This is a genomic window from Saccharothrix sp. NPDC042600, from assembly GCF_040647305.1.
Classification (GTDB): domain Bacteria; phylum Actinomycetota; class Actinomycetes; order Mycobacteriales; family Pseudonocardiaceae; genus Actinosynnema; species Actinosynnema mutabilis.
Genome location: NZ_JBEZBW010000038.1, coordinates 1 through 57,671, shown reverse-complemented (window position 1 = coordinate 57,671; position 57,671 = coordinate 1). Strand labels below are relative to the sequence as shown.

At 70.2% G+C, this 57,671-nt stretch carries 50 protein-coding genes and 1 tRNA gene (1 of these 51 running past the window's edge); 16 read left to right on the top strand and 35 right to left on the bottom strand.

Annotated elements, in window-relative coordinates:
* The 4 genes in view from hpt to dacB are tightly spaced (at most 34 nt apart) and all read right to left on the bottom strand, a layout consistent with a single transcriptional unit that may run on beyond the window.
* Positions 1-57, bottom strand: the 5' portion of a protein-coding gene (gene hpt / locus AB0A74_RS22675) for a hypoxanthine phosphoribosyltransferase (protein ID WP_343935567.1). 495 nt of this gene lie to the left of the window's left edge; 57 of the gene's 552 nt are visible here — the first part of the coding sequence; it begins with the start codon at positions 55-57; the stop codon falls past the left edge of the window.
* Between the two features lie 18 nt (positions 58-75).
* The gene (tilS, locus tag AB0A74_RS22670; protein ID WP_358252231.1) at positions 76-990 is read right to left on the bottom strand and encodes a tRNA lysidine(34) synthetase TilS; all 915 of its coding nucleotides are present in this window, start codon (positions 988-990) and stop codon (positions 76-78) included.
* Positions 987-2,009: a zinc-dependent metalloprotease gene (locus AB0A74_RS22665; RefSeq protein WP_358252229.1), complete on the bottom strand. Its 1,023-nt coding sequence runs from the start codon at positions 2,007-2,009 to the stop codon at positions 987-989. The genes tilS and AB0A74_RS22665 overlap by 4 nt, the downstream gene beginning before the upstream one ends.
* Positions 2,010-2,043: 34 nt before the next feature.
* Positions 2,044-3,747 (bottom strand): D-alanyl-D-alanine carboxypeptidase/D-alanyl-D-alanine-endopeptidase, encoded by a 1,704-nt coding sequence (dacB, locus tag AB0A74_RS22660; protein ID WP_358252227.1) that lies wholly within the window; start codon positions 3,745-3,747, stop codon positions 2,044-2,046.
* A 342-nt stretch (positions 3,748-4,089) separates the two neighbouring features.
* Between dacB and AB0A74_RS22655 the strand changes: the two genes are divergently transcribed.
* A complete protein-coding gene (locus AB0A74_RS22655; RefSeq protein WP_309110360.1) occupies positions 4,090-4,593 on the top strand; it encodes an inorganic diphosphatase in 504 nt (167 codons plus the stop codon).
* A 64-nt stretch (positions 4,594-4,657) separates the two neighbouring features.
* Here AB0A74_RS22655 and AB0A74_RS22650 read toward each other — a convergent pair whose 3' ends face one another.
* Both AB0A74_RS22650 and AB0A74_RS22645 read right to left on the bottom strand, forming a co-directional pair.
* Positions 4,658-6,319 (bottom strand): MDR family MFS transporter, encoded by a 1,662-nt coding sequence (locus AB0A74_RS22650; protein WP_358252225.1) that lies wholly within the window; start codon positions 6,317-6,319, stop codon positions 4,658-4,660.
* Complete coding sequence (locus tag AB0A74_RS22645) at positions 6,319-6,816, bottom strand: MarR family transcriptional regulator (protein WP_358252223.1); 498 nt, start codon at positions 6,814-6,816, stop codon at positions 6,319-6,321. Before AB0A74_RS22645 ends, AB0A74_RS22650 begins: the two co-directional genes overlap by 1 nt.
* Positions 6,817-6,957: 141 nt before the next feature.
* Here AB0A74_RS22645 and AB0A74_RS22640 point away from each other — a divergent pair, with 141 nt between their 5' ends.
* On the top strand, positions 6,958-7,410 hold the full coding sequence (locus AB0A74_RS22640) for a DUF4442 domain-containing protein (RefSeq protein ID WP_358252221.1): 453 nt from the start codon (positions 6,958-6,960) through the stop codon (positions 7,408-7,410).
* Here AB0A74_RS22640 and AB0A74_RS22635 read toward each other — a convergent pair.
* Positions 7,407-7,829 carry a 50S ribosomal protein L11 gene (locus AB0A74_RS22635; RefSeq protein WP_358252219.1) on the bottom strand — a complete coding sequence of 141 codons (423 nt, stop codon included), beginning with the start codon at positions 7,827-7,829 and terminating at the stop codon, positions 7,407-7,409. The genes AB0A74_RS22640 and AB0A74_RS22635 overlap by 4 nt on opposite strands.
* A gap of 63 nt (positions 7,830-7,892) precedes the next feature.
* Between AB0A74_RS22635 and AB0A74_RS22630 the strand changes: the two genes are divergently transcribed.
* On the top strand, positions 7,893-8,819 hold the full coding sequence (locus tag AB0A74_RS22630; protein WP_358252217.1) for a TIGR03617 family F420-dependent LLM class oxidoreductase: 927 nt from the start codon (positions 7,893-7,895) through the stop codon (positions 8,817-8,819).
* On the opposite strand, the gene AB0A74_RS22625 is transcribed toward AB0A74_RS22630, so the two are convergent.
* The gene (locus AB0A74_RS22625; protein ID WP_343935576.1) at positions 8,806-8,955 is read right to left on the bottom strand and encodes a hypothetical protein; all 150 of its coding nucleotides are present in this window, start codon (positions 8,953-8,955) and stop codon (positions 8,806-8,808) included. The genes AB0A74_RS22630 and AB0A74_RS22625 overlap by 14 nt on opposite strands.
* A gap of 83 nt (positions 8,956-9,038) precedes the next feature.
* Positions 9,039-9,386 (bottom strand): hypothetical protein, encoded by a 348-nt coding sequence (locus AB0A74_RS22620; RefSeq protein ID WP_358252215.1) that lies wholly within the window; start codon positions 9,384-9,386, stop codon positions 9,039-9,041.
* A gap of 58 nt (positions 9,387-9,444) precedes the next feature.
* On the opposite strand from AB0A74_RS22620, the gene AB0A74_RS22615 reads away from it, so the two are divergent.
* Positions 9,445-10,110 carry an HNH endonuclease gene (locus tag AB0A74_RS22615; RefSeq protein WP_358252214.1) on the top strand — a complete coding sequence of 222 codons (666 nt, stop codon included), beginning with the start codon at positions 9,445-9,447 and terminating at the stop codon, positions 10,108-10,110.
* Between the two features lie 326 nt (positions 10,111-10,436).
* Here AB0A74_RS22615 and AB0A74_RS22610 read toward each other — a convergent pair whose 3' ends face one another.
* Positions 10,437-11,618, bottom strand: a complete 1,182-nt coding sequence (locus AB0A74_RS22610) for a hypothetical protein (protein WP_358252212.1) — start codon at positions 11,616-11,618, stop codon at positions 10,437-10,439.
* 1,692 nt (positions 11,619-13,310) lie between these two features.
* Here AB0A74_RS22610 and AB0A74_RS22605 point away from each other — a divergent pair.
* On the top strand, positions 13,311-13,871 hold the full coding sequence (locus AB0A74_RS22605; protein WP_358252210.1) for a hypothetical protein: 561 nt from the start codon (positions 13,311-13,313) through the stop codon (positions 13,869-13,871).
* Between the two features lie 311 nt (positions 13,872-14,182).
* Positions 14,183-15,538, top strand: coding sequence for a pentapeptide repeat-containing protein (locus AB0A74_RS22600; RefSeq protein WP_358252209.1), 1,356 nt, complete (start codon positions 14,183-14,185; stop codon positions 15,536-15,538).
* A gap of 521 nt (positions 15,539-16,059) precedes the next feature.
* Here AB0A74_RS22600 and AB0A74_RS22595 read toward each other — a convergent pair.
* Genes AB0A74_RS22595 through AB0A74_RS22575 form a run of 5 tightly spaced genes read right to left on the bottom strand, consistent with a single transcriptional unit; the run spans position 16,060 to position 19,955 of the window.
* Positions 16,060-18,207, bottom strand: coding sequence for a cell division protein FtsK (locus AB0A74_RS22595; RefSeq protein ID WP_358252207.1), 2,148 nt, complete (start codon positions 18,205-18,207; stop codon positions 16,060-16,062).
* Positions 18,204-18,980, bottom strand: a complete 777-nt coding sequence (locus tag AB0A74_RS22590) for a hypothetical protein (protein ID WP_358252253.1) — start codon at positions 18,978-18,980, stop codon at positions 18,204-18,206. The genes AB0A74_RS22595 and AB0A74_RS22590 overlap by 4 nt, the downstream gene beginning before the upstream one ends.
* A 5-nt stretch (positions 18,981-18,985) precedes the next feature.
* Positions 18,986-19,339 carry a hypothetical protein gene (locus tag AB0A74_RS22585; protein WP_358252206.1) on the bottom strand — a complete coding sequence of 118 codons (354 nt, stop codon included), beginning with the start codon at positions 19,337-19,339 and terminating at the stop codon, positions 18,986-18,988.
* On the bottom strand, positions 19,339-19,695 hold the full coding sequence (locus tag AB0A74_RS22580) for a WhiB family transcriptional regulator (RefSeq protein ID WP_358252204.1): 357 nt from the start codon (positions 19,693-19,695) through the stop codon (positions 19,339-19,341). Before AB0A74_RS22580 ends, AB0A74_RS22585 begins: the two co-directional genes overlap by 1 nt.
* Complete coding sequence (locus AB0A74_RS22575; RefSeq protein WP_358252202.1) at positions 19,692-19,955, bottom strand: helix-turn-helix domain-containing protein; 264 nt, start codon at positions 19,953-19,955, stop codon at positions 19,692-19,694. The genes AB0A74_RS22580 and AB0A74_RS22575 overlap by 4 nt, the downstream gene beginning before the upstream one ends.
* A gap of 179 nt (positions 19,956-20,134) precedes the next feature.
* Between AB0A74_RS22575 and AB0A74_RS22570 the strand changes: the two genes are divergently transcribed.
* The gene (locus tag AB0A74_RS22570; RefSeq protein WP_358252201.1) at positions 20,135-20,518 is read left to right on the top strand and encodes an XRE family transcriptional regulator; all 384 of its coding nucleotides are present in this window, start codon (positions 20,135-20,137) and stop codon (positions 20,516-20,518) included.
* A gap of 243 nt (positions 20,519-20,761) precedes the next feature.
* Positions 20,762-21,838, top strand: a complete 1,077-nt coding sequence (locus AB0A74_RS22565) for a tetratricopeptide repeat protein (RefSeq protein WP_358252252.1) — start codon at positions 20,762-20,764, stop codon at positions 21,836-21,838.
* On the opposite strand, the gene AB0A74_RS22560 is transcribed toward AB0A74_RS22565, so the two are convergent.
* From AB0A74_RS22560 to AB0A74_RS22545, 4 genes are all read right to left on the bottom strand, one after another.
* The gene (locus AB0A74_RS22560; protein ID WP_358252199.1) at positions 21,824-22,375 is read right to left on the bottom strand and encodes an NUDIX domain-containing protein; all 552 of its coding nucleotides are present in this window, start codon (positions 22,373-22,375) and stop codon (positions 21,824-21,826) included. The genes AB0A74_RS22565 and AB0A74_RS22560 overlap by 15 nt on opposite strands.
* Positions 22,376-22,501: 126 nt before the next feature.
* Positions 22,502-24,289 carry an ATP-binding protein gene (locus tag AB0A74_RS22555; protein ID WP_358252197.1) on the bottom strand — a complete coding sequence of 596 codons (1,788 nt, stop codon included), beginning with the start codon at positions 24,287-24,289 and terminating at the stop codon, positions 22,502-22,504.
* 104 nt (positions 24,290-24,393) lie between these two features.
* Complete coding sequence (locus tag AB0A74_RS22550) at positions 24,394-26,013, bottom strand: tyrosine-type recombinase/integrase (RefSeq protein ID WP_358252195.1); 1,620 nt, start codon at positions 26,011-26,013, stop codon at positions 24,394-24,396.
* 83 nt (positions 26,014-26,096) lie between these two features.
* A tRNA-Thr gene (locus AB0A74_RS22545) sits at positions 26,097-26,170 on the bottom strand.
* A 126-nt stretch (positions 26,171-26,296) separates the two neighbouring features.
* Between AB0A74_RS22545 and AB0A74_RS22540 the strand changes: the two genes are divergently transcribed.
* Positions 26,297-27,913 (top strand): hypothetical protein, encoded by a 1,617-nt coding sequence (locus AB0A74_RS22540; protein WP_358252193.1) that lies wholly within the window; start codon positions 26,297-26,299, stop codon positions 27,911-27,913.
* Positions 27,914-27,950: 37 nt separating this feature from the next.
* On the opposite strand, the gene AB0A74_RS22535 is transcribed toward AB0A74_RS22540, so the two are convergent.
* The 9 genes from AB0A74_RS22535 to AB0A74_RS22495 form a co-directional block, all read right to left on the bottom strand.
* Complete coding sequence (locus tag AB0A74_RS22535) at positions 27,951-29,291, bottom strand: glycoside hydrolase family 88 protein (protein ID WP_358252191.1); 1,341 nt, start codon at positions 29,289-29,291, stop codon at positions 27,951-27,953.
* A 141-nt stretch (positions 29,292-29,432) separates the two neighbouring features.
* Positions 29,433-30,629 (bottom strand): DNA polymerase III subunit delta', encoded by a 1,197-nt coding sequence (locus AB0A74_RS22530; RefSeq protein ID WP_358252189.1) that lies wholly within the window; start codon positions 30,627-30,629, stop codon positions 29,433-29,435.
* Positions 30,630-30,651: 22 nt separating this feature from the next.
* Positions 30,652-32,616, bottom strand: coding sequence for an MFS transporter (locus AB0A74_RS22525; RefSeq protein ID WP_358252187.1), 1,965 nt, complete (start codon positions 32,614-32,616; stop codon positions 30,652-30,654).
* Positions 32,617-32,736: 120 nt separating this feature from the next.
* Positions 32,737-33,477 carry a hypothetical protein gene (locus AB0A74_RS22520; RefSeq protein ID WP_358252186.1) on the bottom strand — a complete coding sequence of 247 codons (741 nt, stop codon included), beginning with the start codon at positions 33,475-33,477 and terminating at the stop codon, positions 32,737-32,739.
* Positions 33,478-33,492: 15 nt separating this feature from the next.
* Complete coding sequence (gene topA, locus AB0A74_RS22515; protein ID WP_358252184.1) at positions 33,493-36,255, bottom strand: type I DNA topoisomerase; 2,763 nt, start codon at positions 36,253-36,255, stop codon at positions 33,493-33,495.
* A gap of 126 nt (positions 36,256-36,381) precedes the next feature.
* Positions 36,382-37,041, bottom strand: a complete 660-nt coding sequence (locus tag AB0A74_RS22510; protein ID WP_358252183.1) for a hypothetical protein — start codon at positions 37,039-37,041, stop codon at positions 36,382-36,384.
* A 73-nt stretch (positions 37,042-37,114) separates the two neighbouring features.
* Positions 37,115-37,714 carry a hypothetical protein gene (locus AB0A74_RS22505; RefSeq protein WP_358252181.1) on the bottom strand — a complete coding sequence of 200 codons (600 nt, stop codon included), beginning with the start codon at positions 37,712-37,714 and terminating at the stop codon, positions 37,115-37,117.
* 46 nt (positions 37,715-37,760) lie between these two features.
* Complete coding sequence (locus AB0A74_RS22500) at positions 37,761-38,336, bottom strand: hypothetical protein (protein WP_358252250.1); 576 nt, start codon at positions 38,334-38,336, stop codon at positions 37,761-37,763.
* A 110-nt stretch (positions 38,337-38,446) separates the two neighbouring features.
* On the bottom strand, positions 38,447-40,759 hold the full coding sequence (locus AB0A74_RS22495) for a sodium-translocating pyrophosphatase (RefSeq protein WP_358252179.1): 2,313 nt from the start codon (positions 40,757-40,759) through the stop codon (positions 38,447-38,449).
* Between the two features lie 207 nt (positions 40,760-40,966).
* On the opposite strand from AB0A74_RS22495, the gene AB0A74_RS22490 reads away from it, so the two are divergent.
* Positions 40,967-43,354 carry a DEAD/DEAH box helicase gene (locus AB0A74_RS22490; protein ID WP_358252248.1) on the top strand — a complete coding sequence of 796 codons (2,388 nt, stop codon included), beginning with the start codon at positions 40,967-40,969 and terminating at the stop codon, positions 43,352-43,354.
* Between the two features lie 201 nt (positions 43,355-43,555).
* Here AB0A74_RS22490 and AB0A74_RS22485 read toward each other — a convergent pair whose 3' ends face one another.
* The 7 genes from AB0A74_RS22485 to ssd all read right to left on the bottom strand — a co-directional run bounded on the left by AB0A74_RS22485 (position 43,556) and on the right by ssd (position 49,017).
* Entirely contained in the window at positions 43,556-44,746 is a 1,191-nt protein-coding gene (locus AB0A74_RS22485) for an Rv3654c family TadE-like protein (protein WP_358252177.1), read from the bottom strand.
* Between the two features lie 86 nt (positions 44,747-44,832).
* The gene (locus tag AB0A74_RS22480) at positions 44,833-45,264 is read right to left on the bottom strand and encodes a TadE family protein (RefSeq protein WP_358252175.1); all 432 of its coding nucleotides are present in this window, start codon (positions 45,262-45,264) and stop codon (positions 44,833-44,835) included.
* Complete coding sequence (locus AB0A74_RS22475) at positions 45,261-45,419, bottom strand: DUF4244 domain-containing protein (RefSeq protein WP_358252173.1); 159 nt, start codon at positions 45,417-45,419, stop codon at positions 45,261-45,263. Before AB0A74_RS22475 ends, AB0A74_RS22480 begins: the two co-directional genes overlap by 4 nt.
* Positions 45,420-45,447: 28 nt before the next feature.
* Positions 45,448-46,002, bottom strand: a complete 555-nt coding sequence (locus tag AB0A74_RS22470) for a type II secretion system F family protein (RefSeq protein WP_358252171.1) — start codon at positions 46,000-46,002, stop codon at positions 45,448-45,450.
* On the bottom strand, positions 45,999-46,778 hold the full coding sequence (locus AB0A74_RS22465) for a type II secretion system F family protein (RefSeq protein ID WP_358252169.1): 780 nt from the start codon (positions 46,776-46,778) through the stop codon (positions 45,999-46,001). The genes AB0A74_RS22470 and AB0A74_RS22465 overlap by 4 nt, the downstream gene beginning before the upstream one ends.
* Positions 46,775-47,905, bottom strand: coding sequence for a TadA family conjugal transfer-associated ATPase (locus tag AB0A74_RS22460; RefSeq protein WP_358252167.1), 1,131 nt, complete (start codon positions 47,903-47,905; stop codon positions 46,775-46,777). The genes AB0A74_RS22465 and AB0A74_RS22460 overlap by 4 nt, the downstream gene beginning before the upstream one ends.
* Positions 47,902-49,017: a septum site-determining protein Ssd gene (gene ssd, locus AB0A74_RS22455; protein WP_358252165.1), complete on the bottom strand. Its 1,116-nt coding sequence runs from the start codon at positions 49,015-49,017 to the stop codon at positions 47,902-47,904. Before ssd ends, AB0A74_RS22460 begins: the two co-directional genes overlap by 4 nt.
* A gap of 470 nt (positions 49,018-49,487) precedes the next feature.
* On the opposite strand from ssd, the gene AB0A74_RS22450 reads away from it, so the two are divergent.
* The 6 genes from AB0A74_RS22450 (at position 49,488) to murQ (ending at position 57,448) form a co-directional block, all read left to right on the top strand.
* A complete protein-coding gene (locus tag AB0A74_RS22450) occupies positions 49,488-50,300 on the top strand; it encodes an HAD-IB family hydrolase (protein ID WP_343935593.1) in 813 nt (270 codons plus the stop codon).
* A 558-nt stretch (positions 50,301-50,858) separates the two neighbouring features.
* On the top strand, positions 50,859-52,571 hold the full coding sequence (locus AB0A74_RS22445; protein WP_358252163.1) for a glycoside hydrolase family 3 N-terminal domain-containing protein: 1,713 nt from the start codon (positions 50,859-50,861) through the stop codon (positions 52,569-52,571).
* Positions 52,572-52,576: 5 nt separating this feature from the next.
* Positions 52,577-53,803 carry a DUF1343 domain-containing protein gene (locus AB0A74_RS22440; RefSeq protein ID WP_358252161.1) on the top strand — a complete coding sequence of 409 codons (1,227 nt, stop codon included), beginning with the start codon at positions 52,577-52,579 and terminating at the stop codon, positions 53,801-53,803.
* 11 nt (positions 53,804-53,814) lie between these two features.
* Positions 53,815-55,503: a serine hydrolase domain-containing protein gene (locus tag AB0A74_RS22435; RefSeq protein ID WP_358252159.1), complete on the top strand. Its 1,689-nt coding sequence runs from the start codon at positions 53,815-53,817 to the stop codon at positions 55,501-55,503.
* Between the two features lie 110 nt (positions 55,504-55,613).
* Positions 55,614-56,528, top strand: coding sequence for a MurR/RpiR family transcriptional regulator (locus AB0A74_RS22430; protein WP_343935597.1), 915 nt, complete (start codon positions 55,614-55,616; stop codon positions 56,526-56,528).
* On the top strand, positions 56,525-57,448 hold the full coding sequence (gene murQ / locus AB0A74_RS22425) for an N-acetylmuramic acid 6-phosphate etherase (protein ID WP_358252157.1): 924 nt from the start codon (positions 56,525-56,527) through the stop codon (positions 57,446-57,448). Before AB0A74_RS22430 ends, murQ begins: the two co-directional genes overlap by 4 nt.
* The last annotated feature ends 223 nt before the right edge of the window (positions 57,449-57,671 follow it).

Here is a 57,671-nt window from a genome sequence, read left to right as displayed (position 1 = left end):
CTTGTCACTGATTTCCTGCTCGGTGATGAGCACGGAGGCGATGTCGCCGTCGTACACGGACGAACCCCTTTTTCATCATGACTGCACTGGTTCGACTCGCAGCCTGCCATGCGCGCGGCGTGCCACAAAGCCGCCGGGCAGCCAGACCCCGCCCTGGCCGTGCCACTCCGCGACCAGCGCGTCCACGCGCCGGAGGTGCGAGTCGGACAACTCGGGCACGCCCTCGTCGAGCAGCCACAGGCGCAGCACACGCCTGCGCAGAGCCGTCGGGAGGTCGGCCAGCTCCTTGGCGGCGCGACGGTCGCCGCCGTAGCACCGCGCCAGTTCGTCTAGTGCGTCACAGTCTTCCCGCAACTGGGCCGCCGTGCGCGCCAACGCGTCCGCCACACCGCCCTGGAGCACGTCCTCCAGCAACGGCAGGACCTCGGTGCGCAGCCGGACGCGGGTGTAGGCCGGGTCGGCGTTGTGCGGGTCCTCCCACGGTGTGAGGCCCAGCTCGCGGCAGGCGGCCGAGGTGTCCGCCCGCGACACGCCCAGCAGCGGACGTCCCCACGGCGGGTCGCACGCCCGCATCCCCGCGATGCTGCGCGGCCCGGACCCCCGTCCCAGCCCCAGCAGGACGGTCTCCGCCTGGTCGTCCAGCGTGTGCCCGAGCAGGACCAGGCCCCGCTCCGGCCGCAGCGCCGCGTACCGGGCCCGCCGGGCCGCCGCCTCCGGACCACCGGGACCCTCGACCACCACCGCCCGCACCTCGGCCCGAAGTCCCAGCTCTCGACACACGTCAGCAGCCCGTGCCGCGACGGCGGCCGAGTCGTCCTGCAGCCCGTGGTCGACCACGACCGCCCGCGAACCCGGTCGCAACCGCGCGGTCACCGCCGCCAACGCCAGCGAGTCGGCACCGCCGGACACGGCGACCGCGACCTCTTCGGGCCGGTGCTCGGCCAGGAAGCGCCGCACGGCGACGCGGACCCGGTCGACCGGCCCGTTCACGGTGCGACGCGGCGCAACCAGGCGGCCGGGTCGGCGATCTCGGCGCGGGTGGGCAGCGTGTCGGGACCGGTCCACACCGCGTTGAAGCCGGGCATCCCGACCGCGTCCACGACGTGCCGGGTGAACGCCGCGCCCTCGGCGTACTGGCGGACCTTGGCCTCCACGCCCAGCAGCGTCCGCAGCACCCGGTCGAGCATGCCGCCGCCCTTGCGCCGGGCGGTGAACCGCTCGCGGATGACCCCCACGGACGGCACGACCTCGGGACCCACCGCGTCCATGACGTGGTCGGCGTGCCCTTCGAGCAGCGTGGACAGGGCGATCAGCTGGTCGAGCACCTCGCGCTGCGCCGGGTTCTGCAGCAGGTCCACGAACCCGCCCGCCTCGCGCAACCGCCGGGGCAGGTCCCGCAGGCGCACGGCGACGCCGTCGTCCATGGTCGAGAGCAGCCGGGAGACCAGGCCGGAGAAGTGCTCCCGCAGCCACGGCACGGCGGTGAACTGGAGCCGGTGCGTGCCCTCGTGCAGGCACACCCACATGCTGAAGTCCGAGCCGTCCACGTCCAGGGCCCGCTGCGCGCCGACGATGTTCGGCGCGACCAGCAGCAGCCGGCCGCCATCGGAGAACGGGTCGTACTGGCCCAGCACGCGGGCGCTGAGGAACGCGATGACCACGCCCGCCTGGACGCCCGCCGTGCCCGAGAGGACGCCGCTGAACGCGCCGGACTGGCGCGGCAGCGCCCCGTCGGTCAGCGCGGAGAGCCCCTGGACGGCGGCCCGCACCCAGCCCGGCCGGTCGACGACCTCGCCGGCCCGCAGCGGCAGCCCGTGCCCGAGCCCGGTCAGCTCGCGGACGTGCACCTCGGCGTCGATGGCCTGCTCGCGCAGCCGCCCGACCGCGACGTCCGCCTCCGCTCTGGGCACCACGGGACCGGGGCGCACGAGCCGGGCGGCGGTCGCGACGGCCAGCTCCCAGTCGACCGGGTCACTGCCCGCACGGTGGTCCTGCGCAGCGCGGTTCACCCCCCGAACGCTACCTGCGGAACCTGAGGACCTGCTAGGCACAGCCGCAGCCGCGCAGGGCGGTGGCCAACGCGTCCAGGCCGGGGCGGACCTTGGTGCGCGGGTCCTCGGGGCTGATCGACATGAACGCGAACACCAGCAGCCGGCCGTCGTTGTCGACCACGACGCCCGCCAGCGAGTTCACCGCCGTCAACGTGCCGGTCTTCGCCCGCACCCAGCCCTTCCCGGCCAGGTCGGCGTACCGGCCGGCGAGGGTTCCGCTGCCGCCCGCCACCGGCAGGGCCGTGAGCAGCGGGCGGAGTTTGGCGGTCTTCGGGTCGGACGCGTCGGGTTTCGCGGCGGCCGTGAGGATGTCGGTCAGCAGCCGCGCGGGGACCTTGTCGTTCTTGGACAGGCCGGACGCGTCCACGACCTCGGCCCCGGTCAGGTCGAACCCGTTCTCGGTGAGCACCGCCCGCACGGCCTGGACAGCGCCCTCGAACGTCGGCGGCAGGCCCTTGGCGATGGCGACCTCGCGGGCCATCGTCTCGGCCAGGACGTTGTCCGAGACCTGCATCAGGTTCTCGACCAGCTGGTCCACCGGCGCGGACTTCACCTCGCCGAGCACCTTCGCGCCCGCCGGCGCGGCGCCGGGGGCGGTGGTCGCCGCGCCCAGCCGCGAGGCGAGGGCCTGGGCGGCGGTGGCGGCGGGCGTGCCGGTGCGCGGGGTGTCGTAGGCGGTCGGGTCCTGGCGGCCGCCGTCCATCATCAGCGGGCCGATCGGGGCGACGTACCCGCCGGCGACGTCGCCCGGGTCCCAGCCCGGGGCCATGCCGTCGCCCTGGTAGCGGCTGGTGTCGTAGAGGACCTGGGTGACCGGGCCGTTCGCGGTGACCTGGGCGGCCAGGTCGTCCAGGGTGGCCGCGCCGGGGTAGACCGTACTGCGGTCGGCGGGGAACGAGGACAGCGTCGGGTCGCCGCCGCCGACCAGCACGACCGTGCCCGGCTGAGCGCCCTGGACGACCTTGGTGGACAGCTGGGACGTGTGGTCCAGCGCCAGCAGCGAGGCCGCCGCGACCAGGATCTTCACCGTGGAGGCCGGGGTCAGCGGGGTCGTGTCGCCCTGCTTCCACAGCGCCTGGCCGGTGCCGGGGTCCGCCACCACACCGGTGAGCGTGCCCAGGGCCGGGTTGCCGGCGGGGCCGCGCAGGGCGGCGGCGATCCCGGCGGCGCTGGGCACCGGTCCGGACGTGCCGACGCCGCGCACGGCGAGCGAGCCGGGCGCGGGCGGCTGCGGCGCGGCGGTGGTCGGCACGGGAGCGGTGTCGAACCACCCGAGCTGCCACGACGTGACGCCGCCCGCCACCAGCACCAGCACCGCCGCCAACGCTCCGACCAGCACCAACGGCTTCTTCCGACGCGGCTCCTCCGCCACGCCGACCCGCGCGGGCCTGGCGTGCTCCTCCTCGGCGGCCTTCGCGGCCCCGCCCTTCGCGGCCCCGCCCTTCTCGGCGCTGTCGGAGTCGTCCGCCGCGGACTCCCACCGGGACCACGCGGCATCGGCAGCGGCTTCACGCGATCGGGTGATTTCGGCGGCCTCCGCGCGCGACGGCGAGGACTCCGCGCGCTCGGCCGCCACCTGGCCACGCGGCGGCGTCGCCGGCTGCTCGGCCCGCGCCTGGCCACGGGGCGGCGTGGGCGGCTGCTCGGCCCGCGTCGCACGGCCGTTCTGCGGTTCCACCCGGTTGCGCGGTTCCACGCGGCGGTCGCCCGTGTCAAGCGGGCGTGTGGTCTGCTCGCCCGACGGGGTCCGCGGCGGCCGGCGAACGACCTCGGTCCGATCCGCGGCGGGCGGCGGCACGGGGATGCGCATGGTCGGCGAGTCGCCCGGTCCCGGCCGCCTGACCTGCACCGTTGGCGGCTCGCGGACCGCATCGTCATCGTCGACGGTCGGCCACGATGGCTCGTCGGGCACGCAGTCCTCCGCGATTGATTACGGGCAATGTCACACCCACGACCAGGCACTCGGATGAGGGTTGACGACACCTCGTGGTCCACACTAGTGGCGTAACGAACGTCAAAGACGAGCGAGGACCGCGCAGTGGAGTTCGACGTCACCATCGAGATCCCCAAGGGGGTCCGGAACAAGTACGAGATGGACCACAAGACGGGGCGCATCCGGCTGGACCGCACCCTCTTCACGGCCACTCAGTACCCGGCGGACTACGGCTTCGTCGACGACACCCTCGGTGAGGACGGTGACCCGCTGGACGCGCTCGTGCTCGTCCAGGAGCCGACCTTCCCGGGCTGCCTCATCCGCGCCCGCGCGATCGGCATGTTCCGCATGACCGACGAGAAGGGCGGCGACGACAAGCTGCTCTGCGTGCCCGCCGAGGACCCCCGCAGCGAGCACCTGCGCGACATCCACCACCTCTCCGAGTTCTACCGCCTGGAGATCCAGCACTTCTTCGAGGTCTACAAGGACCTGGAGCCGGGCAAGAGCGTGGAGGGCGCGACCTGGGTCGGCCGCACCGAGGCCGAGGCGGAGATCGTGCGGTCCTACCAGCGCCTCAAGGACGCCGTGGCGCGCGGCGAGGACCACTGACCCGACGCGGCGAAGAACGGGCCACCCCGGTGGAGGGGTGGCCCGTTTCGCGTTCTGGGGGGACTCAGTGGACAGCGACCGGTGTCGCCGCCTCGTCGTTCACCCGCTCCAGGCCCGACCGGTTGGACAGCGGGACCTCGCGCAGGAACCACACCAGCGCGAACCCGACCACCGACACCAGGCCGCCGACCAGGAAGACCAGGTCGATCGAGCCGGAGAAGCCGTCCAGGAACGGCCGCGCCAGCACCGGGTCGAGCGTGTTGAGGAACTCGGTGTTGTTCAGGTCCACGCCCGAGCCGCCGTTCTGCAGCGCGCTCGCGATCTGGGCGTTCTCCGGCTTGGCCAGCGCCGCCGTGAACGCCGGGTCGCCGAACGCCGAGCGCAGCGCGTTGCCGATCTTGTCGCCGACCGTGCTGAACAGGATCGACAGGAACACCGCCGTGCCGACCGTGCCGCCGATCTGCCGGAAGAACGTGGCCGACGAGGTCGCGACGCCCATGTCCCGCGGCTCGGCGTCGTTCTGGATGGCCACCAGCAGGGTCTGCATGGACAGGCCCAGGCCCGCGCCCATGAAGAACATCATCACCAGCGGCTGCCAGACCGGCGTGTCCGTGCCGATCGTGCTGAACAGGAACAGCGAGATCGCCATCAGCGCGAACCCGACCACCGGGAACACCTTGTAGCGACCGGTCTTCGCGGTGATCTGGCCGCTGGTGCCGGCCGCGGTCATGATGCCCAGCGTCAGCGGCAGCATCATCAGGCCGGCCTCGGTGGCCGAGTAGCCCTTCACGATCTGCAGGTACAGCGGCAGCGACACCATGCCGCCGAACATGCCGATGCCCATCACGAAGTTGACGCCGTTGCCCAGCGAGAACGTCTGGCGCTTGAACAGCCGCAGCGGCAGCAGCGCCTCGTCGCCCATCCGCCGCTCGGTGAACACGAACCCGATCAGGCCCAGCACGCCGACGACGTACATCGCGATGGCGGCACCGGAGTCCCAGCCCCACTCGCGGCCCTGCTCGGCGACGATCAGCAGCGGCACCAGGCCGATGGTGAGCATCAGCGCGCCCACGTAGTCGATGCGGTGGTCGACCCGCTTGTGCGGGATGTTCAGCACCTTCGCCACGACCACCAGCGCGACCAGCGCGATCGGCACGTTGATCAGGAACACCCAGCGCCAGCCGGCGGTGCCCAGGAACGACTCCAGGCCCGCGAACAGGCCGCCCACGACCGGGCCCGCGACGCTGGAGATGCCGAACACGGCCATGAAGTAGCCCGCGTACTTGCTGCGGTCACGCGGCGAGGTGATGTCCGCGAGGATCGCCATGGCCAGCGACATCAGGCCGCCGGCGCCCAGGCCCTGAACCGCGCGGAACGCGGCCAGCTCGTACATCGAGTTCGCGATGCCCGACAGCAGCGAGCCGACCAGGAACAGCGAGATCGCCGTCAGGTACATCGGCTTGCGGCCGTAGATGTCGGACAGCTTGCCGTACAACGGCGTCGAGACGGTGGCCGTGATCAGGTAGGACGTGGTCGCCCACGCCTGCAGGGTCTGGCCGTGCAGCTCGTCGGCGATGGTCTTCATCGCGGTGGCGACGATCATCTGGTCCAGCGCCGCGAGGAACAGGCCGAGCAGCAGGCCGGACAGGATGGTCAGGATCTGGCGGTGGGTGAGCAGCGCGGCACCCGGCGGTGTCGCCTCCGCCCGGGTCGTCGTTTCCGACATCAGTTCTTCCCCTCTTCTGAGCGCGGCCCCAGTCCGCTCTCAGCGATGAAATCCGGCAACGCCTTCTCGTAGTCGCCGACGAAGCGCTCGAAGTGGTCGATGAACGCCGAGAGGTCCTCCTCGGACCAGTCGGCGAGCATGCGGGCGATGGCTTTGTTGCGCTGCGCCCGGCGCTCGTCCAGCAGGCGCTGCCCCGCGTCCGTGACGGCCAGGACGCTGGCCCGGCCGTCGTCGGGATCCGCCCGGCGCTCGACCCAGCCCTCCTTGACCAGCGTCGCGACCTGGCGGCTGACCGTGGAGGGGTCCGAGAAGACCGCTTCGGCGAGCGCGCTCGACCGGGACGGGCCCAGCTGGCTCAGGTTGGCCAGCAGCACGAACGAGGCCTTGTCCACGCCGGTCTTGCTCAGGTGCGCGGCCACGCAGGCGTGCATCTTGTTCAGGCGCACGAGCGCCATGCCGATGCGTTCGGCCTGGGCGAGCTGCGACTCGTCACTCACCGGGGTCACCATGGGACGCTCCGTTTGCTTGCATCATCCAACTAGTTGCTGGGTACAAGCATGCGCCTTGCCCGGTCACTTGGCAAACGATTTCGCCGGTGACTCGCCTTACATGACTACTGGTCGGTAACATCCCTCGGCATGAGCGCTGACTACTCGTTCGTCGCCGACGCGATGAAGCAGGCCGTGCCGTGGGTCAAGACCAGCGGCGTCGAGTTCCCCGAGGTCGCGGGCGACCGGGTGGTGGCCGAGCTGCCCGACGCCGCCGAGACCCACAACCACGTGGGCGGACCGCACGCGGCGATGATCTTCGGCCTGGGCGAGACCGCGTCCGGCGCGGTCGCGATGGCCGCCTTCGCGCCGCACATGGGCAAGGCGACCCCGCTGGTGGCCCGGTCCGAGATCGCCTACAAGAAGCTGGCCCTGGGCGTCCTGCGCGCCGAGGCCGTGCTGGGCAGGCCGGCGGACGAGGTGGTGGCGGAACTCGACGCGGGCACCCGCCCCGAGTTCCCCGTCAACGTCACCGTGACCAACGCCGAGGGCGTCACGACGGCCGAGATGGTCGTCGTCTGGACCCTCAAGCCGAACCGCTAGTCCTCGACGGTCACCCCCATCGAACGGGCGGTGCCGGCGACGACGCGTTCCGCCGCGTCCAGGTCGGTCGTGTTCAGGTCGGGCATCTTGCGCTCGGCGATGGCACGGACCTGGGCGCGGGTCAGCGCGCCCGCCTTGTCGTGACCGGGGCGCTGGGCCCCCTTGCCGCCCAGCGCCTTCCGGATCAGGAACGCGGTCGGCGGCGTCTTGAGGCGCAGCTCGAACGACTTGTCGTCGCGGACGGTCACCACGACCGGGACGACGTCGCCGCGCTGCCCGGCGGTGGCCTCGTCGTAGGCGCGCTTGACGCCGACCAGGTTGACGCCGGTCTGGCCGAGCACCTTGCCGAGGTCCATCATCGAGGCGTTGCCGGCCTCCAGGTTGATCGTGATCCGGTGGGTCTTCTTCGCGGGTGGCATGGCCGGGGACGCTAGGAATTGCCGTAACGGCAGACTCAACGGGTTTTTCGGTAGGTTCGGCCGGTGCAGGTGGACCGGCTGGAGATCTCGTACGACCCGCGCACCGTCGAGGAGTCCGCGCGGCGGGCCGTCGAGGACGGGTGCGGTGGCTTCTGGTTGGCCGAGACCAACCACGACCCGTTCGTGGGGCTGGCCCGGCTGGGCGGTCCGGACCTGGAGCTGGGCACGGCCATCGCGGTGGCGTTCGCACGCAACCCCATGAGCACGGCCGTGCAGGCCAACGACCTGCAACTGCTGTCCGGCGGGCGGTTCAACCTCGGGCTGGGGTCGCAGGTGGAGCCGCACATCACCAAGCGGTTCGGCATGCCCTGGTCGCGCCCGGCGGCGCGGATGCGCGAGTTCGTCCAGGCGTTGCGGGCGATCTGGGCGTGCTGGGCGACCGGCGAGCGGTTGCGGTTCCGCGGCGAGTTCTACACGCACACGCTGATGACGCCGTTCTTCGACCCGGGCCCGAACCCGTTCGGCGCGCCGCGGGTGTGGCTGGCGGGTGTCGGTGAGCTGATGACCGAGGTGGCGGGCGAGGTGGCGGACGGCTTCCTGTGCCACAACTTCACCACGGAGCGCTACTTCCGCGAGGTGACCGTGCCGGCCCTTCAGCGGGGTCGCGCTCTCTCGTCCCTGCCGCCGTTGGAGATCAGCGCCCCGAGCCTGGTGGCCCACGACGAGCCGGGCGTGGTCGAGGTGAAGCGCCAGATCGCGTTCTACGGCTCGACCCCGGCGTACCGGAAGGTCCTGGACCTGCACGGCTGGGGCGAACTGCACGAAGAACTGCACCGCCTGTCCCGCCGCGGTCTGTGGGACGACATGACGGCGGCCATCCCCGACGAGGTGCTGCACGCGTTCGCCGTGGTCGGCACGCCCGCCGAGACGTCAGCCGAACTGACCCGCCGCTACGGCGACCACGCGACCAGGGTCCTCACGTCCGCGTGAGCCGGTGGTGGAACACCGCCATCTGCGCCCGAACCCGAGCCACCTGGTGCCGCCGAACCCACCGCCGCCGCCCGACCCGAGCCGCCAACGCGACGAGGGGCAACGCCAACACCGTCAACACGATCGTCCCGACCATCGCCCTCACCTCCACGGTGGCAACGAACAGGGTGAACGACTACTGACGCGGAACCCCGAAACGCCACCCTTATGGAGCAACGCTCACAACCGGCGTGAGGCACTGTCCGGATGATCACGCGGCGCCCTTCGACCATGATCGAAGCAGCAGCCGGTCTTCGGCGACCGCCCGGACGAAGGAGTCATCGGACCTTGCCCAACAGGAAGCGCAAGCGCGCCAAGAGACCCACCGACGACGAGAAGGGAGTGCTCGTCTTCCACGACATGCGCGTGGAGGAAGACTTCGAGAAAGCCGCGCAACGGATCTTGGAGGTCTTGCGGGAAGCGGTGGCGATCGGGCCGAACAAGCGAAGAATCCTGGTCATCGATGTTCAGGGGCATCGGAACCCGAATGGAGCGTTCGATCACGACGCCTTCGAACTGATCGGGCACTTCACGTTGAAGTACCTGTCTCCGTACGTCTCGGAGATCCAGACACCCCATGTACCACGTGAAGAACCCGAAGAAGCAGCGAAACGACGTTCCGGACGTCATCCACTTCATCGATCCCAAATCCGAGCACGTCTACGACCACCAGGCACTCGCGGTACGCGCCCGCGACCACGACCCGAGCACCCGGTCCAGCCCGCCGTCCGTGAAGGCCATCGCGGACTACCTGGGCATGGACCCCGTGTGCATCATCTGCTGGAAGTCGCCGGTGGAGCGTGCCCACGTCGTGCCCAAGTCGCTGGGCGGATCCTATGACGTGCGGAACTTCGCCCTCCTGTGCGCGAAGCACCACAAGGAAGCGCCGGACGTCGCCGACGCCGAGGCTTTCTGGTCCTGGGTGGACTACGCGTGCGAGCGTGACGGCCACGAGAAATGGTCTGGAGTAGACCCGGAACTCCTCGCGCGAGCCGGTATCGAGCTCGACACGCCGCGAGCGGCCAAGAACAGTGCCGGCCACTGGTCGGCAGTACGCGCCGAGCTGATCACGCACTACGGCTGGGCACCCGAAGACTTCTCAGCGGCCTCGTTGGACGAGCTGATGGAAGAGTTCCACACCGTTTTCGAAGGCGCGACGACCACTCACTTCGGTGTCGCCAAGAAGGCGTCCACCGAGGCGTGGGCGTTCGAGATCGCCCGCCGCCGGATCGCCAACCGGTCGGCGTCGTAGGAGCCGGAGTCGCCGCCGCGGCGCCGCAGGCGGGGGCAGGGCGTGCCGCGTCGCCCCCCGGGGTCGCCTGCCCAAGGAGCGCGACGACCGTGCCCGGTGATGACGAAGGCCCGGATCGGCGAACCGGTCCGGGCCTTCGATCTCGCGAGCCGCCTGTCGGAATCGAACCGACGACCTGCTCATTACGAGAGCGCTTGTCACGACCGACATGCACCTTGACCTGCGTCTTCGCTAGTCACCAACTGCGCCGGAAGTGGCTCCATGGGGCATGTTCGGCATGGTTTGGCTCCACCGATGGCTCCACGTGGAGCCGCCCAAAAAGATCTTCAAGACCGCCGCCGTGCCGGGCGTGTCGCGGTCCCCAAGGCCGCGATGCGGCGGCGCTGCCGCACGGACCCGATCTCATCGGCCGCTGACCCCGCCACCACGACGTGGCGGTGCGCCTCGTCACGCTCGCCCTGACAAAGCAGCGCGGTAGCGAGATCAACCCGCAGCGACGTAGCCGCCCTGATGAACGAGGGATCAAGTTCATCCAGCGCTTTTGTCAGCGTTTCCACCGCCCCCGGTTCACCCAATCTCGCGAGCGCGTGACCGCGCCACCGCGCGAGATGTGTCGAGTCGAGCGCGACGAACGGCCCTTCGTGGTCCGGTTCCCCTTCGGGCAACGCGGCCGACGCGGTATCGAATGCCTTGAGGCTCGCGGAGCGATCACCTTTCACGGCGTACGCCTCTCCGAGTGCCGCCGACAGCCACGCGAAAAGCACCGGAGAGACGACCCGTCGGTACTGATCCGTCAACGGCTCTAGCAGTGCGACAGCCTCATCTGGTTCACCTACGTCAAGCAATACGAACGCCTGTTCCGCGATCGTGTGCCCGAAGAACGCAGGATCATGACATTCGTGCGCAGCAACCTTCCCACGCTCGTAGTGGCCCCAAGCCTCTACCTGATTGCCCATGTCGAGCGCCTGCCACCCGGCCAGGGTGCACATTTCGGATTGCAGAGCGGCGAGCGCCGAACGGACAACAGGCGTCAAGCTGAACGAGCGGAGGCGATCAACCTGCGTGATCTTCACCAAGACCTCATCGTGCGCCACTATCGCACCCAACTGCCGATCCAATCGGCGCACGTAGTCGAGTTGCCCGCGTAGCAAGCCGACCACACCAAGATCGACCCGACCGGAGATCTTCAGCATCGTCCGAAGATCAGTCGCCGATTCGGCCGGTCGAGTGTCCGCGTTGGGTGCACTCAACAATTCGTCGATTGACAGCCCGAAGATCCGTTCCAGAAGTCGCGCCGTCGCCGGACGGACGGGTCCAAGGGGGCGACCATCCGACTGCCGACCGGCGGCCAACCGCCGTAGGTGCCGGAAGCTCAGCGTGCCGGCCTCACCGTGGTCCCGCGCGAAGTTCTCCGCGTACTCGACGAACTCCTCGAAGGTCATCTGCCGACTGCGGATCTCAGCTTCGAGCACGGTCCGAGCACGCTTCCCGCCGGCCCAGTTGCTCACGTTGCACCTCCGCCATGTCGTGGCCGCCTTGAGGCCACCAGATGGCCGCCACGCGGCCTCCCACATCAGACCCGCTGAGAACACGCTGATTTCAGTATGGCATGAGCGCACCAGACCCTCGGCGGCGCTGACCTTCTCGCCTCCTCCAGGAAGCGCCGCCGGGCCTCAAACGCGGATCAAATGAAGGGCGGAAACTCAGCATGTCTGTGCACACGCCCGAGTCGCTGTGCGTCTGCGGTCCGAACACTGTCGCCGTTCTGCTATTGCTCATCGCGGTCACCCTGGCGTATGGCGAACTTTCGGCTCGTCTTGCATTGCGCCGGGTTCAGACGCCGGATCGGGCGCGCCATCGCGCACTCGGCTTTGACCGTTCTCCGACAACCACCGGAAAAGCTGAACCGGGCACTTGTGCCTCGCACACACAGATCCACCATTCACAGAAGGGGAATCGGGCGTGCTGATCTCCACTCCCTGGTGGGCCTTCGCAATCTGTCTCACCGCTGCCTTTCTCGGTGGGGCCACTGTGTCCGTCGCGTGGCGAGGCCGGGACCTTCGCGGGCAGCACAGTTTCCACGCACCGGAGGTCTCCGTCGCAGCGACCATAAACCGCGTCATGGCGGGTAACCGACTCGACGCGGAGGCGAAGACCCGCGAAACGCCAACGGCCCGCGAACGCGTCCGGAACCTCGACGCACGGGCCACCGCCGTCATCCCAGCAACACAGCGAGATGAAAAACGGCACTCGACATTCCTGAACGAATCCACGGGCAGGCACCACCGACTTCGCGAGGCATCATGACAACGCAACCCGATCCGTTGACGGCGTTCGAATTGGATCAGGTCGCCGACTTCGTTCTCACTCTCCGGGCGGAAGGGTTTCTCTCGACCATGTCGGACCAGGAAGCCGCCCGCTGGATCAATGCGCGAGACACATACCGCGCCGTCCGGTCACTGCTTTCCGAGGACGCGGAGTCATCGCGATGACAGCCGCCGGGAACCGCCCATGGACCGATGAGGAACTACGCGAGGGGTTCTCCCTAAGCGTCGGTGACGACCGGTTCAACCGATTCCTTCGCGAAGTTTGCGAATGGTGGGAACGTCAACCCCGGACCGCGCTGCGCACCATACCGCGAGCCGCTCGCCGACTCGATGTACCGGTGCCGCACATGCGGGAAGTCCTCCAAGCGTCCGGAACGAAACTCGGACACGACCTCAAAACTCTCGACTATTGCCGGCAACACGGCCCGATGCGGGAAGCCACCCTCCGCGACGACCTACGCACGCACTGCAAAGGGTGCGCAGTCAGGACGGCGGCCACTCTGGAACTGCGCGACGCCTACCGGACAGGCGACTCCATACCCACACTGTCGATCGTTAATGGCATCGCCGAACAAACGGTCCGGAACGCATTGCGAGAAGCGGAGAAGCATGAGCCGGAAAGGCCAGGGGAAAAGTGACGCCAAGAAAGACGCCGAACGGGACATGCGAAAGACGGGCTTCATCCCGGCCCGGAAGTGCCCACCGCACGACGACGTAGATCAATACATGCATCTACACGGAACGACCCGCTACAAATACCAGATGTGCGGGGAGTGTGGCCGCGAAACGAACCCCATCCGCGACGACGCCTGACCGAAGACGACGCCGACACCGCCGAACTCGACCGACTCAAAGTGGACAACGAAACGAACTATGGACCACTTCCGTCGCTCAATCGTCCTTGCGATAATGCGCGGCCTGCCTCCCCGCCAATGGCGCACCGCAGGTCACCTTGCAGCCCAGTGCGGACTTGCAACCCAGACGGTAGAGGTCATCTGCCGTCAGCTTGTCTCCACTGGAAAGGCCGAATCCATGTCGTTCTTCACCTACAAACCGTCCTACCGGCTGACCGAACCTCACGAAAGCCTGACGATCGGCCAGGTGGAACTCTCGTCAGTCTACGGTGCGCGGTTCGGCGAAAACCGGTCGAACCGGCCACGTCGATACTCCGAAGTCATCTTCGTCCGCGTGCTGTGGCACGTTCTCCAACGCCCGGACCGGCAATGGAAAACGTCCGATTTCACTTACGAACTGCAATGCGCCAGGCGCACGATCCAGGAAATTTTCGACGACCTAACCGCTGTGGGACACCTGAACAAGACCTTCGTAGGTGTCCGCCGCGACAACTCGCCCACAATGGCGCTCTACCAACTGACCGAAACCGCGCAGGACGCCTACAGGGGACTGCCGACCACCGATGGAACCCGACAATGAGCGGTGGTGCTGAGAGTAAAGAGCTGAACTCCGTCACGCTCCCAAGTCCGTGGCCACATCGTGACAAGAGCACTGTGGTGGTCGCTCTGCTCGCGACCACCGTTGGTCTCGCGTGGCCAAGCCCCACCCCATCACACCACCCAACCCACAACAGCGCCTCTACGGGCGAATCCTGTTACAGCACATAGGGACAGAGGGGACAGCACTCGCCGCGGCACGGCGGCTGCGGAGCCTTCTCCAGCAGCAGGGCCCGTCCGACTAGCCTCACGTGCCTTCGCAACGCAGCCACGTCGTCCGGCGATGATCCGGTTATGCCTGAGGATCGCCCAGCTCCCGCGCGGCTCACGCCTCCCGCACGCGGTGAGCAACCCGCCAACCACTCGCCCGCGCCGCTGCCAACACCGTCCACCCCGCGCACGCCGCTGGAGCCGATGCCGCGCAAGGTGATCGCCACCGTGGCAGTTCTGATCGCAACAGCAACGATCGGCCTAGTAGTAGTGCTGTGGTGGGCAGGAACGGCGGGACTGTCCGGTGCGGAGTTGGTGAACGCGCGGTTCAACGCGCTGCGCACCGGCTTGAGCATCGGAGTAGGCGGCGGTGGACTCTTCGCTCTGTACCTGGCCTGGCGACGCCAGCACGCCACCGAGATTGGACTCGTGCAGAAGGAACGAGACCAGGCGGATGTCGCCCGCGCCTACGATCTGCAACGCGAAACCGCCGAGCACGCCCGGCGACACGCCGAACGCGTTGCTGCCACGACCGAGCGCGACGCCGAAGCCCGCCGGATCACCGACCTGTACGCCAAGTCGGTGGAGCAACTCGGTTCAGAAAAGGCTCCGGTCCGCCACGGCGGCCTGTACGCCCTGGAACGCCTAGCGCAGGATCACCCCGACAACCCAGCCCTGCGCCAGACCGTGGTCAACGTGCTCTGCGCCTATCTCCGCGCGCCGTTCGACATCCCCGGTGATCCGCCCGACGCCAGTGCCGACCGAGACACTCGTAACGAGTACCGCGAACAAGTTCAGGAGCGCGAGGTCCGACTCACCGCTCAACGCATCCTTACTGCGCACCTGAAACCTGGGAATGACGCTGACCACCCGAGGAGTACCTTCTGGCCGAATACCAATCTCGACCTAACCGGTGCCACTCTCATCGGCTGGCATATGGAAGATTCACAGGTAGGTGCGACGCGTTTCACCGACGCTCACTTCATCGGATACACCACATTTGAGAGAACGAAGTTCACTATGGGCGCAATGTTCGGCGGAACGACGTTCGCCGCGACCACCACGTTCCAGGAGGCTAAGTTCCTTGGCGTTTCTTTTTTTCACGAAGCCACTTTCAACGCGCCAGCCTGGTTTCAGAAGGCGACTTTCACCGGAGATGCCGTATTCATCGAGGCCCGGTTCGCTAAAGAAGCCCGGTTTGAGGAAGCCCTGTTTAACAGAAATGCCTGGTTCGGCGCGGCGACATTCAAAAGTGCGAAATTTGATGGAGCAATGGTTGCAAAGAATCCGGACAGCAAGGCATTCTGGCCCTCAGGATGGCAGCTATCGGCCGATGACACAACTATCGAAGGCCACGACGGCACTTTGCGACACCTTGTGCCAGTCGAAACCGAAATCCACGTTCTTGACGGCCCGGCCCGCGAATCTGCTGACGACTGATCTCCAGTCTGGTCACCATGTCATCATCCGCCCCATCGAGACGAGGCGGTGCACGGATGACGCCAGTTGCCCTCGTATGTCGTTGATCGAGCGGAGTGCGACTTCGGTCCCGACGACCCGCAAGACCCCGGCTACGCCTTCCCGGACTTCCGAAACGATCAATCGGTTGAGAGGCCGGTCCGTGAGCCGACTCTTCGTCTTGGTCACCGCGACAGGATGCGTGGTACCGGTTACGAGGACTCGGCTCCAGGCCGGTAGCTGCGGTGATTTCGGTGGGGGTGCTTCCGGCATGTTCGCGCAGGCAGCGCAGGATCGTGCCGCGCGTGTCACCAGGGCCTGCGCACCAAGCTGTCGCCGTGGGAGACCAGTTCATGCCCGGTTGTGACAGGACTGCCGTCTTGCCGTCACGCCGTCACAGCGGCATGTATGTGCAGGTCAGCAGCCCTTCCGTAGCGTCTCGGCGGCTGTGACGTTGAGGCAGCAGGGTTCGGGAGTTGTGACAGTGCGCTGATCATGGTCCGTCAGTCCGCCAACCGGTCGGCGAGCGCCAGCACTTCCGCTACGACGTACCCACGTACTTGACGCACGCCATCTTCCGTGGAGATCCGCTCTCGCACCGATCGGCAGCCCAATTCGCTCATCTGCCTGCCGAACCACACTGGGTCAGCGCCCAGTGCTTCGATCAACTCCGAGTTGGGAACGAACTCGCGATCCGAGTCATTCGCACGTAGGTAGTCGATCACCGACGCCAGCGGCTCCGGCAGATCACGCTGAACCTCCGTTCGTGGCTCGCCGGATGCCGTTCCTGTGCCCGCACCGATCGTGCGAGCCACCACCGCGTGGTCGAGTTCGGCCGGGGCGTCGTGTCCGGCCGCCTGCCCCGTCAACGTCCCCTCAACCTCTCGAAGCGCCCGTCCGCGCTCGCAGATGGTTCGCCAATCGTCGTTAGGCATGTAGTCGGTCCGCACGGTGATCGCGAGTACATCGGCACCGGCGTCCGTGTCGCCATCCGGCCTGAGGATGCCGACGCCCTTGTGAGAAGGCAAAAGCCTGCTCGCATCGTGCCCGCGCGTGTTCATCTGCTCCCCCAGCACGATGTTTGAGTCACGCCAGTCCATGACGCGCAACGCGAACCGCGAGCCGAGTACCGCGCGCAGGCCGGACGGAATCGTCTTCGAGTCCGGTCGCTGCGTGGCGAGCACGAGCACAACCCCTGCCGCTGGCCCCTTCTTGGCGAGCCAGGTCAGCAACTCGCCCACGTACTCACCGGCGGTGAGCTTCTTTCCTTGCACCTCAAGGGAAGTACGGTCCTCCAAGGGCACTTGGACTTCATCGATGATGATCGGCGTGATCGGCATACGGAGCGCAGGATCCCGCGACATGGCAGGAGTGACCTTGGACTCCGGACACACCCGGTCGTCCAACTCGCGCATCCGCCGGTACCGGTCCTGAACCTCTGCGATCAACTCGACCAGCCAGCCGATGAGCGTCAGCACGTCGTCAGGCTCGTCACCGGACAGGAACCGGTGCGCGACGAGCGCCGCCGCGTCCCAGTCCTTGCCGGCCTTGAAGTCCGCCACGTACAGCCGCGTGTGCGGGTCCAAGATCAGGCCCGCGGTTGCCAACCGTGCCGTAAAAGTCTTGCCCTGCCTCGGAATCGCACCGATGAGCAACGACGTCCACACGAGCGGGACATGGATGCGCCGGTTGCGTGCGTCCCGTCCGAACGGGACCGGACGCCAAGCGTCCCACCGCTCCGCCGCGAGCAACGGCGTGCGGTGAGGAGGTGTCGCGTACGGGTCGGAGTCGGCAACCCACATGGCGACCCGCCCGGCATGGCCGCCGTTCCCGCGCACCCGCTCCACGATGAGCTGAACCTCATCCACCGCAAGCGCCGACGCCAACGCATCCCTGTTCTTGACGACGTCTGCCGCCTTGCGCGTCGCGGGCAGATCGACGGTGATCGCCCATCCGTCGCCCTGCCGCGTAGCTCGTTCGACCAGCCGTAGCGTCTCGTCCTTCCCGATGAGCTTCGCGTCCCGGAAGGCGTCCACCAGAACTTGCGGGTCCATGGTCCACGTCAGCGATCGCGGTCCGGACAACACCGCCTTGCGACCCGGCGACCCGTCCCGCCGCCGGCCGAGCACGGCGAGCATGAGCACGGCCAGGCCGCCGACGACCCACCACGTGATCGACCCGTAGAGCAGCCAGGCGACCAGAAGCGCACAGGCGAACCCGCCGACGACCGCACCCGTGACCTTCCACCTGAAGATCGTCAGCTCACGGATCTCGATGAACTTGTCCGCGAGCTTGTCCGACGACACGGCGGCCTCCCGGTAGTCCCGGACGGTCACCCACTTCCGCCACCACCGGAACGCCGCGAGCACCCCACGTGCTGCGGCTCGCAACAATCGCCAAGGCAGTAGCAGCAGCCATGCCACCCCATCCCGCACCGCCTGCCGCGCGTGCGGTCCGCTCTTGAGAGCGAGCGGCACGCGAGGCGAGTGCCGCCACCACCGGCCAGCCCGCACGCGCCACCGTTCACGGGTTGGCGTCGCCGTTGCGGTGACTCCCTGGCCGTCCTCGTCGACGAGTTCACCGTCGTACACCGGACCAACCGGCACCATGTCCCCGTTCACGGCGTCCCCGTTCACCGCCTCGCCGTTCATGGCGACACCTCCCGGGCGAGCGCGGTAGCGAGGCGGGGCGACAGCCCACGCGAGCATCCGGTGGCTTGGCGGACCCACGCTGGCGTGATCTCGACCGCCGGGTTCCAGGCCGCGCGCGCCGCATCCAGGTAGTCCGCGAACAGCTTCCGGCCTGGCCTGCGCGGCCTTGGCGCTGCGGGCTGAACCGCGTCGGTGCCGGCGGGCTGCGGGACTCCACCAGCCTCCGTGAACGCCTCCGCGACTGCCGCCGTGAGCTTGTCCCGCAGGTCCGTCACCGCTTCGGCGGCCGTGAACACCACCAGAGGCGGAACCGAGTGCAGCACCACCCCGGCCACGGACCCCGCCACCCACGATGACCATGTGTTCATGACGTACGTAGCTGCGAACGTGAACCACTTCGCGCGTCGGACCCATGGCCCGGTCCTGACGCGGTACCGGGCAGTGATCTGCTCCGCGCGGAGGATGGACAGCAACACGAGCGAGACCATCGGGTCGACCAACCACGCGGCGAGCCACGCGAGCGACCAGGGCGCGCTGCCCCCGGCCGCGAACGCTTGGACGTTGGTCATCGTGAACGCCAGTCCGAGCACGATGCCGCCCCAGCACAGACGGTCGACCTGAACGCGGACCTGCTCGACCCGAAGCGCCACGACGTCCGGGTGCGAGCGCAGTGCACGGACAGCCGCAGCCTGCGCGGCTTCCTGGGCAAGTGCCTCGACCCCCGGGCGGGGTGCCCGCGCGAACGCGGACACCCCTTCCGCGGACTTGATCATGCGGTTCATCGCCGACCACCACGCCGATCCCTGCGCGTGGTTCCGCCACCATCCGCCACGATGGTCAGAGCACGAACCACGGTGTGCGCCGTGAACAGCGCGGGCAGCCCGAGCACGGTCGCGACCAGCGGAGTGTTGTGGGCAGCGTGCGTGATGACGACCCACTGAACTCCGACGATCACACTGCCCACCACGAGTACCCGACCGATGAGCGACATGGCTCGGGCACCAGCTCGCGCTGCGTCGGCGGCAGCCCTGGCCTTGCGGACACTCGCCCGCCAGACCATGAACACCCCGAGCACAACCCCGAGGGCTGCGAGCAACATCGTCGGTGTCACGGTGAACACAGCGGCTTCCATCACCGGTCACCGCCTTCCGTCTCGTCGCGTCGGGCGAGCCAGACCGGGTAGACCGCGCGGCGGTCGTCGTCGTTCAGCGCGCCCCACACGCCCAAGCCGTCCGCACCGGACGTCCGGAACTCCAGTTCCAAGCAGGCGTCCCGCACCGGGCACTTGGCGCAGACCTGCGCGGCCAACTCGCGGTCAGCCACCGCGTCACCCGTGAAGTTCGGTTCCTGTCCAGCGGACCGTTCCGCCATGCAGGCACCGTCGCGGGTCACCAACTCCCACAGCACGTCATCCGGCACCGGGGCGAACCGGTCCAGCCTCGACGCGATGCCCTCGAAGTACTCGTCGGGGTTCACGGGCTCGTTCACCACGCACCCCCGACGAGTCGGTTCAGGCCGCGAACGCTGCGCTCGTCGGCCGGAACACCCGCGTCCACGACACCGCCCGTCTCGGCGGCCTCCTCGATCAGCTTGTGGAGCGCGGCGGACGGGATGGCGTAGCGGGTCCGGACGCGGATCGCCGGGAACCCGTCTTCCCGAAGTGCCCGGTACAGCGTGGACGGATCGACGCGAAGCAACCGGGCAGCCTCGCGGACCGTGTAGAACGCCGGCCGCCCGGCGTCAGGCATGGGTGTACCCATCGTGGAAAGCCCTTGGCTTTGATTCGCCAAAATAGGCGGGATTACACGCCTATTTCAGCGGTCGCGATTGCGTGAGAGGTCGAATCAGTGGGCACGGCACACCAATCGCCGCGCAATATCAGCGGTTCGCGCTAATCTCGACCGCGAGGCGGAGCGCGGAGGAATACGTGGCAGAGGATTGGTCTGCGGTCGGCAAGGCCATCAAGGCGCGGTCGCGCGAGCTTGGCTTGCGACAGCGAGAGCTTGCCGAACGGTCGAAGATCTCCCAGGCCATCGTCCGCGAACTGGAGAACCACACCGTCGAACGCCGGCGCAGCCGCCGCACGCTCGAAGCGCTGTCGGTCGCCCTGGAGTGGCACCCTGGGCACCTGTCGGCTGTGCTGCGTGGAGACACGCCGTTGCGGCCCGGGGAGACCGGGAACCCCACCGACGAGATCCTGTCGCGCCTGGAGAGCATCCAGGACCACTTGCAGGACATCACCGAGCGGCTCGACACGATGAGCAGCCGCCTGGAGGCCGTAGCCGCCCGCACCGACGAGCAACCCCGGTAGGGCCGCTGTGGTCGGGGGGACGCACAGCACCGGGGCCGTGATCGTCGCGCCGTTTCGCTTTCCGCTCATGCCTACAAGAAACGGCATTTGCGCACCGATCCACAGATGGCGCAGGTTAATCCGCGGTTCGTTAACCCGAGATAACTCCGCTGGTAAACCCGGTTATTCGGACGGTGCGCATTGACCACCCCGACCAAGCTTCAGGCGGTCCGAAAGCTGCTCGGGTACTCCGCCGACGCAGTGATGACCATGCTCATCAAGCGTGCGGACATGCTCGGCGAACCGATCATGACGCGAACCAGTCTCAAGACGAAGCTGTCGCGGTGGGAGAACGGGCATGAGCCGGTCAGCAGCCCCACTTACCGGAGGCTGTTCCGCGACATCTACGGGCGCACGAACGAAGAACTAGGGTTCCCGCCCGAGGTTGAAGACGATGAGGCGAGCGAACTCCGCTTGCGTCTCGCCTCGGCAAGCCAGGTAGACAGCGCCACCGTTGAGATCTTCCGCAGACAGGTTGATCACGCTCGGCACGTCGACCGCAGATTCGGTGGGATCACTCTCCTCGACCAGCTCCGCAGCCAGATCGAACAAGTCGGCAACCTTCTCCAGTACGGCACCGGTCGCGGGCACCGTGAGGGACTGGCGAGCGTTCTGGTCGAGGCATCCACGCTGGCGGGTTGGGAATCACTCGACCGGAACGCGATCAACCAGGCGTGGGTGCACTACCAGCGCGCGAAGGCCGCCGCTCGCGAGGCAGGTTCGGTGGGGCTGTTGGCACACGCGACGGCTGAGCAGGCCTTCGTGTTGATCGACGTCGGAGAGACCGCGTCCGCGCTTGACCAGCTCGCGGAGGCTCGCGCGCTCGCTGACGACGTTGCAACGCCGCTGCTACGGGCATGGCTCGCTGCGGCGCACGGAGAGGGCTACGCCGCCGCCGGCCAGCGGGACAACGCCGTCCAAGCCTTCGACGAGGCGGACGCACTCCTACCGGCCGACCCGGTGGACCCGCTCTTGCCGTTCGTGTTTCTCGGCGGCAGCCATCTCGCCCGCTGGCGCGGCAACGCACTCGCCCGACTCGGCGACCCGGAAGCGGTCGATCACCTGACGCGCGCTCTACCGCGCCTGCCGCCTGAATTCATCCGCGCGCGAGTCGGCATGTTGGTCGATCTCGCGTTCGCGCACGCTGCCGCCGGCGAACGGGACGCTGCACAATCGTACGCGCGCGAAGCGAAACGGCTTGGTCAACAGATCAGGTCCGACCGTCATTTGCGCCGACTCGCCCAGCTCACGTTTCCAGCCAGCAAGTCACGTACGGCGTGAATTCAGGTAGTAGAGCAATGACACGAGCGTGCCCGAACCCAACAATTGCTGCCGCTGCGCCAACTCGTTGACCTTGCTGAGCGGAACCCACTCGACGCGGCCGGCTTCTTCGGTGTCGGTTGGCTCGCCGATCAACTCGGCGTCACGCCACAAATACACGTCAACCTGCGCCGTGACCTGACCGGGAAGCGGTTCGAAGCTGACCAGATGCTCTGGCTCGCCAATCGGTTTCCAGCCGCTCTCTTCGGCGGCCTCTCGCGCGGCCGTTGCGGCGGCGTCCTCACCGTCATCAACCATGCCGCCGAGAAGTTCGTACCCCCATTGGTCGGTGGGGAAGCGGTAGCGCCAGAGCATGAGCACTTCGTCCCGGTCGTTTACGACCAGAGCTATTGCGATTCTAGCCAAGTGGACAACGTGGTACTCCCAGCGCTCGCCGTTGGGTGCCTCGACGTCGGCGAGCCCGACCTTGACCCACCGGTTGTCGTAGACCAACCGCTCGCCGAACTTCTTCCACGCGCCGCGCTCTTCGTCGCTCACGCCCCCGAGCCTACGAGACACGCACGGCTGCGCCGAGAGTGGCTGCCGTATCGTGATCCACATCTGTAGGTTGTGGCCTCAAACCACCTACGGAACACAAACTCACGCGCCATCTTCGTGCCGTGGTCAAGATCCTTGCATGGAGAAGAACCTTCGAACATGGCCCTTGGCCGCATCTCCTCGATGCACTCCGGCTTGAAGGGCTGCTCGCAACCACGTCAACCCTTTACGGGCGTCGACATCGTAGCCGTGGGCGAATCGCTCTAGCTCACCGACCTTCACAAGCACCAACCCGGCTTGGTCCAGTCGCTCCAAGAGCTTATTCGCACGACCGGATACTGCTTGCGGGAACGCGAGCGTTCCGACCGTCTTCAAGGCATTCCAAGGACTACCCTCTACCCGCGTCAAGGAATTCAGTTCATCTCTAAGTGAGGAATCCCAAAGTGCTTCAGGAAAGTCTTCGCACTGCTTCTTCAGGAAGGCTTCTATACTGCGCGCGACGTGTTCCAAAGTCGGCGTCTGGCGAGAAACACGGAACGGCGCTGTACACGCAATGTAGTCTTCCTGAAAATCAGCCCATTCACGACCAAGTGCTTTCAGCAAGCGCTTCATCTTAGTCGTGTCGTCGAGCATATCGAGGTCCGGACTCGCAATTACCGGAACCTTAAGACGGGCAAGCGCCTCAACTACGGGCGCTAGCCCATCCTTTCCGTTTGTCGGGACGAACAAGACTTCACTCGGGGTGATAGGCAAGGGCATTTCCTCGTGGGCCGCATCGAGTGCCGCAGCGTAGAATGTGCAATCACGTTCGTTCTCCGCCACAACAACACGACTATGAAACAAGCCGTCAAGAACGTGGCTATACTTCAGGACCGGATCTGACCAAATCGTACGAATCTGATCAGGTTCAAGCCGATGCGAACTCGACGTGTTGCCATCACGGGTCAACCTTATGACTGCAAGTGATGCATTGCTCTGCAGCAGGCCAATGAGTATGTTGCGATCATGGGTAGCCAGAATCACCTGCACTCTGTTGTCCCGCGAAAGCTCACCAAGTATTCTACCCAGTTTCACCGCTTGGGGTGGATGAAGGAAAGCCTCAGGCTCGTCGACGATAATGACAGGATATGTGGCAGTCACAAGAGGTAGGAGTAGGCCCATTAGAGCCCGCATCCCATCACCTTGAGCATCAACAGGGCTGAGTCTATCCAACTCGTCTCGCACGGCTGCTGCGTTGTCGTGATAAGTGAGCAACTTAAGCCCAGGTGGCTCGTCACCTACACGAAGGGTAGTAGTTGTTCCCAGTTTGTCGAGCGTGAGGTGGAGGCCAAATATGTCAAAGAACAAAGAGTCGAGCTTCCTGCGAAGACGGTCGTCGTCCTCAAGGTAGTGAATAGGCGAAGTTGGATGGTCACCCGGCCGACTGCGGTGGCTGACGTTGAAGGGCTGCCCCAGCCGACTACCAACGTCGGCGTAGCTCACGAGAAAAGGGGCCAAATTTGGAATCGCGCCATTCACTATGCGTGGCCAGGCGCTTTGAATATCTTCCGCGCCGAGTGCATTCGTCCCCGGACGGGCATACAATTCGCGAGGGTTGGGGTCATTCTTATGAGGCCTTTGGAGTACCGCATTTGCGCGTATCCAGTTGAAAAGGTCCTCATGAGTTCCCGAAACCTCAAGCTCCAACCCTTGGCAGATTGCCAGATCACCTGGAGGTGGAAAATTCGCCGGCTCGGACTGAAGTCGGCTGCCGAGCTGGCGCAGAAGAGTGCTCTTGCCAGTGTTGTTGCCGCCGACGATAGCGGTGACTCCGACTTCAGGAAGTACGTGCCGTGAGCCATCGATGAGCGTTATGCTCTTGATCTTAATGCCTGGAAGAGGTGCTGCCTCCTGCGTGCCATCGCTTTCAGTCATGCACAGACCTTAGTCCACGACGACGTTTGTCGGGTGTCGAACTGGCTGCGTGTTGCAAACGCTAGGATGGCGGAGCGGATGAGCGCATATGAGCGTCCGTCGTATCAAGTGCGGGATGAGCGCGACTCCGTGGGTTGACTGGCGTAAGGCACAGCTTTGCGGCCTTCGCGGCGACGGTTGTCGAGACCGACGACATCCGCTAGTGGTTCGGTTTGAGACATCACCGTATCGATCACAACCGCACGCTTCCCGCGGCTAACGGCAACGAGCCCGGCCGAACGGAGTTCTCCAATGGCTCGCTGGGCGGTCCCGAAAGACACACCATAGCGTTCGGCCAACCGGGCAACCTGAGGGAGGTAGTCTCCGGCCTGCAAAGCGCCACATGCGATAGCGCCCTTTAGGTCAGCGGCGATCTTCAGGTATGGGCTTTCTAGGTTGACGGCGGGCATTTGCGGCACCACCTTCGCCGCATTAAGGTCGATCGGCGGGATGGGCATGGACGACGCCAAGACCTGCACCGCGCGCTGATCGGCGTCTAGCCGGAAACCGCTGTAGTACTTCAGCGTCGTCACTCCGCCACCGCTGTGTCCTACTCGGCCAGCAACGGTTCGAAGGTCAACTCCATGAGAGATTAGTTCAGTGATGTTGTAGTGGCGCATCTCGTGGATATGCATATCCCAGCCAAGGCGCGCACAAAGGCGCTCGAACCGCTGACTCACTGTATCCGGCTTACGGTAAGTAGAGCCGTCCGGGCTTGCTGTGAAGATGAAGGCATCGTCGGGCATATCGTGCAACCCGGCCCGTTCTGCGCAATACGAGCGGTACCAGATTAGGAGTTGAACAGTCATGTCATCCAGCGACAGTTTGCGCTCTTGGTGAGTCTTGACGTCCTTCTCCCAAGTCCGCGACCCTCGCTGACGAATGTTGCGCTTTACGTGCAACAGTTTGGAGTCTGGGTCGAAGTCCCGCCAGCGGAAAGCGCACGTCTCGCCGCGCCGGGAGCCCGCAATTGTCTTGGTCCAGATGAACATTCCCCAGTCGAGGTCGTACCACGACTCCATCAGAATTGCGGCGGCCTGCGTCGGGGTAGGCGCTTGAGGGTTGGGCTTTGGCGCGGGCTGGGACTCTGCCTTGTCGAACGGGTTGCTACCGACCCACTCCCAGCGGAAAGCGCGCTTGCCCGCTCCCTTAAGGATGGACTGAATCTTGCGGATAGACGCATCGGACAGGCCGCTACACGTGTGCTCGCGGCACCGGTGGTCACATTCGTGCGGGCGGGTGGTCCGGCACTTCTTGAACCGCTTGCCGTCGCAGTGGTCACGGCAACGGCGAAGTTCCCGATAGAAGGAGTCTTGAAGCTCACCGGTCACCTTGGCGAGCGGCTTGGAGCCGATCAGAGGCCGGATGTGCTTAGCCGCCAGGGACCGGTAATCGTTCTTCGTCTGTTCCTCGACGTCCAACTCGTCGAAGTGGCGATCAAGTAGTTGGTTCACCGTCGCCTTGGTGCGCGGGCTGCGTCGCTCGTCGACTTGGGCGAGGAAGCGGGTGCGGATCTTCTCCGCCTGCCTCGCGGCCTTCGGCCCCGCCGGGACCGTCTCGGTGAGGTACACCCGCTTGCCCGTGAGGGGGTCGAGGCCGGAGTACACGCGGACCCTCAGCGCTCCGCTCGGAAGCGTCTCGATCTCGCCGCGTTGGGTGCGTGAGTCCGCCGACTTGGTCGCCATGGAGACGACGATAACCCCGGATGGCTCCACGACTAGCTCCACGGAGGAGCCGTCCCGGAGCCATCCGGGGTGTCTCACCTGCGAGCCGCCTGTCGGAATCGAACCGACGACCTGCTCATTACGAGTGAGCCGCTCTGGCCGACTGAGCTAAGGCGGCGAGACGCGACAACTATAGCCCAGCCATGGACCGTCACCCACCAGGGGGTGCGGTCGTTAGCCCGTACGTGACGCCGCTCACGCGCGCGCCGCAGTCGACGTCGCCGTCGTGGGAGGTACCGCACCGATGCGCCTGATGGCCCTGCCCGCCGCCGCCGTGCTGGTCGCGCTGTGCGCCGCCCCCGCGTTCGCCCAGCCCACGACGACCCCGGTGCCCGGTCCGCGCGACCCGAACCAGCCGCCCGCGTCGGCCGGTCCGCCGATCACCGCGCACGCGGTCGGGGACGCCGGCACGGGGCTCGCGGTGGTGCGGTTGGCGCCGGAGTCCGTGCCGACGAGCACGATCCTTCCCGGGTTCAGCGAGCAGCTGCCCAAGCAGTCCGCGGCGGAGGTCGGGGTGGGGCTGGCCAGCGCCCAGGCCAACACCGAGGCGTTCCTGACCTACGAGCGGGCCGTCGCGCAGGCCTCCCCGCTCGGGTTCGCCGTCCAGGGCCGCGCGCCGCAGACGCCCGGCACGCTCGTCCAGACCGCCTCCCCGGACAACGCCGCGCCCGCCACCGGCGGCCTCACCCCGCCACCGACCCCGCTGGACGCCCTGCTCAAGGTCGGCCTCCTCAACGGCAGCGCCCACGCCCGCTGGCACGACGAGCTGGGCCCGTGCGTGTCGCCGCTGGCCGACGCCCGGACGTCCGTCGCGAGCCTGTCGGTGCTCAACGCCATCCCGACGTTGCCCGGCTCGACCGACCTGACCGGCATGCTCACCGGCGACACGCCCAAGCTCGACGCGGCCGGCAAGCAGGCGCTGATCGACGGCCTCAAGGGGCTCGGCGCTCCCCTCAGCCAGCTCGGCGGCCTGCTGTCCGGCTCGCCCGACACCGGCGCGACCGGCTCCCTGCTCAGCCTGCCCGACACGCTCAGCGCCCGCTCCACCGTCGAGCTGGTGGACCTGCCGGGCAGCGCGAACAAGGCCGTGAAGTCCACGTCAACCCTCCAGGCGGCGAGCGTCCGGCTGCTCGCGGGCACGCCGATGGAGATCCGCATCGACGTCGTCAGCCGGCCGACGCTGACCGCCCTGTCCACCGGCGACGCGGCCACGTCCGGGGTCACCTACACCGCTCCCGTGCTCCGGGTCTCGCAGGGCGGCAAGGAACTTGGCGTCCTGGACGCCGCGAACCCGAAGCTCGACGTGCCGATCGGCCTGCCGCTCACCGGCGACCTGCCCGTCGTCGGCGCGCTGGGCGAACGCAAGCTCGACATCGGTGTGCTGCGGTTGCAGATCGCGCAGCTCAACGAGAAGTCGATGGTGCTCGACGGTCCGCTCCAGCAAGGCGGCCCCGTGATCAAGGGGTTCATGCTCGGGGCCACCGCGCGGCTGCTCGACCTCCAGCTGTTGCCGACCGACGCCCTCGGGCTGCCGAACCTGCCGTCGGCGTTGGCACAGGTGTCCCTGGGTGAGCAGATCGTCCGCGCGGCGGCCCCGAACGGCGGGGTGGTGTGCGCGCCGGCCCAGACGCCGCCCGGCGGCGGGCAGGCCGCCCCGCCCAAGAACCAGGGAGGCCACCCGCTGGCCTACACGAACGCCGCCTACAAGACGATCCCCATCTTCTGGACCGGGACCGCCCTGCTCCTGATCGGCGTGGTAGTCGTGGCAGCGATCCCGACCAACCGCCCGCGACTCCGGCGGGCCACCCCATCGAGTGACATGCCGGATTCGGAACCGAACGACGACTCCCGCGTCCCGTGAATGAGGAGGGGACGGGGCGGGGGCGGCGGGGCGGCCCTCACAAGCCGATCGCCCGACCGACCTCGACCGGCTTGAGCACCCGCAACAGGGCCTCGACGAGGTAGTAGTCGCCGTAGGGCAGCGACACCTCGACGCCGATCTCGGCCGGCCGGTGCCGCGTCCCCCGCGCCAGCACGGCCTCGTGCCGGCTCGACGCGGTGGTCAGGCACGTCCGGCACAACGCGTCGAGGATCCGCAGCGCCGACTCGCGGTACCGCGGCCGGTCGGACGCGCGCGCCAGGTCCAGCAGCCCGCACGCCATGATCGCGCCCGCCGAGGCGTCCTTGACGTCGTTCGGCGCGAGCGGCGACCGGTAGTCCCACACCGGCACGTGGTCCGGCGTCAGCGCGCCCAGGGCGAAGTCCGCCATGCGGCACGCGGTGTCGAGGAACTCGGGGTCGCCGGTGCGGCGGAACATCGTCGTGAACCCGTACAGCCCCCACGACTGCCCGCGCGCCCACGCCGACGTCGGGCTGTAGCCCTGCACCGTGCCGGGGCCGAGGGGCGCGCCGGTGGCGGGGTCGAAGTCGAACACGTGCGGGGTGGAACCGTCGGGGCGCAGGAAGCGCCGGCGGGTGGTCCTGGCGTGGGCGACGGCGGTGTCGAGGTACTTCGGGTCGCCGGTCTCCCGGGTCGCGAACGCCAGGAGGTCCAGGTTCATCATCGTGTCGATGATCGCGCGGCCGGCGTTGCCCGGGGTGCCGAGCGCGCCCCACGCGCGGATGAAGCGGCCCGCGGGGTTGAAGCGGGCGATCAGGCCGTCGGCGGCCTTGATCGCGCCGGCGCGCCACTTCGCCTCGCCGGTGAGCCGCCACGCCGTCACCCAGGAGGGGTAGAAGAGGAAGCCCAGGTCGTGGTCGCGGGGGTGGTCCTTGCGGGGAGCCAGCCGCTCGGCCGACGCGATGGCCAGGTCGCGGAACAGGGGGTCGCCGGTGTCCACGTGCGCCAGCCACAGCAGGCCCGGCCAGAAGCCGCCGACCCAGCCGCCGTCGTCGACGTAGGTCCAGCGCTCGAACCTGGTCTCCTCCGGGAACGACGTCACGCGCGGCGCGACGGAGCGGAGCTTGGCCACGGCGTGGTCGAGGGCCGCGCGGAAGCGGGCTTCCCGCGCCCCTGACGCCGGAGGAGCCCCAGCGGGGACGGCGGAGGGAGCCGGGCCGCCGGAAGCGGGGGCGGCTGCGGCGGGAGTGGCCAGGGCGGGAGTGGCCAGGGCGGGAGTGGCCAGGGCGGGGGCGGCCAGGGCGGGGGCGGCTGCGGCGGGAGTGGCCAGGGCGGGGGCGGCCTGGGCGGGGGCCGAGGTGAGCAGGGTTCGGCGGGTCAGGTTCACGGCACCATCCATCCGGGCGTCGAGGGTGAGTCGAGGCCCGTCGCGGCGGCGAACGACGAGTGACGCCATCGTGGCAGCGCGTGACCGCCACGCGGAAGGTCCGCGACTGGTTCCGGTCGCGCGCGAGTACCGGGAAAGGTGGGGAACGGCTGGTCAGCCGCGGTGCAGGGTGGTGAGCATGGCTTCCACCGCGATGCGCGGCTTCACGTTCATCTCCAGCGCCTCCCGGCACGCCAGCACGGCCTCCAAGCGCCGCAACGTCGACTCGCGGGACCACGTCCGCGCCGCCTCGCGGGCGTCCTCGGCCCGGTCCGGGTGGTTCAGCACGGCCCGCGCGCCGGTCGCCGTCACGAGCACGTCCCGGTAGAACGCGGCCAGGTCCACCAGCGCCTGGTCCAGGGAGTCGCGCTGGGTCCGGGTCGCGCGGGACTTCTGGCGCTTCTCCAGGTCCTTCAACGCACCCTTGGCACCGCGCGTCGCCGCCGCCGTGCCCTTCCCCGTGCCGCCGGCGCCCATCGCGGTCTCCAGGGCGTGCCGCTCGGCCTCGTCGCGCGCCTCGTTCGCGGTCAGCGCGTCCGCCTCGGCGGCCTGCACCAGGCTGTCCGCGCAGGTGAAGATGTCCGCCGGCCGCCGCAGGCCGAGCGGGATGCGCAGCACGGACTCCCGGCGCGCCCGCACGGCCTCGTCCGACGCCAGCCGCCGCGCGCGGTCGACGTGGCCGCCGGAGACCGACGCCGCCCACGCCGCCTGGTCGGCCGGCACGCCCTCCTCGCGCAGCGCCTCGGCGATCGCGTCCAGCCGGGGCGTGCCCAACGACACGATGCGGCACCGCGACCGGATGGTCACCGACACGTCGTCGGGGTGGTCGGACGGCGCGCACAGCAGGAACACGGTCCGGTCCGGCGGTTCCTCCACCGCCTTGAGCAGCGCGTTCGCCGCGCCCTCGGTCAGCCGGTCGGCGTCGGCGATGATCACGACCTGCCACCGCCCGGACGTGGGCCGCCGCGCGGACACCTGCACCAGCGACCGCATCTCGGCCACGGAGATCGACAGCCCCTCGGGCGCGACCACGCGGACGTCGGCGTGCGTGCCCGCCAGGGTCGTGTGGCACCCGGAGCACTCGCCGCAGCCCGGCCGGTCGCCCACCACCGTGCACTGGAGGGCGGCGGCGAACGCGCGGGCGGTCACCGAGCGGCCCGAGCCGGGCGGACCGGTGAACAGCCAGGCGTGGGTCATGGCGCCGGGCGCGGGCGTGCCACCGGCGACGATGGACGCGGCGGCCTCCGCGGCGGCGCTCAGGACGGCGACCGCGTCGGGCTGGCCGACGACCTCGCTCCACACACCCTTCACGGCGAGAAAACCTACCCAGCCCTCACGACGACTCGACCACCGGCCGCGCGGACGACCGGGTCACCAGCGGCACCACCACGGCGCTCACCCGGGCGGCCACCTCCTCGGCGGACCCGTCCGCGTCCACCACCACGTACCGCTCGGGGTCGGCGGACGCCATCTCGGTCAGCAGCCGCTGCACCCGCCAGTGGTCCTCGACCAGGCCCTTCCCCGGCGGCGCGGTCGGGGTGCGGTCCAGCAGCACGGTCACGTCCGGCCGCAGCCGCCCGGTGGCCCAGTCGACCAGGCCCTCCAGTTCGCTGGGCTCGACGCTGCCGACCGCGCTGAAGTGGGCGAGCGGGCTGTCCACGTACCGCTCCATCACGACCACCGCGCCCTCGTCCAGCGCGGGCCGCACCTCGCGTTCCACGACGTCGGCGCGCACGGCAGCGGCGACCAGGGCGTGCGCCCGGACCCCGGCGAGGTCGGCGGTGGACAGCAGGTTGCGCAGCCGCTGCTCGTCCAGGTCCGGGTCGGAGGCCAGCAGCACCTGGCGGCCCTCGGCGCGCAGCGCGTCGGCGAGCAGCCGGGCTTGGGCGGCGGTGTCCGCGCGCCGCTCCCCCTCGACGGCGATGAGCAGCCCGCCGGTCCGCCGGCGCCGGCCGCGCAGGGCCGCGAGCAGGTCGGACAGGATCGGCTCGGCGCGCCGGTCGTCCATCTGCCGGTAGGCGATGAGCCCGAGCAGGATCGCGATCAGGGCCGCGCCGAAGAGCACCGGGCGGGTGGCGTCGACCTGCATGGGGTGGCCGAACACGGTCACCGTGCGCCGCTGGATCAGGCTGACCAGCAGCGGCGCGGTGCCCGAGGCGGCGAACAGCACGACCTTGAGCAGGGACTGGATCAGCGCGACGGTCCGGCCGCGCATCGCGTCCTCGACCTTGGAGCCGACGATCGTCAGACCGGTCAGGAACGCCATGCCGGCGCAGCCGCCGACCAGGGCGACGGCGATCAGCGCGACCCACAGGTGCGGCGCGATGGCGACCACGAGCAGGCTCGTGCCGGCCAGCACGATGGTGACGCCGAACAGCCGGTCGTAGGTCATCCGGCGGGCGGCGCGCGGCGCGACCGCCATGCCGACCGCGAGACCGGCGAACACCGCCACGAACAGCAGGCCGAACGTCGAGTCGCCGCCGAGCAGCGAGTTGGCGTAGAGCTTGGCCGTGCCGATCACCGCGCCGGCCGCCGCGAACGCGCCGATCATGCCGATGACCAGGCCGCGGACCAGCGGGGTGCGGCCGGCGAAGCGCAGCCCGTCGCGCAGCATGGCGAAGAAGCCCTCGCGCTCGCCCTTGACCGGCTTGGCGCGGGTGATGCGGCCGGACAGCTCCGGGATGCGCACCGCGACCAGGATCGCCGAGGTCACGTAGAGCGCGCCGTTGACCATGACGGCGATGGTGGCGATGCGGAACTCGATGTCGGTGTTCTGCAGGTGCAGGTAGCCGGGGATGCCGGAGATCAGCGAGTACAGGCCCGCGCCGCTGATGACCGAGATGCCGTAGGTCATGACCAGGCCGAGCTGGTTCGCGGTCTCCACCTGGTCGGGGCGGCGCAGCAGGTTCGGCACGGCCGAGTCCTTGGCCGGGATCCACAGCATCGCGCAGCAGCCGACCAGGAAGTTCGCGATGAACAGCCACCAGGCGGTGCCGACGAGCGCGATGGAGATGAACAGGCCGCCGCGCAGCAGGTCGCAGACGACCATGATCTTGCGCCGGTCGAACCGGTCCGCCAGGACGCCGCCGAGCGGGGCGAACAGGATGCCCGGCAGGAGCTGGGTGAGGACCACCAGGCTGAGCGCGAAGCTCTCCCACTGGTAGCTCTGGGTCAGCCGCGAGACCAGACCGGTCAACGCGAGAAGTGACAGCCAGTCACCAACACTGCACAGATAGGTGACACCCCACAGCCTGCGGAACGGCCGGATCGCCAACACACTGCGAATCCGGTGGCTCATTGACGCCGCTGTGCCGCCGCCGTCCTGGATGGTGCTCACCCCCGCCGTTCGTGCAGGCAATCAGGGTAGCCGGGGCTGTCTGGTCACATGACCACATCCACCATTCGGGTGGTTGATCGGTCACGAGAACAGTCTGACCACTGCCTCGATGATCGCACGCACGACCGGGAAGAGCAGCCCGCCGAGCACCGCGAGGACCACCAGGCACCCGACCCGGCCGGCGGTCTGGTTCTGCGGTTTCTGCGCAGGTCGTGGCGCTCGCTGCGGGAGCGCCGCGTGGGGCGGGACGGCGAGGGCGGGCGCGTTCTGGACCGGTTGGCGGGCCACCGGGTACGCGTAGGGCGAGGGCGGCGGCGCTTGTGGGGTGTTCCACCCCTGCGGCACCGGCTGCACCGGCCGAGCCGCCTGCGCGGAACGCCCGGAGGGCGCGAGCGGAGCGGACTGCGCGGGCCAACCGGGCTGCGCCGACCGAGCCGGCTGCACGGGCCAACCCGACTGCGCCGACCGAGCCGGCTGCACGGGCCAACCCGACTGCGCCGACCGCGCCGGCTGCGCGGACCGACCGGGTTGCGCCGAGCCGCGGGACTGCGTGGGCCGGCCGGACGTGCGGCGTGCGGTCGGGCGGCGTTCCCCGGCACCCGCCGGCGCGTCGGATTGTCGGTACCCGGTGGGATCATGGAGACGGGGGCCGGAGGCCGCCCCCGACACCGGACCGCCCACCGCGGACGTGCTCGAACCGGCCGCGGCCGGTGGTAGGTGTTCGCCGGTCACCAGGCCCGCGAGCGGGTCCGGGAAGAAGCGGGGCGGCGGTGGGGCCTGCGTGCCGTCCGGGCCGAAGTCGTCCGGGCCGAAGGTGTCCACCGCCGCATCATCCCGCTAGCTCTTCGACTTGGCCGGCGTCTTCTTCCGCGTCGACGTCTTCGCCGCGGTCTTCGCGGTCGACTTGGCGGCCGTCTTCTTCTTCGTCACCGGCCCCTTCGCCCGCTTCTCCGCCAGCAGCTCGGCCGCCCGCTCGTCGCTGAGCCCCTCGACGCTGTCGGACTTGCGCAGCGACGCGTTGGTCTCACCGTCGGTCACGTACGGCCCGAACCGACCCTCCTTGACCACCATCGGCTTGCCGGACACCGGGTCCGCGCCCAGCTCCTTCAACGGCGGCGCGGCGGCGGCCCGGCCTCGCTTCTTCGGCTCCGCGTAGATCTTCAGCGCCTCGTCGAGGGTGACCGTGAACAGCTGGTCCTCGCTGGTCAGCGACCGCGAGTCGGTGCCCTTCTTCAGGTACGGCCCGTACCGGCCGTTCTGCGCGGTGATCTCGGCGCCGGTCTCCGGGTCCTTGCCCACCACGCGCGGCAGCGACAGCAGCTTCAGCGCGTCGTCCAGCGTCACCGTCTCCAGCGACATGGTCTTGAACAGCGACCCGGTGCGCGGCTTGGGCGCCTTCTTGCCGTCCGGCGCCTCCGGCAGGACCTCGGTCACGTACGGCCCGAAGCGACCTTCCTTGGCCACGATCTCGTGCCCGCTGACCGGGTCCACCCCGAGCGACCGGCCCTCCTGCGGGGTCGCGAACAGCTTCTCCGCGATCTCCCGGTTCAGCTCGTCGGGCGGCAGGTCGTCGGGCAGGTTCGCCCGCTGCGACGCCCCGTCGACCTCGCGCTCCAGGTACGGCCCGTACCGGCCGACGCGCACCACGACGGTGTTGCCGTCGCCGTCCACGAACAGCGGGATCGAGTTGACCTCGCGCGCGTCGATCTCCTCGACGCTCGACCCGACCAGCTTCTTCAGGCCGCCGGACCGGCCCACCGACGACTCGGGGCCGACGTTGCCGCCGAAGTAGAACCCGGACAGCCACGTCGTGCGCTCCTGGCGGCCGGCGGCGATGCCGTCCAGCTCGTCCTCCAGCGCGGCGGTGAAGTCGTAGTCCACCAGCCGGCCGAAGTGCCGCTCCAGCAGCCCGACCACGGCGAACGCCACCCAGGACGGGACCAGGGCGGAGCCCTTCTTCCACACGTAGCCGCGGTCCTGGATGGTGCTGATGATCGAGGCGTACGTGGACGGCCGCCCGATGCCCAGCTCCTCCATCGTCTTGATCAGGCTCGCTTCGGTGAACCGCGGCGGCGGGGACGTGGAGTGCCCGTCCGCGGACAGCTCGGCGGCGGTCAGCGCCTGGTCCTTGACCAGCTGCGGCAGCCGCGACTCGGCGTCGTCGGACTCGCCGCCCGCCTCGGCGTCCACCGTCTCGACGTAGGCCTTCAGGAAGCCCGCGAAGGTGATGGTGCGGCCGGACGCGGCGAAGGTGACCTCTTCCCCGCTCGCGGCCCGGCCGGTGATGCGGATGCTGGTCGTGTTGCCGCGCGCGTCGGCCATCTGGGAGGCGATCGTGCGCTGCCAGATCAGCTCGTAGAGCTTGAACTCGTCGGAGTCCAGCTCGCGGGCGACCTGGCCGGGCGTGCGGAAGACCTCGCCGGCCGGTCGGATGGCCTCGTGCGCCTCCTGGGCGTTCTTGACCTTCCGGTTGTACTGGCGGGGTTCCTTGGAGACGTACTGGCTGCCGTACAGCTCCGTGGCCTGCGCGCGGGCGGCGGCGATGGCCGTCTCCGACAGCGTGGTGCTGTCGGTGCGCATGTAGGTGATGTAGCCGTTCTCGTACAGCTTCTGCGCCGTGCGCATGGTGCGGTCGGCGGAGAACCGCAGCTTGCGGCCCGCTTCCTGCTGCAACGTCGAGGTCATGAACGGCGCGTACGGCTTGCGCGTGTACGGCTTCTCCTCGACGGAGGCGACCGTCATCCGGGCGTTGACCAGGCCGTCCGCGATGGACCGGGCCTGCGCCTCGTCCAGCACGCGGACCTCGGCGCCGTCCTTGAGGCGGCCGTCGGGGCCGAAGTCGCGGCCGGTGGCGAGGCGGACGCCCTCCACGGCGACCATGCGCGCGCCGAACGTGCGCGGGGTGGCGTCCGCGCCGGCGTCCATGACGGCCGACACGTCCCAGTAGGAAGCGGTGACGAACTTCATCCGCTCCCGCTCCCGCTCGACCACGATCCGGGTCGCCACGGACTGCACGCGGCCCGCCGACAGCTTCGGCATGACCTTCTTCCACAGCACGGGGCTGACCTCGTAGCCGTAGAGGCGGTCCAGGATGCGGCGGGTCTCCTGGGCGTCGACCAGGTCCTGGTCCAGGTCGCGGGGGTTCGCGGCGGCGGCGCGGATGGCGGGCTCGGTGATCTCGTGGAACACCATCCGCCGGACCGGGACCTTCGGCTTCAGGGTGTCCAGCAGGTGCCACGCGATGGCCTCGCCCTCGCGGTCGCCGTCTGTCGCGAGGTAGAGCTCGTCGACGTCCTTGAGCAGCTCCTTCAGCTCGGCGACGGTCGACTTCTTGTCCGGCGTCACGACGTAGAGGGGCTCGAAGTCGTGGTCGACGTCCACGCCGAGCCGCGCCCACGGCTGGCCCTTGTACTTCGCCGGCACGTCGGCCGCGCCGCGGGGCAGGTCGCGGATGTGTCCCTTGGATGACTCCACGACGAAGCCGTTGCCGAGGTAGGACGCGATCTTGCGCGCCTTGGCGGGCGACTCGACGATCACCAACCGCCGATTGCCGCCTGCCGAGTCCCCGTTGGTCTTCCTCGCCCGTGTCGATCCAGCCACGCCGTCCCGCTCTCTCCGAACACTGTGTCCCGACCCGCCAGTGTGCACTGTCCTGTGTCGCCGCCGGGGCAGCCCTGGTCGGGACAGGGTGACACAACTGTGCCCGATCGCTCGGCAGGAGGACCGCTACGCGGCGGGCCACGTCCGTTCGCCGACCCCGCGCGGGGCGCGGCCGACCAGCTCCGCGAGGCGCTCCAACCGCCGCCTGCCGACGACCCGGAGCGCCGGACCGCCGGACTTGAGCAGTGTGGCCGGCAGCCCCGAGGACGCCAACGCCTTTTGCAGCGGTTCGTGCGTGTCGGGGGCGCACGGGTCCAGCCCCAGCACGTACCCGGACTCGGCCCAACGGCCCGACGCGAGCGCCCACATCCGGAGTACCCCGCCGTGCGGGGTGAAATCCGGCGGGACGAGTTTCGCGTCACCCTCGCCCCACTGCGCGGCCAGCCCGGTGAGGTCGGTCCGGAACGGCGTGGCGACCTCCCACACGTCCGGCGGCGGCTCCTCCTCGACCGGTTCGGACTCGTCCGTCACTTCGGCCGCTTCGGGGTCCGCGGGCTCCGGCTCGACCACCGGCGGCGGCACGAGGGCCACCCGCGCCTGCACCCCCCGCTCGGCCAGGGCCGCCACCAGCGCGGACCCCCGCCACCGCTCGTCCAGCGGCACGGCGATCCGGGCGGCCCGTCCCCGCGCGAACCCCACGGCCCGGCCGGGCCCGCAGAGCAGGCCGGCCAGGTCCGCGACACAGGGGTGCCGCGCCTCGGCCGAGAAGAAGGACAGTTGCCCCACGGCCCCGCAGCGTAGAACACACGTTCGAGGCGCGCCTAGCCCCGACCGGGCGATCTTAAGGTGGAATAACGCCTCAGCCGCCGAGGCCCTTGAGCTTCTCGGCCATCTCGACGCACTCCGGCGCCTTCTGGAACGCCTGGCTCAGCTCCGGGTCGTTGCGCAGCTTGTCGACCTGCGCCTGGAGCTTGCTCACGTCCGCCTGCTCCGAGCCGAGCTGCTCCAGCTTGGTCGCGAACTCGGGGTCGTTCGGGTCGAGCTTGGCCAGCTCGACCCCCGCCGCCTGGAGCTCCTTGCCCGATTCGGTGAACGACTTCACGACCTCGTCGTGCGCCGCCTTGGTGCTCGCCGTCGGCGCGCCCAGGCCCTCCAGCTCCTTCGCCGCGTCGGACAGCGCCTTGCCGCCCTTCTCGGCGTAGGCCATCAGCGCGGCCTTCTGCGCGGCCGGGTCGGACTGGCCGCTGAGCAGGGTCTTCAGCAGCTCCACGATGGCCTCGGCGGTGGGCGTGATGCCCTTGCAGAACGTGCCGGTCCACTTCACCGGGTCCGCGGTCGCCGCGGCGGTCGTGGTCGTGGTCCGGGGCGCGGTCGAGGAGCCGCTCGACCCGGAACCGGAGCACGCGCCGGTCACGAGAGCCGCGGCCAGCACACCGGCCACGGCGATGGTCTTCTTCACGAGGTTCCCCCGGAGTCGGCGATGGGACGGGCCGCAACCTACTCCCTCACGACGTCGGGGTGCTGCCCACCGACGGCCGCAGCGTGCGCAGGTCCTGGCACGAGGTGGCCTGTTCCGCCGCTTCCCGCAGCTCCGGCGTGGCCTCCAGCGCCTTCAGCGGCTCCACGAACTGGTCCAGCCGCGCGATGGCGTCACCGGCCGCCTGGAGCCCGCCCACGGGGTCGTTGGCGTCCGCCGCGTCCACGGCGGCCTTCGCGTCGGTGAACGACTTGCCGATCCCGGCGAACGTCTCGGCCATCTTGGCCACCTGCTCGTCCCCACCCGCGACGGGTGACGGGCCGACCTCCTTCAACTGGGTGGCCGTCTTGTTGAACGCGTCCGCGAGCTGCCCCATGTAGGCGCTCATGTCGGCCTTCAGCTTGGCGGGGTCGTTCGCGTCGAGCTTGGGCGGCGTCTTCTCCACCGCGGCGAACGACGAGGAGGCGGTGCACACCTTGTCCATCCAGGCGACGGCGTCCGCGGAGGGCGACGACGTGCCCGTGGCCTCGGGCGAGCCGCCGTTCGAGGAGCACCCCGCGGCCAGCAGGGCGGCAGCGGTCACCACGGCCAGGCGGAACCTCATCACGTCCACTTCCTCTCGACACCGGCAGGTCCAGTGTGCCCACGCAACCACACCTCCACACGCCGAAGCGGGCGCCCCCGTCCGGGGACGCCCGCTTCTCCAGCGAACCGTCAGGCCGCGCCGTTGGCCACGGTGGCCTCGGCGGGCGACTCGGCGATGGCCGTGCCGCGCCGCTTCGACACCACGACCGCCGCCACGATGATCACGGCGGCCACGATGGCGATGGCGTACCGGACGCCCGCCGACGCGGCCTCGCCCACCGAGAAGGTGACGATGGCCGGCGCGATCAGCACCGAAACCAGGTTCATCACCTTGATCAGCGGGTTGATGGCCGGGCCGGCGGTGTCCTTGAACGGGTCGCCGACCGTGTCGCCGATGACGGTGGCCGCGTGGGCGTCGGAGCCCTTGCCGCCGTGGTTGCCGTCCTCGACCAGCTTCTTCGCGTTGTCCCAGGCGCCACCGGAGTTGGCCAGGAAGATCGCCATCAGGGTGCCGGTCGCGATGGCGCCCGCCAGGTAGCCGGCCAGCGGGCCGACACCGAGGCCGAAGCCGACCGCGATCGGGGCCAGGACCGCCAGCAGGCCCGGCGTGGCCAGCTCGCGCAGCGAGTCCTTGGTGCAGATGTCGACGACCTTGCCGTACTCGGGCTTGACCGAGCCGTCCATGATGCCCGGGTTGTCGCGGAACTGGCGGCGCACCTCGAACACGATCGCGCCCGCCGCCCGCGTCACCGCGTTGACCGCGAGACCGGAGAACATGAACACCACGGCCGCGCCGATCGCGATGCCGACCAGCACGTTCGGCGAGAACACCAGGTTGGTGAAGGACACCGGCAGGTCCTCGGCGGCGACCTTGACCTCCGCCAGGGCCTGCGCGATGGCGTCCCGGTAGGAGCCGAACAGCGCGGTCGCCGCCAGCACGGCGGTGGCGATCGCGATGCCCTTGGTGATGGCCTTGGTGGTGTTGCCCACCGCGTCCAGCTCGGTGAGGATCTGCGCGCCCTCGCCGTCCACGTCGCCGGACATCTCGGCGATGCCCTGCGCGTTGTCCGAGACCGGGCCGAAGGTGTCCATGGCGACGATGACGCCGACCGTGGTCAGCAGGCCGCAGCCGGCCAGGGCCACCGCGAACAGCGCCACGACCACCGAACCGGACAGCAGGAACGCGCCGTACACCGCGCCGCCGATGACCAGCGCCGTGTAGACCGCCGACTCGAAGCCGACCGAGATGCCGGACAGGATCACGGTGGCCGCGCCGGTCAGCGAGGTCTTGCCGACGTCCTTGACCGGCTTGTGCTCGGTGCCGGTGAAGTAGCCGGTCAGCCACAGGATGACGCCCGCCAGGACGATGCCGATGATCACCGCGATGGCCGCGATCAGCGCCGGGTTGCCCGAGGTGGACTTGATCGCGTCGGACACGCCGTCCAGCTCGCCGAACGAGCTGGGCAGGTAGACGAACGCCGCCACCGTGCACAGGACGGCCGAGATGACCGCCGAGATGTAGAACGAGCGGTTGATCGCCGTCAGGCCGTTCTCACCGGCGCGGGCGCTGGTGATGTAGACGCCGATGACCGCCGTGAGCACACCGATCGCCGGGACGATCAGCGGGAACAGCAGACCCTGCGCGCCGAACGCCGCGGTGCCCAGGATCAGCGATGCGACCAGGGTGACCGCGTAGGACTCGAACAGGTCGGCCGCCATGCCGGCGCAGTCGCCCACGTTGTCGCCGACGTTGTCCGCGATGGTCGCCGCGTTGCGCGGGTCGTCCTCGGGGATGTTCTGCTCCACCTTGCCGACGAGGTCCGCGCCGACGTCCGCCGCCTTGGTGAAGATGCCGCCGCCGACCCGCATGAACATCGCGAGCAGCGCCGCGCCGAAGCCGAAGCCCTCCAGCACCTTCGGGGCTTGGCCGGTGTAGACGAGCACCACCAGCGCCGCGCCGAACAGGCCGAGGCCGACGGTGAACATGCCGACCACGCCGCCGGTGCGGAAGGCGATGCGCATGGCCTTCTCGCGGCCACCCGTCTCCTTCGCCGCCGCCGCCACGCGCACGTTCGCGCGGGTGGACAGCCACATGCCGAGGTAGCCGATCACGGCGGAGAACGCCGCGCCCACGATGAAGAACAGCGACCTGCCGATGCGTTCCCCGGTGTCCTCGGCGGGGAGCAGGAACAGCAGTGCGAACACGATCACGACGAAGATGCCGAGCGTGCGGAACTGCCGGTTGAGGTAAGCCGCTGCGCCCTCTTGAACCGCCTTGGCGATGTCCTGCATCTTCGCGGTGCCCTGGCCCGCGGCCAGCACCTCCCGAAGAAGCAGGTAACCAATGGCTAGGGCAGCCAGGGCGACCACGGCGACCACGGCGACTAGGCCCTGGTCACCTCCGGAGAGCTCAAGGCCCTCCGCGAGGAATTGCCGGGACATCCGTCCTCCTGGTGAGTGTTCCAAGCCCAACGGCGGGAAGCACCGCGTTGCGCCGGCACCGGCGCCACCGCGAGGTGTCGGCACCGTCACAACGTGACGCATCCCTCATTGGATGCGATAGCGGCGGAGTCTATTCATAGCGCGCAAGCTTCTGACACCGCGTCCCGATCCGTGCACACACCGTTATCGGCGCAGGAAGCAACCGTGATGTCGGTGGGGTGTGCGAAGCTGCGCCTCGTGGCGAACCAGGCACGTCGACTGCTGGACCGGGTCCTCGCCGGGGTTCCGGCCGGCGAATCGCCCCTCACGCACACCGCCGACCTGGCCCGGAGGCCCGCGGACACCGTTCCCTGGCCGTCTTGGGCCGCTCCGGATGTGGTAAAGGCGCTGGTGGAGCGCGGGGTCGTGGAACCGTGGCGGCACCAGGCCGAGGCGGCCTCGCTGGCGTGGGGCGGTTCCCACGTCGTGCTCGCGACGGGGACGGCTTCGGGGAAGTCGCTGGCATACCAATTGCCCGTGTTGACGGCCGTTCACAACGACCCGAAGGCAACAGCTCTGTACCTGTCCCCCACGAAGGCTTTGGGTGCGGACCAACTCCGGTCGGTGGAGGCGTTGGGCGTCGAGGGGGTGCGGGCGGCGTCGTTCGACGGGGACACGCCGATGGCGGAACGCGACTGGGTTCGGGCGCACGCCAATTGGGTGTTCACCAACCCCGACATGCTGCACCGGGGCGTGTTGCCGAACCACTCGCGGTGGATGCGGTTCTTCCGGAAGCTTTCCTACGTCGTGGTGGACGAATGTCACTCGTACCGGGGAGTTTTCGGCTCGCACGTGGCGCTGCTGCTGCGCCGGTTGCGGAGGGTGGCGCAGCGGTACGGCGCGGACCCGGTGTTCATCCTGGCGTCGGCCACGGTGGCCGACCCGGCCACTTCGGCTTCCCGCCTGGCCGGGGTTCGGTGCGCGGCGGTGACGGAGGACGGGTCGCCGCGGGCGGCGCGGACGGTGGCGCTGTGGGAACCGCCGTTGCTGGAGGAGTTGGAGGGTGAGAACGGCGCGCCGGTGCGGCGGTCGGCGGGCGCGGAGACGGCGCGGATCCTGGCGGACCTGGTGGTCGAGGGCGCGCGGTCGTTGGCGTTCGTGCGGTCGCGGATCGGGGCGGAGCTGACGGCGATCGGGGCGCGGCGGCAGTTGGCGGAGGTGGATCCGGAGCTGTCGGAGCGGGTGGCGGCCTATCGCGGCGGCTACCTGCCGGAGGAGCGCCGGGCCCTGGAGCGGGCGCTGTCGTCGGGCGAGCTGCTCGGGGTCGCGTCGACCAACGCGCTGGAGCTCGGCGTGGACATCGTCGGCCTGGACGCCGTGGTGGTGGCCGGGTTCCCGGGGACGTTGGCGTCGTTCTGGCAGCAGGCGGGGCGGGCCGGGCGGACCGGTGACACCGACGCGTTGGTGGTGTTCGTGGCGCGCGACGACCCGTTGGACACCTACCTGGTGCACAACCCGGCGGCCGTGTTGGAGAAGCCCGTCGAGGCGACCGTGCTGGACCCGACCAACCCGTACGTGCTGGAGCCGCACCTGGCGTGCGCGGCGGCGGAGCTGCCGTTGACGCCCGACGCGCTGGAGCCGTTCGGCGGGGAGGCGGCGGTGGCGGTGCTGGACGACATGGTCGCCCGAAAGGTGCTGCGACGTCGGCCGAACGGGTGGTACTGGACGTCCCACGACCGGCCGCACGCGGACGTCGACATCCGGGGGTCGGGCGGCGAGCAGGTGGTGGTGGTCGAGGGCGAGACGGGCCGGATGCTCGGCACCGTGGACCCGGGCGCGGCGTGCTGGACGGTGCACGACGGGGCGGTGTACCTGCACCAGGGCGAGTCGTACGTGGTGGACCGGTTGGACCTGGAGAGCGGCATCGCGCTGGTCCACGCGGAGAAGCCGGAGTGGTCCACCACCGCTCGGGACACCAAGGACATCGCCGTCGTGCGGACGCTGGAGTCGAGGGCCTACGAGGGAGTCACGGTCAACCTGGGGGAGGTCGAGGTGACCTCGCAGGTGGTGGGCTACCTGCGGAAACTGCCGTCGGGCCAGGTGATCGACGCGGTGGCGCTGGACATGCCCACGCAGACGCTGCGGACGCGGGCGGTCTGGTACACGGTCGACGCGGAGCTGCTGGGTAGTGGGCCGGGGGGCGCCGGTCTGGAACCGGCGCGCGTCCCCGGCGCACTACACGCCGCCGAGCACGCGGCGATCGGCCTGCTACCCCTGTTCGCTACGTGCGACCGTTGGGACATCGGCGGCGTCTCGACCGCGCTGCACCAGGACACCGGGGAGGCGACGGTGTTCGTGCACGACGGTCATCCGGGCGGAGCCGGATTCGCCGACCGCGGTTTCGCCGCGGTGGTCCCGTGGTTGGCCGCTACGAGGGAGGCCATCGCTGCTTGCACGTGCCCGGCCGGATGCCCGTCCTGCGTGCAGTCGCCGAAGTGCGGGAACGGCAACGATCCGCTGGACAAGGCGGGCGGGTTGGCCGTGCTGGACGTCGTGCTCGGGGTCGTCGGGGCGAAAGCTCACGACGTCCGGCACGGCCGGGTCGAAGGGTCGTAGGGACTGCGGGCCGGTCGGGATGGATCGGCGGGCCCGGGTTCCGGTGGGCGGTGCCGTCGCGGCCCGGCTTCCGGCGAGCGGTGCCATCGCGGCCCGGCTCCGGTGGACGGTGGCGCTTCGGCCCGGCTCCGGCAGGCGGTGCCGTCGCGGGCCCCGCTGCCGACGAGTGGTGCCGTCGCCGCCCGCCCCGCCGGCCCGGTGTCAGGCCCGGTCGGCGGTGAGGAGGCCGAAGTCGGCGGGCGCGTGGACCGCCTCAATCAGCGCGTCCTGCACCACGCCCGGCTGCGGGAGCTGCCAGGCGCAGATCTGGGGCTTGACCCGCCAGTGCACGACGCCGTGCTGGAAGGGGGTCGGCGGCAGCGGCACGTACTCGCCGCGGCCGTAGTGGTGGACGTCGTGCTCGGCGACCCAGTCGGCGCGCAGCGCCTGGCCGGTCGTGACCAGGAACATCCAGCGGCCCGAGGGGGTGGCGACGATCGGCACCGGGACCCCGGTGGCCCGCAGCGCCACGGCGGCCCGCCGGCCGAGGTCCGCTCCGACCTCGATGGCGTCCACGCCGTGCCCGGTGGCCAGCAGGATGCTGTAGGAGCGACCGGCCCACCACGTGGCGACCTGCTCGGCCTTGGTGCCGATGCGCTCCTGCCAGTCGCGGTGCACCGGGACGGGGCCGTCCTGCTCGACGCCCTCGCGACCGGCCCACTGCGCACCCGCCGGATAGGTGCCCGGCAGCACAGGCCACCCGTGCCACGCGAGGTTGACCGCCTCCGCGCGCAGCTCGATGCGGAAGGCCCCGCGCCAGCTATCCGACCACTCCATCTTCCGTTCGCCTCCTTGGACCACGACACGATGTCGGGTGTTTTTCGACACCGTGTCGGTGCCGCCACTTGAACTAACGTCATGGCAGGCACTTCTGGTAACCCCCGGTCGACAACTGGTAGGTACGGAACGGCGAACGCCGTGCCGCCCACCGGCCGACAGAACGCTCACGTTCCCGATGCCCGGCACCCAATCCGCATTGGCGCGGTGTGTGAGTCCGCTCACCGCCGGAAGACGACCGTTCGTCGCGTCGGACGGCACGACGGGTTCGGCCGGACCAGCCCGAGCCCGTGCGCTGGGCGCACCGAGCCCCACCTCCGGACCGCTCACCACCACGGACACCTCGACCCCGCTCACCACGCACTCGACCAGCTCCACCCCCATCCGCTCGGCGACGAGCGCCGCCTTGCCGCAAGCCACGCCCTCCCCGTCGAGCACGTACCCGGCCGCTCCCACCGCGGCGAGATCAGCCGCCGCCACCACCCGGTGCCGGGCGACAACGATCCGCCCCACCTCGATCCCGATCACCACGGCCGAGAACACAACGCCGATCACCGCGACGGCGAACACCGTCACGCTCCCCCGATCACCCCGAACCAGCCCCCGAGCCACGCTTGCCCCCTCCTTCCCCCTCATCGGCCCCCTCCTCATCGGCCCCCTCCTCATCGGCCATTGGCACCGACACCCGGCTCGACCACGGCGAAGGCACTGGCCCGAACATCGACCAGCCGGCCAGCGGCCGACACCTCGACCGACGCCGTGTCCCCCTCCTTCCGCACGACGAGCACAGCCCCGGCAGGCGCGATGGCCCGCACCGCCGCCCCGGCCCGCCCGTCCTCGCCACGCGCGACCAGCCGGGCGGCTTCGCGAGCGGCATCGGTGCACCGGATCTGCGCGACGACCGCCATGACCGCCTCGACCCCGAGCACCAGCACGGCCACCAGCCCACACACAGCCAGCGCCGCCTCAACAGTCGCCGCCCCCCGATCGCCAACGGCCACCCCGCGGGGCTCGCCGAGGAGCGCCGCCTCTCGCTCGCCGAGGAGCGCCCCGCCCTGGCCGCCGACAGCCGCTCGCCGTCCGTCGGACGTCATGCGCCTGCCGTGAAGGCCTTCTGCAGCAACCCCTGCAGCAGGCCCATCACCCAGTCGCCCTTGAGGATGACCAGCAGCAGCGTCGCCAGCCCGGCGGCGGCGAGCGTGCCGATGGCGTACTCCGCGGTCGTCATTCCCCTGTCGTTCAGCAACATCTCGCACTCCTCTATCCACTGTAGACAGTCACCAGTTCGAACTCACCTGTCCCGCCAGGCCGATGACCACGGGCACGACGCCCAGGCACAGGAAGGCGGGCAGGAAGCACAGCGCCAGCGGGCCCGCCACCAGCACGGCGGCGCGCTGCGCCCGTGCCTCCGCGCGGTCGGCGGCACGGGCCCGGAGGTCCGCCGCCAAGTCGGCCACGGCACCCGCCAGCGCCGCGCCGGACCTGGCACTGCGCCGGGCCGCACGGGCCAGGGGCGCGGTGTCGGGGTGGGCCAGTGCGGGCGCCCACGCCGTCACCGGGTCGGCACCCAGGCGCAGCAGGTCGCCGACGGCGCGCAGGTGTTCAGCCGGTCCCGGCGGCACGCCGGGCAGCACCGCCTCGACCGCCGTCGCCACCGGCAGCCCGGACCGCAGGGCGGCGGCCAGGAGGTCCCAGGCCGTCGGCAGCGCGAACGGGTCCGGCGGCGGTCGCGTCGGTGCCCGCACCCGCCTGACCGGCGGTCTCAGTCGGGCGATCGGGCTCGGCCGACCCGGGTGCAGCAGCAGCGCGACGGCCAGCAGCAGGAACGTCATGCCGTCACCTCCCTGGTGAGGCGCGCGCTCCACCGCAGCCCGGCGCACACCAGCGCCACACCGAGCACCAGCAGCACCTGCCCCACACCGCTCCCGGCCAGGACGCCGAGGGGGTGCGACCCGGTCAGCTCGCCCAGCAGCACCCCGAGCACCGGCAACGCCGCCAACACCGCCGCGCTCGCCCGGGGCCCGGCCATCCGGGCGTGCACCTGCCGCACGAACGCCGCCCGCCGCCGGAGGTCGTCGCGCACGGCCTCCAGGACGTCGGCCAACGGCACCCCGTGGTCGCCGGACAACCGCCACGCCCGCGCGAGCTGCCGACCTTCGGTGTGCGCCAACGCCTTCTCGACGTCACCCCCGCGCTCGGCCGTGGCCGCGACGGTCGCGAACACCTCCGCCGCGGGCGGGTCCGCGTCCTCGGCCGCCCCGAGCGCCGCCCGCGCCGGGTCGGCCCCCGACCGCAACTCCGCCACGAACGCCGCCAACCCCTCGGCGACCGCCTGCTCGGCCTCCCGTCCCGCACGCTCCTTCCGCCGACCGACGTGCAAGTGCCACAACGTGAACGCCAACAGCGCCCCGGCGACGACGCCGCCGACACCCAGCGACAACCCGACCACCGCGCCGAACGCGACGACCACGGGCCCCTTCACCGCCCGCGACAGCCACCGACGAACCGACACCGGCGACCGGCCGGCGCGACGCAAGGCCCGAAGCCGGCGGCGGGCTGTGGCCGGTGGTGTCACCAGCAGCGCGAGGGCCAACAAGAGGAAGGTCATCGCGCCACCGCCTCCTTGAGCCGAACGCCCGCCGGGTGCCAGCCCTCGCCCAGCCGCCACGCCGGCCGGACCTCCAGCACGTCGTGCCCGCGCTCGAACACCGCGATCTCCGCCAACCGCCGCGCGCCGTCCGGGTCCCGCCGCATGTGCAGGACGACCTTCACCGCCGCCGCCACCTGGCTGTGCGTGGCCCGCCGGTCGAGCCCGCCCAGCGCCGCCAACGCCTCCAGCCGCGCGGGCACCTCGGCGGGCGTGTTCGCGTGCAGCGTCCCCGCGCCGCCGTCGTGGCCGGTGTTGAAGGCGGTGAGCAGGTCCACCACCTCGGAGCCCCGCACCTCGCCGACCACGATCCGGTCCGGCCGCATGCGCAGGGCCTGCCGCACCAGGTCCCGCACCGTGACCCGCCCCGCGCCCTCGACGTTCGCGCCACGCGCCAGCAGCCGCACGAACTGCGGGTGGTCCGGCTCCAGCTCACCGGCGTCCTCCACGCACACGATCCGCTGGTCGTGCGGCACGCACCCGAGCAGCGCGGCCAGCAACGTCGTCTTGCCCGACCCGGTGCCGCCGACCACCAGGAACGCCAGCCGCGCCCGCACCACCGCCCGCAACACCCCGGCCGTGGCCGCGTCGAACGTCCCGCGCCCGCACAACGCCGCCAGGTCGTGGCTCGCCGGCCGCAGCACCCGCAGCGACAGGCACGTCGAGGGCACGATCGGCGGCAGCACCGCGTGCAACCGCACCGCACCCGGCAACCAGCCGTCCACGTACGGCACGGCGTCGTCCAACCGCCGCCCGGCCGCCACCGCCAGCCGTTGCGCCAACCGCCGCACCGCGGTCTCGTCGGTGAACGCCACCTCCGTCCGCCGCAGCCCGCCGTCCCCGTCCACCCACACCTGGTCCGGCCCGGTGACCAGCACGTCGGTGGTCCCCGGGTCGCGCAGCAACGGCTCCAGGACCCCGGCCCCGACGAACTCGCGCCGCAGCACCGTCAACGCCCGCTGCACGTCCTCGTCGCCGACCACGCCCCCGGCCTCACCGCGCACGGCCGCGGCGACGGCCGCCGACGACAACTCCGCCCGCCCGTCGGCCAACCGCTGCCGGACGCGCTCCACGAGGTCGCTCATCACCCACCCCCGACCGGTGCGCGGTGATCAGGCCCGCGAACGTGCCTGTGCCGCAACGGAACCGACGCGTCGAGCGCCGCCAGGACCTCCCGCGCCGCCTTCGCCAGCGGCCCCCGTGTCCGCAGCGGGAACCGCCCGTGGTCCAGGGCCGTGGGCAGGCGCGGCTCGGCGCGCATGGCGGTGAGCAGCGGCACGCCCACCGCCTCCGCCACCTCCACCGGCCGGATGCCGCCCGGCCCCGGTGTGCGGACCACCGCGTGGAGGCCGACCCCGCGTTCGGCCACCTGGTCGGCGACCCGTCTGGCCGCCGCGCACGCGCGCACCTCCGCCGGGACCACCAGCACCGCCAGGTCGGCGCGGTCGAGCGCGGCGCACGCCGCGGGCGGGAGCTGCCGCGGCACGTCGCACACCACGCTCTCCCCGGCCCGCCGACCCGCCTCGACCACGGCCGCCACGGCCTGCGGCGCCGGGTCGGGGCCGTTGCGCGAGCACGACAAGAAGGACAGCGTGCCGCCGCCCCGGCTGACCCCGGGCAGGGCCGTGCGCAGAGCGGACGCGGGCACGCGCCCACCGCTCAACTCCACCTCCGGCCACCGCACACCGGACTCCGCCTCCGCGCCCAGCGCCAGGTCGAGCCCGCCGCCCAACGGGTCGCAGTCCACGAGCAACGCCCGCCGGCCCCGCAGCAACACCGCCTGCCCCACCGCCGTGGCCAGCACGGACGCTCCCGCACCGCCGCACCCGCCGAGCACGGCCAGCACGCGCCCGCCTTCGTGCGGCGCCTCCACCAGGTCGGCCAGCGCCGTGCGCAACCCGTCCGGCCCCGCCGACACGTCGATCACCCGCTCCACGCCCAGCTCGACCGCGCACGGCCAGTCGGCCGGGTCGGGCGGTCCCGTGGCGACCAGGAGGACTCCCGGCCGCCGCGGCAGGGCCTCGTCCACGCACGCTCGCGCGCCCTCCGGGTCCACGACGACGGCGGGCGCGGTGTGCCAGTGCCCGCGCAGCGCGGGCACGTCGACCACCCGCTCCACCTCGCACCCCGCCACGGCGGCGGCTTGCAGCACCTCGTCCAACAGGTCCGTCCCGGCCACCAGGGCCACCACTCGGCTCACAGCTCCTCCTCGGTCCGGCACGCGGGTCCGTGCGGGGTCCACGCTCCCGACCGGTGAGGAAGGCCACAACGACGACTGATCGATCTGTGGACAACTCAGGGCCTGTGGACAACTGGGAGGCCGCACGATTGCGGATTGGGCGGCGCGCGGCAGAGGGCACGGGCGGAGCCGGGGAGGAGGCCCGAAGCCGGGCGGAGGTACTTCGCGAGGGATCTTGGAACCGACCCCGGACATGGGACGACCCCCGCCAGGGGGGAGGGACGGGGGTCGTCAATGGTTCAGTCCCGGGGGGTCGGACTGAACCCGTCCGGTCGCGCCGGACCCGTCTACTGTATCCCCACGGGACAGGGTCATGCGTGTCTTCCGTTAGAGGGACACGAGAAATTCGGTAGACCGCACCACGTCAAGTTCGTAAAACGGCGAATGATGGTCGCCGGTCACCCGGCGGAACCCGCCCTTAAGCTGGTGCCGTGACCGAGCACGCCACCGAAGGCAGCCGAGTCGCCGCGTTCTTCGACCTGGACAAGACGGTCATCGCCAAGTCGAGCACGCTGGCGTTCAGCCGGCCCTTCTTCCAAGAGGGTCTGATCAACCGGCGTGCGGTGCTGAAGAGCGCCTACGCGCAGTTCGTGTTCATGCTGGCCGGCGCCGACGCCGACCAGATGGACCGGATGCGCTCGCACATCACCGCCCTGTGCGCGGGCTGGGACGTCGAGCAGGTTCGCTCGATCGTGGACGAGACGCTGCACGACATCGTCGATCCGTTGGTCTACAAGGAAGCCACCCAACTCATCACCGACCACAAGACCGAGGGCCACGACGTGGTCGTCGTCTCCGCGTCCGGCGAGGAACTGGTGGCGCCCATCTCCACGATGATCGGCGCGACGCACAGCGTGGGCACCCGGATGGTCGTGTCCGACGGCCGCTACTCCGGTGACGTCGATTTCTATTGCGCGGGCGAGAACAAGGCGGTCGCCGCCAAGCAGCTCGCGGAGGAGCACGACTACGACCTGACCCGCTGCTACGCGTACTCGGACTCGATCACCGACCTGCCGCTGCTGGAGGCCGTCGGCCACCCCACGGTGGTCAACCCGGACCGCGCGCTGCGCAAGGTCGCCGCCCAGCGCGGGTGGCCGGTCCTGACCTTCTCCGACCCCGTGTCGCTGCGCGCCCGCATCCCCCGGCCGTCGGGCACGGCGGTCGCGGTGACGGCCATCGGACTCGGCGCGGCGACGGCCGCCGGCGTGGCCTGGTACGGCCTGCGCCGGCGTCGGCGGAGCTGATTCACCCCCGGGTGCCCCGGTCAGCGGTACCGACCATGGCATCCGCTCCGAAAACGGTGTCACACAAGAAGATCCGCTACTTTCAGTGGCTTGACCGGTGCACCCCATCGAGCCCTTGATGTGGCGGCGAGACAGGATTACAAAGGAGATGCGGACCTCGGGTCGGCCAGGGACGGAGCGGAAGAGAAGCACCGTTCACCCCGACAGGGCTCCGTGCGCGGACTTCGAGCACCCACGCGCAGCACGCCGCGGGAGGCTTGTCGTCTAGGGCCTGCGTACCGGGACGCCGGACGCCGAGGCCAGGGTTGTACGACACGAGTTGCACGCTTGGTAACTCGAAAGCCCGCGCCGCCGGCCGTGGCCTCTCCTCCGGGAGGGGCCACGGCCTGTTTCTGCGCCAGGAACACCCGAAAGAGTGAGTCGCCGAACGCCGGTTTTGTCGGTGCCCCTCCGCATGATGGCCACGCAGCGCAACCCGTTGACCCGTCCCTGTGACGTGAGTAACTTTCCGCATGCGTCCACCTGTTGGTGGAAAGATTGCCAAGTGGGGAGGCCACCGTGCTCCGACCGCTCGCGCTCGCCGCCGCAGCCCTGGCGGCGGCGTCCCTCGTCGTGCCACCGGCGACCGCCGACCCGGTCCAGGCCCAGTCCGTCGGCGCGTTGCTGCGCGGGCTGACCCTGGAGCAGAAGGTGGGCCAGCTGTTCGTCACCCACTTGAACGGGCAGGCACCCGACGAGGCGCACCCGAACAACCGGAAGGACTTCGGCGTCGACACGCCGGCCGAGGTCGTGGCGAAGTACCAGCCCGGCGGCGTCGTCTACTTCAACAACTCCAGCCGCGACAACATCGACACACCGCGCCAGATCGCCCGCCTCTCCAACGGCCTCCAGCGCGCGAGCCGCATCCCGCTGGCCATCGCCACCGACCAGGAGATGGGCATCGTCACCCGCATCGGCGCGCCGGCCACCCAGTTCCCCGGCAACATGGCGCTCGGCGCGGGCCGCAGCACCGCCGACGCCGAACGGGCCGCCGCCATCACAGCGCGTGAGCTGCGCGCGATGGGCGTCAACCAGAACTTCGCGCCGGACGCCGACGTCAACTCCAACCCGGCCAACCCGGTCATCGGCGTCCGCTCCTACTCCGGCGACCCGGCGCTGGCCGCCGAGCTGACCGCCGCCCAGGTCCGCGGCTACCAGCAGCGGCACCTGACCCGGCACGGCGTCGCGGCCACGGCCAAGCACTTCCCCGGCCACGGCGACACCGACGAGGACAGCCACACCACGCTGCCGAAGGTGGACCGCACGGTCGAGCAGTGGCGGCGGCTGGACGCGCCGCCGTTCAAGGCCGCCGTCGAGGCGGGCATCGACTCGATCATGACCGCGCACATCAAGGTGCCCAGGATCGACCCGTCCGGTGAGCCGGCCACCCTGTCCAAGCCCGCGCTCGACCTCCTGCGCCGCGAGCTGGGCTACGACGGCGTGATCATCACCGACTCGCTGCAGATGGCGGGCGTGCGGCAACTGCACTCCGACGCGGAGATCCCGGTGCTGGCGCTCAAGGCGGGCGTGGACCAACTGCTCATGCCGATGGACCTGGGCGTCGCCGTGGAGAGCGTGCTCGCGGCCGTGCGCAGCGGCGAGCTGACCGAGCAGCGCATCGACCAGAGCGTCCTGCGGATCCTGCGCATGAAGTTCCTGCGGGGGATGCTCACCGGCCCGCTCGTGGACGAGGACAAGGTGGACACGGCCGTCGGCACACCGGAGCACCTCGCCGCCGCGCGGGCGATCACCGAACGCACCGTCACCGCGGTGCGCAACCGCGACCTGCCGCTGGCCGCCAAGCCGGCATCCGCGCTGGTCACCGGCTGGGGCGAGACCACCACCCGCACCCTCGCGGGCCTGCTCGGCGGCACCGCCCTGCCCACCGGCAGCACGCCCACCGAGGCCCAGATCGCCGCCGCCGTCCAGGCCGCGGGCGGCGCCGACCTCGTGGTGGTGCTGACCAACGCCCTGTCCCGGCAGCCCGCGCAGCAAGCCCTGTTGACCAGGTTGCTGGCCACCGGCAAGACCGTGGTGGCGGTGGCCGTGCAGAACCCGTACGACGTGGCCCACACGGCCGCGCCGAACTGGCTGGCCACCTACTCCTACAGCGCGGTGTCGATGGCGGCGCTGGTCCGCGTGATCACCGGCGAGGTGCGGCCCGCGGGCACGCTGCCGGTGGCCGTCCCCGGCCCGACCCCGTACCCGTTCGGCCACGGATTGAGCTGGTGAGGGCGATGCGACGCAGACAACTGCTGATCGGGGGCGCGCTGGCCGTCCCCGTGCTGGCCACCTCCGCGCCCGCGCACGCGGACCGCAAGCTCGCCACCGGCGCGGAACTCGCGGCCGAGGACGGGTGGCGGGTCCTCGCGGGCCGGAAGGTCGGCGTGGTCACCAACCCGACCGGCGTCCTGCGGGACCAGACCCACGTCGTGGACTCGATGGTCGCCGCCGGGCACCGGCCGGCCGCCGCGTTCGGCCCGGAGCACGGGTTCCGCGGCACCGCGCAGGCCGGCGGGTCGGAGGGCGACTTCCTGGACCCGCGCACGGGCGTGCCGGTGTACGACGCGTACGGCGCGGGCGCCGGCAAGCTCGCGGGGATGTTCGCCAAGGCGGGCGTGGACACCGTGGTGTTCGACATCGCCGACGTGGGCGCGCGGTTCTACACCTACATCTGGACGATGTTCACGGCGATGCAGGCCGCGGCGGCGACCGGCGCGGAGTTCCTGGTGCTGGACCGGCCGAACCCGGTCGGCGGGTGGGCGCGCGGGCCGCAGCTGGACCCGGCGTACGCGACGGGCGTGGGCAGGAAACCGATCGTGCAGCAGCACGGGATGACGGTCGGTGAGCTGGCCGCGCTGTTCAACGGCGAGTTCCTGCCGGCAGAGGGCGGGAAGGTCGCCCTGCGGACCGTGTGGGCGAAGGGGTGGAAGCGGGACTCGCTGGACACCGGGCTGCCGTGGGTGCCGCCGAGCCCGAACATGCCGACCCGCGACACCGCGCTGGTCTACCCCGGCACGTGCCTGTTCGAGGGGACGGTGCTGTCCGAGGGGCGCGGCACCACCCGCCCGTTCGAGACGGTGGGCGCGCCCGGCATCGACTGGCGGTGGGCGGAGGACCTCAACGCGCTGGGCCTGCCCGGGGTGCGGTTCCGGGAGGCGCACTTCACGCCCACGTTCAACAAGTTCGTGGGCAAGGCGTGCGGCGGGGTGGCGCTGCACGTGACGGCGCCGCGGGAGTTCGACGCGATCCGGGCGGCGGTCGCCATGATCGTCACCGCGCGGGCCCGCTACCCGCAGGTGTTCGCGTGGCGTCCGGACTTCTGGATCGACAAGCTCACCGGCTCGGACCGCCTGCGCCGCATGGTCGACGCGGGCGCGGGCACCGACGAGGTGGTCGGCGCGTGGGCCGACGAGCTGGCCGCCTTCACCCGCCTCCGCCGCCAGTACCTCCACTACCGGTGAGGGGACCGACGATGCGCACCCTGCTGACGACCCTGCTGGCCACGGCCCTCGCCGTCACCGCCGCGACACCCGCCCACGCCGAACCCGCCCCGCCCACCGACGACCAGGTCGAGGCGCAGGGCCTGGCCGGCCGGTTCGACCTGCCCCGGCGCGGATGGGCGAACGACGTGCTGCGTTCGGGTACACCGGAGCGTGTGGGACTCGACCCGGCCGCCATCGGCGCCGCCCTGGACCAGGTGCGGCGGTACACCGTGCCGGACGCGAGCGGGCACCCGCTGTTCTCCGGCGCGGTGACCCTGCTGGTGCACGACGGCGTGGTGGCGACCCACGAGACCGCCGGGTGGGCGGTCCGGTACGCCGACGCGACGGGCACGGAGCTGCCCGAGGCGGACCGCGTGCCGATGACCCCGGACACGATCTTCGACCTCGCCTCGATCTCGAAGCTGTTCACGTCGATCGTGGTCATGCGGCTCCAGGAGCGGGACCTGCTCGACCTCGACGCGCCGGTGGCCCGCTACCTGCCGGAGTTCGGGGTCAACGGCAAGGACGCCATCACGGTCCGACAGCTGCTCACCCACACCTCCGGCCTGGAGCCGTGGCTGCCGCTGTGGTCGCGCTACCCGGACGTCGCCACCCGCATCAAGGCCGTGATGGACGTGGCCCCGAAGAACAAGCCGGGCACCGTCTACACGTACTCCGACCTGAACCTGATCACCCTCGGCGTGCTCAGCGAAAGGTTGAGCGGCAAGAAGCTCGACGTCCTGGTGCGCGAGGGCATCACCGGCCCGCTCCAGCTCGACGACACCGGCTACAACCCGCCGGCCGCGAAGCTCGACCGGATCGCCGCCACCGAGTTCCAGACCGGGCGCGGGCTGGTGCGGGGCGTGGTGCACGACGAGAACGCGTGGTCGCTCGGCGGTGTCGCGGGGCACGCCGGCGTCTTCTCCACCGCCCGCGACCTGGCGACACTCGGTCAGGCGATCCTCAACGGCGGCCGGTACGGGCACGCGCGCATCCTCCAGCCCGACACGGTCCGGCTGATGCTCACCGACTTCAACCAGGGCTTCCCGGGCAACGCGCACGGTTTGGGCTTCGAGCTGGACCAGCGCTGGTACATGGGCGCGCTGACCTCGCCGAAGACAGCCGGTCACACCGGGTTCACCGGCACCAGCCTGGTGCTGGACCCGCTGTCGAACTCGATCGCGGTCCTGCTGACCAACCGCGTCCACCCGACCCGGACGTGGGGCTCGATCAACCCCGCCCGCCGGGCCGTCGCCAACGGTCTCGCCCAGGCGCTGGCCGTCCGACCGCGGCGCGGTCCGACGAGCTGGACACCCACCACGGCCGGCGGCACGCTCACGACACCGGACCTCCGGACATCGGGTGGGCGGCACACCGTGTCGTTCAGTGCCTTTGTCGACTTGGATCCCACGGACAAGGTCGTCCTGGAGTCCAGTAACGACGGGTCCACGTGGAGCGACTTGAAGACACTGACGGGGTACGGCGACCGTCGCTGGCAGCGCGTGGAGCTCGAAACGGAACCGGCCAAGCTCTACCGGTGGCGTTACGTGCGCGGCGCGGGCTACGGCGGGCGCGGCGCGTACGTCGACGCCGTCTGGATCGCGGACGACCACGGGGTGCTGGTGGACGGTGAACGGGACGGGCTGCGCGCGGACGGGTGGCGTTCGGCCAACCGCTAGTGGGCTTTCGGCGCAATCGCGACGTCCACCGGGTGGCATTCCGTCACGGTTGGGGTGACGGGGTGCCACCCTCCGTTGATTTTCCGTTGGACGGTTAGTAAGTTTCCCACGTGTCCACCGAAAGCACCGACGCCAGTCCCCTCGTCCGGATCCGGTCACTGCTTCCCGGTCTCGCCCGCGCGGAGCAGCGGGTGGCGAAGGTCGTGCTGGACAACCCGGCCACCGTCGCCCACCGCAGCATCACCGAGGTCGCCGAGGCGGCGGGCACCAGCGAGACCACGGTGACCCGCTTCTGCAAGGCCATCGGCGTGGGCGGTTACCCGGAGCTGCGCATCGCGCTGGCCGCCGACACCGCGCGCACCGCCGCCCGCACCGACCGGGACCTCGGCGGCGACATCGGCCCCGGTGACGACCTGCGCCAGGTCGTCGGCAAGGTCGCGTTCGCCGACGCCCGCGCGGTCGAGGAGACCGCCGAGCAGCTCAACGTCGAGACCCTCCAGGCGGTCGTCGAGGCGGTCGCCGGCGCGCGCCGGGTGGACGTCTACGGGTTCGGGGCCAGCGCGTTCGTCGCGTTCGACCTGCAGCAGAAGCTGCACCGCATCGGCCGCACGTGCTTCGCGTGGAACGACACCCACATCGCGCTCACCTCGGCGGCGGTGTTGAGCCCGGACGACGTCGCGGTCGGCATCTCGCACACCGGGTCCACCGCGGAGACCGTCGAGGCGCTGCGGGTCGCCAAGGAGCACGGCGCGACGACGGTGGCGCTGACGAACTTCCCGCGCTCGCCGATCAGCGAGGTCGCCGACCACGTCCTGACCACCGCCGCCCGCGAGACCACGTTCCGCTCGGGCGCGATGGCCAGCCGGATCGCGCAGCTCACGGTCATCGACTGCCTGTTCATCGGCGTCGCCCAGAAGCACGTGGACACCGCCAAGACGGCGTTGGAGGCGACCTACGACGCGGTGTCGGGACACCGCCTCGGCGCCCGACCGGACGGCAGGCGCCGTCGGGAGACCGGTAAATGACGCCGCCCCGGCAGGGGGTCGCGGTCCGGGTCGAGTCGCCGACGGAGGCCCGCAACCCGCGGACGATGGAGATCGACCGGCTCTCGACGCTGGACGTGCTGCGGCTGATCAACGCCGAGGACCACCGGGTGCCGGACGCGGTCGAGGCCGTGCTGCCGGAGCTGGCCCAGGCCGCCGACCTGGCGGTGAACGCCCTGCGCTCGGGCCACCGCGTGCACTACGTGGGCGCCGGCACGTCCGGCCGGTTGGCGACGCTGGACGCGGCCGAGATCGTGCCGACGTTCAACGCGCCGCCGGACTGGTTCGTCGCCCACCACGCGGGCGGCCCGGAAGCGCTGGTCAAGGCCGTGGAGGACGTCGAGGACCAGGCCGCGGGCGGCGCCGCGCAGATCCGTCGGCACGCGGTCGCCGGCGACGTCGTGCTGGGCGTGACCGCCTCCGGCCGGACCCCGTTCGTGGTGGCCGCGCTGAACGAGGCCCGCACGCTGGGCGCGCGCACGGTCCTGGTCTCGAACAACCCGAGCGCGCCGCGGGTGGACGTGGACGTGCTGATCACCGTGGACACGGGTCCGGAGGCGATCGCCGGCTCGACGCGGATGAAGGCGGGCACGTCGCAGAAGCTGGTGCTCACGTCGTTCTCGACGGCGGTGATGGTCCGGCTCGGGCGCACGTACTCGAACCTGATGGTGTCGATGCGGGCGACCAACGCGAAGCTGCGCGGGCGGACGGTCCGCATCCTGCGCGAGGCGACCGGGCTGGCGGAGAACGAGTGCACGACGGCGCTGGCGGACGCGGGCGGTGACCTGAAGGTGGCGCTGGTGCACCTGCTGTCGGGCGTGCCGATCGCCCAGGCCGCGGAGGCGCTGGAGAAGGCGCAGGGCTACGTGCGGCAGGCCCTGACCTCGCTCACCGCGCGCTAGGCCGCGGCCTCCGGCCCCCGCTTCCATCGTCCCACGGACCACCGACAAGATCGGCCGGCGAACGCACGGGCGGCGGCCGAGCCAGGCAGGAGTGGAGCGGGCGGCGACTGGGGCGTAGGCCGAGCGGCGCTGGGCGGACGGCGGGCGGCGCGAGCGCGGTGGCGGGCGGCGCGAGCGCGGTGGCGGGCGGCGCGAACGCGGTGGCGGGCGGCGCGGGCGCGGT

What these genes read in the sequence shown, in the direction of transcription:
- AB0A74_RS22650 (WP_358252225.1), bottom strand. Translation starts at nt 6,319, where the DNA reads ATGTCGGAAACGACGACCCGGGCGGAGGCGACACCGCCGGGTGCCGCG.
- AB0A74_RS22640 (WP_358252221.1), top strand. Translation starts at nt 6,958, where the DNA reads ATGAGCGCTGACTACTCGTTCGTCGCCGACGCGATGAAGCAGGCCGTG.
- AB0A74_RS22635 (WP_358252219.1), bottom strand. Translation starts at nt 7,829, where the DNA reads ATGCCACCCGCGAAGAAGACCCACCGGATCACGATCAACCTGGAGGCC.
- AB0A74_RS22625 (WP_343935576.1), bottom strand. Translation starts at nt 8,955, where the DNA reads ATGGTCGGGACGATCGTGTTGACGGTGTTGGCGTTGCCCCTCGTCGCG.
- AB0A74_RS22605 (WP_358252210.1), top strand. Translation starts at nt 13,311, where the DNA reads ATGGACCACTTCCGTCGCTCAATCGTCCTTGCGATAATGCGCGGCCTG.
- AB0A74_RS22600 (WP_358252209.1), top strand. Translation starts at nt 14,183, where the DNA reads ATGCCTGAGGATCGCCCAGCTCCCGCGCGGCTCACGCCTCCCGCACGC.
- AB0A74_RS22595 (WP_358252207.1), bottom strand. Translation starts at nt 18,207, where the DNA reads ATGAACGGCGAGGCGGTGAACGGGGACGCCGTGAACGGGGACATGGTG.
- AB0A74_RS22590 (WP_358252253.1), bottom strand. Translation starts at nt 18,980, where the DNA reads ATGATCAAGTCCGCGGAAGGGGTGTCCGCGTTCGCGCGGGCACCCCGC.
- AB0A74_RS22585 (WP_358252206.1), bottom strand. Translation starts at nt 19,339, where the DNA reads ATGGAAGCCGCTGTGTTCACCGTGACACCGACGATGTTGCTCGCAGCC.
- AB0A74_RS22575 (WP_358252202.1), bottom strand. Translation starts at nt 19,955, where the DNA reads ATGCCTGACGCCGGGCGGCCGGCGTTCTACACGGTCCGCGAGGCTGCC.
- AB0A74_RS22565 (WP_358252252.1), top strand. Translation starts at nt 20,762, where the DNA reads ATGACCATGCTCATCAAGCGTGCGGACATGCTCGGCGAACCGATCATG.
- AB0A74_RS22555 (WP_358252197.1), bottom strand. Translation starts at nt 24,289, where the DNA reads ATGACTGAAAGCGATGGCACGCAGGAGGCAGCACCTCTTCCAGGCATT.
- AB0A74_RS22550 (WP_358252195.1), bottom strand. Translation starts at nt 26,013, where the DNA reads ATGGCGACCAAGTCGGCGGACTCACGCACCCAACGCGGCGAGATCGAG.
- AB0A74_RS22540 (WP_358252193.1), top strand. Translation starts at nt 26,297, where the DNA reads ATGCGCCTGATGGCCCTGCCCGCCGCCGCCGTGCTGGTCGCGCTGTGC.
- AB0A74_RS22535 (WP_358252191.1), bottom strand. Translation starts at nt 29,291, where the DNA reads ATGGATGGTGCCGTGAACCTGACCCGCCGAACCCTGCTCACCTCGGCC.
- AB0A74_RS22525 (WP_358252187.1), bottom strand. Translation starts at nt 32,616, where the DNA reads ATGAGCCACCGGATTCGCAGTGTGTTGGCGATCCGGCCGTTCCGCAGG.
- AB0A74_RS22500 (WP_358252250.1), bottom strand. Translation starts at nt 38,336, where the DNA reads ATGAGGTTCCGCCTGGCCGTGGTGACCGCTGCCGCCCTGCTGGCCGCG.
- AB0A74_RS22495 (WP_358252179.1), bottom strand. Translation starts at nt 40,759, where the DNA reads ATGTCCCGGCAATTCCTCGCGGAGGGCCTTGAGCTCTCCGGAGGTGAC.
- AB0A74_RS22490 (WP_358252248.1), top strand. Translation starts at nt 40,967, where the DNA reads ATGTCGGTGGGGTGTGCGAAGCTGCGCCTCGTGGCGAACCAGGCACGT.
- AB0A74_RS22480 (WP_358252175.1), bottom strand. Translation starts at nt 45,264, where the DNA reads ATGACGTCCGACGGACGGCGAGCGGCTGTCGGCGGCCAGGGCGGGGCG.
- AB0A74_RS22475 (WP_358252173.1), bottom strand. Translation starts at nt 45,419, where the DNA reads ATGTTGCTGAACGACAGGGGAATGACGACCGCGGAGTACGCCATCGGC.
- AB0A74_RS22470 (WP_358252171.1), bottom strand. Translation starts at nt 46,002, where the DNA reads ATGACGTTCCTGCTGCTGGCCGTCGCGCTGCTGCTGCACCCGGGTCGG.
- AB0A74_RS22465 (WP_358252169.1), bottom strand. Translation starts at nt 46,778, where the DNA reads ATGACCTTCCTCTTGTTGGCCCTCGCGCTGCTGGTGACACCACCGGCC.
- AB0A74_RS22440 (WP_358252161.1), top strand. Translation starts at nt 52,577, where the DNA reads ATGCGACGCAGACAACTGCTGATCGGGGGCGCGCTGGCCGTCCCCGTG.
- AB0A74_RS22435 (WP_358252159.1), top strand. Translation starts at nt 53,815, where the DNA reads ATGCGCACCCTGCTGACGACCCTGCTGGCCACGGCCCTCGCCGTCACC.
- murQ (WP_358252157.1), top strand. Translation starts at nt 56,525, where the DNA reads ATGACGCCGCCCCGGCAGGGGGTCGCGGTCCGGGTCGAGTCGCCGACG.